At 68.9% G+C, this 54,286-nt stretch carries 58 protein-coding genes (1 of these 58 cut by a window edge); 27 read left to right on the forward strand and 31 right to left on the reverse strand.

Annotated elements, in window-relative coordinates; genetic code table 11:
- The 4 genes from DER72_RS05430 to DER72_RS05445 all read right to left on the reverse strand — a co-directional run.
- On the reverse strand, positions 1-872 hold an 872-nt coding region (locus DER72_RS05430), incomplete at its 3' end, for a transposase (protein WP_146209036.1).
- A gap of 45 nt (positions 873-917) precedes the next feature.
- Positions 918-1,271, reverse strand: coding sequence for an IS66 family insertion sequence element accessory protein TnpB (gene tnpB, locus DER72_RS05435; protein ID WP_110069146.1), 354 nt, complete (start codon positions 1,269-1,271; stop codon positions 918-920).
- Entirely contained in the window at positions 1,271-1,579 is a 309-nt protein-coding gene (locus DER72_RS05440) for a hypothetical protein (RefSeq protein WP_110068988.1), read from the reverse strand. The genes tnpB and DER72_RS05440 overlap by 1 nt, the downstream gene beginning before the upstream one ends.
- A 364-nt stretch (positions 1,580-1,943) precedes the next feature.
- Positions 1,944-4,367, reverse strand: coding sequence for a class I SAM-dependent DNA methyltransferase (locus tag DER72_RS05445; protein ID WP_110068989.1), 2,424 nt, complete (start codon positions 4,365-4,367; stop codon positions 1,944-1,946).
- A gap of 191 nt (positions 4,368-4,558) precedes the next feature.
- Here DER72_RS05445 and DER72_RS05450 point away from each other — a divergent pair, with 191 nt between their 5' ends.
- The 3 genes from DER72_RS05450 to nspC all read left to right on the forward strand — a co-directional run bounded on the left by DER72_RS05450 (position 4,559) and on the right by nspC (position 7,749).
- Positions 4,559-4,909: a hypothetical protein gene (locus DER72_RS05450; protein ID WP_219983231.1), complete on the forward strand. Its 351-nt coding sequence runs from the start codon at positions 4,559-4,561 to the stop codon at positions 4,907-4,909.
- A gap of 458 nt (positions 4,910-5,367) precedes the next feature.
- On the forward strand, positions 5,368-6,567 hold the full coding sequence (locus DER72_RS05455) for a saccharopine dehydrogenase family protein (protein WP_110068990.1): 1,200 nt from the start codon (positions 5,368-5,370) through the stop codon (positions 6,565-6,567).
- Between the two features lie 3 nt (positions 6,568-6,570).
- Positions 6,571-7,749: a carboxynorspermidine decarboxylase gene (gene nspC, locus DER72_RS05460; RefSeq protein WP_110068991.1), complete on the forward strand. Its 1,179-nt coding sequence runs from the start codon at positions 6,571-6,573 to the stop codon at positions 7,747-7,749.
- Between the two features lie 61 nt (positions 7,750-7,810).
- Here the strand turns inward: nspC and DER72_RS05465 are convergent, their stop codons facing one another.
- The 14 genes from DER72_RS05465 to phnF all read right to left on the reverse strand — a co-directional run bounded on the left by DER72_RS05465 (position 7,811) and on the right by phnF (position 19,478).
- On the reverse strand, positions 7,811-8,659 hold the full coding sequence (locus DER72_RS05465) for an EamA family transporter (protein WP_110068992.1): 849 nt from the start codon (positions 8,657-8,659) through the stop codon (positions 7,811-7,813).
- Entirely contained in the window at positions 8,656-9,423 is a 768-nt protein-coding gene (phnP, locus tag DER72_RS05470) for a phosphonate metabolism protein PhnP (RefSeq protein ID WP_110068993.1), read from the reverse strand. Before phnP ends, DER72_RS05465 begins: the two co-directional genes overlap by 4 nt.
- Positions 9,414-10,001 carry a phosphonate metabolism protein/1,5-bisphosphokinase (PRPP-forming) PhnN gene (gene phnN / locus DER72_RS05475; protein ID WP_110068994.1) on the reverse strand — a complete coding sequence of 196 codons (588 nt, stop codon included), beginning with the start codon at positions 9,999-10,001 and terminating at the stop codon, positions 9,414-9,416. Before phnN ends, phnP begins: the two co-directional genes overlap by 10 nt.
- Positions 10,002-10,012: 11 nt before the next feature.
- Positions 10,013-11,167 carry an alpha-D-ribose 1-methylphosphonate 5-triphosphate diphosphatase gene (locus DER72_RS05480; protein WP_110068995.1) on the reverse strand — a complete coding sequence of 385 codons (1,155 nt, stop codon included), beginning with the start codon at positions 11,165-11,167 and terminating at the stop codon, positions 10,013-10,015.
- Positions 11,164-11,889, reverse strand: coding sequence for a phosphonate C-P lyase system protein PhnL (gene phnL, locus DER72_RS05485; RefSeq protein ID WP_110068996.1), 726 nt, complete (start codon positions 11,887-11,889; stop codon positions 11,164-11,166). Before phnL ends, DER72_RS05480 begins: the two co-directional genes overlap by 4 nt.
- A gap of 10 nt (positions 11,890-11,899) precedes the next feature.
- Complete coding sequence (locus DER72_RS05490) at positions 11,900-12,730, reverse strand: ATP-binding cassette domain-containing protein (protein WP_110068997.1); 831 nt, start codon at positions 12,728-12,730, stop codon at positions 11,900-11,902.
- Positions 12,727-13,632 carry an alpha-D-ribose 1-methylphosphonate 5-phosphate C-P-lyase PhnJ gene (locus tag DER72_RS05495; protein WP_110068998.1) on the reverse strand — a complete coding sequence of 302 codons (906 nt, stop codon included), beginning with the start codon at positions 13,630-13,632 and terminating at the stop codon, positions 12,727-12,729. Before DER72_RS05495 ends, DER72_RS05490 begins: the two co-directional genes overlap by 4 nt.
- On the reverse strand, positions 13,629-14,750 hold the full coding sequence (locus DER72_RS05500; RefSeq protein ID WP_110068999.1) for a carbon-phosphorus lyase complex subunit PhnI: 1,122 nt from the start codon (positions 14,748-14,750) through the stop codon (positions 13,629-13,631). The genes DER72_RS05495 and DER72_RS05500 overlap by 4 nt, the downstream gene beginning before the upstream one ends.
- Positions 14,750-15,334: a phosphonate C-P lyase system protein PhnH gene (gene phnH, locus DER72_RS05505; protein ID WP_181395609.1), complete on the reverse strand. Its 585-nt coding sequence runs from the start codon at positions 15,332-15,334 to the stop codon at positions 14,750-14,752. The genes DER72_RS05500 and phnH overlap by 1 nt, the downstream gene beginning before the upstream one ends.
- Complete coding sequence (locus tag DER72_RS05510) at positions 15,327-15,803, reverse strand: phosphonate C-P lyase system protein PhnG (protein WP_110069001.1); 477 nt, start codon at positions 15,801-15,803, stop codon at positions 15,327-15,329. The genes phnH and DER72_RS05510 overlap by 8 nt, the downstream gene beginning before the upstream one ends.
- A gap of 27 nt (positions 15,804-15,830) precedes the next feature.
- Positions 15,831-16,856, reverse strand: a complete 1,026-nt coding sequence (gene phnE / locus DER72_RS05515) for a phosphonate ABC transporter, permease protein PhnE (RefSeq protein WP_110069002.1) — start codon at positions 16,854-16,856, stop codon at positions 15,831-15,833.
- A gap of 10 nt (positions 16,857-16,866) precedes the next feature.
- A complete protein-coding gene (gene phnC / locus DER72_RS05520; RefSeq protein WP_110069003.1) occupies positions 16,867-17,673 on the reverse strand; it encodes a phosphonate ABC transporter ATP-binding protein in 807 nt (268 codons plus the stop codon).
- 84 nt (positions 17,674-17,757) lie between these two features.
- Positions 17,758-18,699, reverse strand: coding sequence for a phosphate/phosphite/phosphonate ABC transporter substrate-binding protein (locus DER72_RS05525; RefSeq protein WP_110069004.1), 942 nt, complete (start codon positions 18,697-18,699; stop codon positions 17,758-17,760).
- A 50-nt stretch (positions 18,700-18,749) separates the two neighbouring features.
- Positions 18,750-19,478: a phosphonate metabolism transcriptional regulator PhnF gene (gene phnF, locus DER72_RS05530; RefSeq protein WP_110069005.1), complete on the reverse strand. Its 729-nt coding sequence runs from the start codon at positions 19,476-19,478 to the stop codon at positions 18,750-18,752.
- Between the two features lie 156 nt (positions 19,479-19,634).
- Here phnF and DER72_RS05535 point away from each other — a divergent pair, with 156 nt between their 5' ends.
- The gene (locus DER72_RS05535; protein WP_110069006.1) at positions 19,635-20,927 is read left to right on the forward strand and encodes an aspartate kinase; all 1,293 of its coding nucleotides are present in this window, start codon (positions 19,635-19,637) and stop codon (positions 20,925-20,927) included.
- A 4-nt stretch (positions 20,928-20,931) separates the two neighbouring features.
- Here DER72_RS05535 and DER72_RS05540 read toward each other — a convergent pair whose 3' ends face one another.
- The gene (locus tag DER72_RS05540; RefSeq protein ID WP_110069007.1) at positions 20,932-21,327 is read right to left on the reverse strand and encodes a CrcB family protein; all 396 of its coding nucleotides are present in this window, start codon (positions 21,325-21,327) and stop codon (positions 20,932-20,934) included.
- Positions 21,324-21,707 (reverse strand): fluoride efflux transporter CrcB, encoded by a 384-nt coding sequence (gene crcB / locus DER72_RS05545; protein ID WP_309064158.1) that lies wholly within the window; start codon positions 21,705-21,707, stop codon positions 21,324-21,326. Before crcB ends, DER72_RS05540 begins: the two co-directional genes overlap by 4 nt.
- A 220-nt stretch (positions 21,708-21,927) precedes the next feature.
- Here crcB and ybiO point away from each other — a divergent pair, with 220 nt between their 5' ends.
- Positions 21,928-24,243, forward strand: coding sequence for a mechanosensitive channel protein (gene ybiO, locus DER72_RS05550; RefSeq protein ID WP_110069009.1), 2,316 nt, complete (start codon positions 21,928-21,930; stop codon positions 24,241-24,243).
- A 239-nt stretch (positions 24,244-24,482) separates the two neighbouring features.
- On the opposite strand, the gene DER72_RS05555 is transcribed toward ybiO, so the two are convergent.
- The 4 genes from DER72_RS05555 to hemC are packed head-to-tail and all read right to left on the reverse strand — an operon-like array spanning position 24,483 to position 28,870.
- Positions 24,483-25,805 carry a heme biosynthesis HemY N-terminal domain-containing protein gene (locus tag DER72_RS05555; protein WP_110069010.1) on the reverse strand — a complete coding sequence of 441 codons (1,323 nt, stop codon included), beginning with the start codon at positions 25,803-25,805 and terminating at the stop codon, positions 24,483-24,485.
- On the reverse strand, positions 25,802-27,127 hold the full coding sequence (locus tag DER72_RS05560) for a uroporphyrinogen-III C-methyltransferase (RefSeq protein ID WP_110069011.1): 1,326 nt from the start codon (positions 27,125-27,127) through the stop codon (positions 25,802-25,804). Before DER72_RS05560 ends, DER72_RS05555 begins: the two co-directional genes overlap by 4 nt.
- 7 nt (positions 27,128-27,134) lie before the next feature.
- A complete protein-coding gene (locus DER72_RS05565) occupies positions 27,135-27,929 on the reverse strand; it encodes a uroporphyrinogen-III synthase (RefSeq protein ID WP_110069012.1) in 795 nt (264 codons plus the stop codon).
- Positions 27,929-28,870 carry a hydroxymethylbilane synthase gene (gene hemC / locus DER72_RS05570; protein WP_110069013.1) on the reverse strand — a complete coding sequence of 314 codons (942 nt, stop codon included), beginning with the start codon at positions 28,868-28,870 and terminating at the stop codon, positions 27,929-27,931. The genes DER72_RS05565 and hemC overlap by 1 nt, the downstream gene beginning before the upstream one ends.
- Positions 28,871-29,125: 255 nt before the next feature.
- Here hemC and argH point away from each other — a divergent pair, with 255 nt between their 5' ends.
- From argH to DER72_RS05605, 7 genes are read left to right on the forward strand one after another with little or no spacing between them, the layout of a single operon-like run.
- Positions 29,126-30,556: an argininosuccinate lyase gene (gene argH, locus DER72_RS05575; RefSeq protein WP_110069014.1), complete on the forward strand. Its 1,431-nt coding sequence runs from the start codon at positions 29,126-29,128 to the stop codon at positions 30,554-30,556.
- Positions 30,556-30,720, forward strand: a complete 165-nt coding sequence (locus DER72_RS05580) for a lipoprotein (RefSeq protein ID WP_110069015.1) — start codon at positions 30,556-30,558, stop codon at positions 30,718-30,720. Before argH ends, DER72_RS05580 begins: the two co-directional genes overlap by 1 nt.
- Before the next feature lie 2 nt (positions 30,721-30,722).
- Entirely contained in the window at positions 30,723-32,000 is a 1,278-nt protein-coding gene (gene lysA / locus DER72_RS05585; RefSeq protein ID WP_110069016.1) for a diaminopimelate decarboxylase, read from the forward strand.
- Positions 32,000-32,833 carry a diaminopimelate epimerase gene (gene dapF / locus DER72_RS05590; RefSeq protein WP_110069017.1) on the forward strand — a complete coding sequence of 278 codons (834 nt, stop codon included), beginning with the start codon at positions 32,000-32,002 and terminating at the stop codon, positions 32,831-32,833. The genes lysA and dapF overlap by 1 nt, the downstream gene beginning before the upstream one ends.
- 30 nt (positions 32,834-32,863) lie before the next feature.
- A complete protein-coding gene (locus DER72_RS05595) occupies positions 32,864-33,580 on the forward strand; it encodes a DUF484 family protein (protein WP_110069018.1) in 717 nt (238 codons plus the stop codon).
- Positions 33,573-34,508 carry a tyrosine recombinase XerC gene (locus tag DER72_RS05600; protein ID WP_110069019.1) on the forward strand — a complete coding sequence of 312 codons (936 nt, stop codon included), beginning with the start codon at positions 33,573-33,575 and terminating at the stop codon, positions 34,506-34,508. The genes DER72_RS05595 and DER72_RS05600 overlap by 8 nt, the downstream gene beginning before the upstream one ends.
- On the forward strand, positions 34,505-35,290 hold the full coding sequence (locus DER72_RS05605) for an HAD family hydrolase (RefSeq protein ID WP_309064159.1): 786 nt from the start codon (positions 34,505-34,507) through the stop codon (positions 35,288-35,290). Before DER72_RS05600 ends, DER72_RS05605 begins: the two co-directional genes overlap by 4 nt.
- On the opposite strand, the gene yihA is transcribed toward DER72_RS05605, so the two are convergent.
- Complete coding sequence (gene yihA, locus DER72_RS05610) at positions 35,287-35,904, reverse strand: ribosome biogenesis GTP-binding protein YihA/YsxC (RefSeq protein WP_110069021.1); 618 nt, start codon at positions 35,902-35,904, stop codon at positions 35,287-35,289. The genes DER72_RS05605 and yihA overlap by 4 nt on opposite strands.
- A 238-nt stretch (positions 35,905-36,142) precedes the next feature.
- On the opposite strand from yihA, the gene DER72_RS05615 reads away from it, so the two are divergent.
- From DER72_RS05615 to DER72_RS05635, 5 genes are all read left to right on the forward strand, one after another.
- Positions 36,143-36,766, forward strand: a complete 624-nt coding sequence (locus tag DER72_RS05615; RefSeq protein ID WP_110069022.1) for a c-type cytochrome — start codon at positions 36,143-36,145, stop codon at positions 36,764-36,766.
- Between the two features lie 172 nt (positions 36,767-36,938).
- Positions 36,939-37,574 carry a thiol:disulfide interchange protein DsbA/DsbL gene (locus DER72_RS05620; RefSeq protein ID WP_110069023.1) on the forward strand — a complete coding sequence of 212 codons (636 nt, stop codon included), beginning with the start codon at positions 36,939-36,941 and terminating at the stop codon, positions 37,572-37,574.
- 1 nt (position 37,575) lies between these two features.
- Positions 37,576-38,400 (forward strand): endonuclease/exonuclease/phosphatase family protein, encoded by an 825-nt coding sequence (locus tag DER72_RS05625; protein ID WP_110069024.1) that lies wholly within the window; start codon positions 37,576-37,578, stop codon positions 38,398-38,400.
- Positions 38,401-38,544: 144 nt separating this feature from the next.
- On the forward strand, positions 38,545-39,093 hold the full coding sequence (locus DER72_RS05630; RefSeq protein ID WP_110069025.1) for a TRAP transporter small permease subunit: 549 nt from the start codon (positions 38,545-38,547) through the stop codon (positions 39,091-39,093).
- Entirely contained in the window at positions 39,093-40,508 is a 1,416-nt protein-coding gene (locus DER72_RS05635) for a TRAP transporter large permease subunit (RefSeq protein ID WP_110069026.1), read from the forward strand. Before DER72_RS05630 ends, DER72_RS05635 begins: the two co-directional genes overlap by 1 nt.
- A 25-nt stretch (positions 40,509-40,533) precedes the next feature.
- Here the strand turns inward: DER72_RS05635 and DER72_RS05640 are convergent, their stop codons facing one another.
- Positions 40,534-40,965: a YqaA family protein gene (locus DER72_RS05640; RefSeq protein ID WP_110069027.1), complete on the reverse strand. Its 432-nt coding sequence runs from the start codon at positions 40,963-40,965 to the stop codon at positions 40,534-40,536.
- Between the two features lie 24 nt (positions 40,966-40,989).
- Between DER72_RS05640 and thiD the strand changes: the two genes are divergently transcribed.
- Together thiD and dtd are read left to right on the forward strand one after the other, a co-directional pair.
- Complete coding sequence (gene thiD / locus DER72_RS05645) at positions 40,990-41,817, forward strand: bifunctional hydroxymethylpyrimidine kinase/phosphomethylpyrimidine kinase (RefSeq protein WP_110069028.1); 828 nt, start codon at positions 40,990-40,992, stop codon at positions 41,815-41,817.
- 140 nt (positions 41,818-41,957) lie between these two features.
- Entirely contained in the window at positions 41,958-42,395 is a 438-nt protein-coding gene (dtd, locus tag DER72_RS05650; RefSeq protein WP_110069029.1) for a D-aminoacyl-tRNA deacylase, read from the forward strand.
- Here the strand turns inward: dtd and DER72_RS05655 are convergent.
- A complete protein-coding gene (locus DER72_RS05655; protein ID WP_110069030.1) occupies positions 42,392-44,320 on the reverse strand; it encodes an ABC-F family ATP-binding cassette domain-containing protein in 1,929 nt (642 codons plus the stop codon). The two genes, dtd and DER72_RS05655, sit on opposite strands and share 4 nt — an antisense overlap.
- 77 nt (positions 44,321-44,397) lie before the next feature.
- On the opposite strand from DER72_RS05655, the gene DER72_RS05660 reads away from it, so the two are divergent.
- The 7 genes from DER72_RS05660 (at position 44,398) to DER72_RS05690 (ending at position 50,517) form a co-directional block, all read left to right on the forward strand.
- Positions 44,398-44,913 carry a TIGR02444 family protein gene (locus DER72_RS05660; RefSeq protein WP_110069031.1) on the forward strand — a complete coding sequence of 172 codons (516 nt, stop codon included), beginning with the start codon at positions 44,398-44,400 and terminating at the stop codon, positions 44,911-44,913.
- 91 nt (positions 44,914-45,004) lie between these two features.
- A complete protein-coding gene (gene dctP, locus DER72_RS05665; protein WP_110069032.1) occupies positions 45,005-46,021 on the forward strand; it encodes a TRAP transporter substrate-binding protein DctP in 1,017 nt (338 codons plus the stop codon).
- A gap of 202 nt (positions 46,022-46,223) precedes the next feature.
- Positions 46,224-46,802, forward strand: a complete 579-nt coding sequence (locus tag DER72_RS05670) for a TRAP transporter small permease (protein ID WP_110069033.1) — start codon at positions 46,224-46,226, stop codon at positions 46,800-46,802.
- Between the two features lie 30 nt (positions 46,803-46,832).
- Positions 46,833-48,116: a TRAP transporter large permease gene (locus tag DER72_RS05675; RefSeq protein WP_110069034.1), complete on the forward strand. Its 1,284-nt coding sequence runs from the start codon at positions 46,833-46,835 to the stop codon at positions 48,114-48,116.
- A gap of 41 nt (positions 48,117-48,157) precedes the next feature.
- A complete protein-coding gene (locus DER72_RS05680; RefSeq protein WP_110069035.1) occupies positions 48,158-48,601 on the forward strand; it encodes a universal stress protein in 444 nt (147 codons plus the stop codon).
- A gap of 128 nt (positions 48,602-48,729) precedes the next feature.
- On the forward strand, positions 48,730-49,416 hold the full coding sequence (locus tag DER72_RS05685) for an FKBP-type peptidyl-prolyl cis-trans isomerase (RefSeq protein ID WP_110069036.1): 687 nt from the start codon (positions 48,730-48,732) through the stop codon (positions 49,414-49,416).
- An 18-nt stretch (positions 49,417-49,434) separates the two neighbouring features.
- Positions 49,435-50,517 carry a prolyl oligopeptidase family serine peptidase gene (locus DER72_RS05690; protein WP_110069037.1) on the forward strand — a complete coding sequence of 361 codons (1,083 nt, stop codon included), beginning with the start codon at positions 49,435-49,437 and terminating at the stop codon, positions 50,515-50,517.
- Positions 50,518-50,674: 157 nt separating this feature from the next.
- Here DER72_RS05690 and DER72_RS05695 read toward each other — a convergent pair whose 3' ends face one another.
- Positions 50,675-51,268 (reverse strand): SCO family protein, encoded by a 594-nt coding sequence (locus DER72_RS05695; protein ID WP_110069038.1) that lies wholly within the window; start codon positions 51,266-51,268, stop codon positions 50,675-50,677.
- Positions 51,265-51,777: a hypothetical protein gene (locus DER72_RS16135; RefSeq protein ID WP_181395610.1), complete on the reverse strand. Its 513-nt coding sequence runs from the start codon at positions 51,775-51,777 to the stop codon at positions 51,265-51,267. Before DER72_RS16135 ends, DER72_RS05695 begins: the two co-directional genes overlap by 4 nt.
- Positions 51,778-51,888: 111 nt before the next feature.
- Here DER72_RS16135 and DER72_RS05705 point away from each other — a divergent pair, with 111 nt between their 5' ends.
- The gene (locus DER72_RS05705) at positions 51,889-52,803 is read left to right on the forward strand and encodes an AEC family transporter (RefSeq protein ID WP_110069148.1); all 915 of its coding nucleotides are present in this window, start codon (positions 51,889-51,891) and stop codon (positions 52,801-52,803) included.
- Positions 52,804-53,194: 391 nt separating this feature from the next.
- Here DER72_RS05705 and trmB read toward each other — a convergent pair whose 3' ends face one another.
- Together trmB and DER72_RS05715 are read right to left on the reverse strand one after the other, a co-directional pair.
- Positions 53,195-53,938 carry a tRNA (guanosine(46)-N7)-methyltransferase TrmB gene (trmB, locus tag DER72_RS05710; protein ID WP_110069039.1) on the reverse strand — a complete coding sequence of 248 codons (744 nt, stop codon included), beginning with the start codon at positions 53,936-53,938 and terminating at the stop codon, positions 53,195-53,197.
- Between the two features lie 67 nt (positions 53,939-54,005).
- On the reverse strand, positions 54,006-54,286 hold the end of the coding sequence (locus DER72_RS05715; protein WP_110069040.1) for a thiazole synthase. The gene runs 517 nt beyond the window's last position; only the last 281 of its 798 coding nucleotides appear in the window; its start codon lies beyond the right edge, outside the window; the stop codon is at positions 54,006-54,008.

A 54,286-nucleotide genomic window follows, 5' to 3' on the forward strand; every position in this document is an offset into this window, starting at 1 on the left:
TGGTCACCCAGCACCGTGTCGATGTGGGCCTTGGCGCGTGACGGGGAAAAGGTGAAGCTGATCTCGTCGTGGTCACCGTACAGCGGCCAGAACCATGCCTCCTGCATCTTGCCCTTGATCTTGCGGCCCGCCTTGATCGGCGTCTCGTCCATGGCCAGCACCTGGCTTTGCAGCACGTGCTCCAGCTGGGCCAGGTGGATCGGCGACAGCAACGCCGCAGCTCGCGCCACCTGCTGAGTCAGTGTGGTGCGACTGAGCTGGATGCCGGCCTGCTGCAGGCGCTGATGCTGGCGATAGAGCGGCAGGTGGTAGCAGAACTTGTCGACCAGCAGGCCGGCGATGAAGCTGACGTCGGCCAGTGAGCCGTCGAACAGCGTGGCCGGCGCTGACGTTGCCTGGGGCGGCGCCGCCTTGCTGACCTTGAACACCGGGCAACGATACTCCAGCACCTCGAAGCTGGCCCGGCGCTGCGCCAGGCGGAAGGTGCTGCGCGTGGCGATCACCTCGACGTCGTCCAGGCTCATGCCCTCGGGCAGGTCCGGTGCCACCTCAATCACCTTGACCGGCACCGAGGCATCGAAGCGCAGCCCGGTGTCGTTGACGGCATCACGACGCGTCTTGCGTGACGGCGTCTTGGCGGGTGAGGCGTCTTCATCAGGCTCGGGCGGCGGCGGAGCCGGCAGATCCTGCATACTGCCGAGCAGGCTCTGTTGCACGGCCGGGTCGATCGCCAGCAGGCGCTCCGACTTGCGACCGAACAGCTGCCGCTTGAACCAGTCGAGCTGGCGTTGGAGCGACGCATTCTCTTCCCTGAGGACCGAGTTTTCGGCCAGAGATTGCTGGTATTTCTGCTCCAGAGACGGCGACGACACGAGGCGATATTTCCTGGTGAATCAGGCCGTTATTTTACCATGCCATCAGGCCGCTGACACCTTGGGATGCCAGCGTTTGCGGCGTTTCGTGACCACCAGATCGAGTCCCTCGATCAGGGCTTCGAGCTCGGCAGGGCTGAGCGTGATCGCCTGGCCGGCGGTGGACGACGACAGGGTGGCGAAACGTCCGCGCTCCAGGCGCTTGCTCCACACGCAGTAGCCGCCGGCCTGGAAGTACAGGCACTTGAGCTGGGTGCGCCGCCGGTTGATGAAGATGAAACCGTGCCCGCTCAGCGGATTCTGACCCAGCTGTCGGCGAACCAGGGCGGCCAGCCCATCATACGAGCAACGCATGTCGGTGGGCTGGGTGCACAGCCAGAGCGTGATCGGCGGGCGCATCATGCCCCCCGGCGAAAGCGCAGACAGACACCATCCCCCAGGTCGAGCTCGATCTCCCAGCCGCGTGGCTCGTCACTAATGGCATCTTCCTCTGGCACTGACACGGGTGCGAAGAGCGCCGGCTCGGCAGCCCTGTGATAAGGCATTGGTGCGTCGCCGGCCAGTCGCCGCTTCCAGAGCTTGAAGGAACTGACGGGAAGCCCTACCTGCCGACAGAAGGCTTGCTGGGAGAGCCCGCTTTGGGCCTGTTCGTCGACCCAGGCCTGCCATTGCGAGGCGGGGTGGCGGGAGTGGCGTCGCTTCGACATGGGGACTGATGCTCCGTCGGTGAATGACGGGATCAGCGTAGGGGGTCAGGCCATTTCAAGAAACGACGCGCCAGGATGGCCGCTTACTGTTGAACAGCCAGTATCCGGAGCAGGACCTCTTCCTGATGTTGGCCAGCAAGCTGGTGCCGGGATAGCGTCGCGGCGTGCTGTCCCCGGCACAGAAAAGACATGGGGGTGGGGGGAGGTGCGCCCTGAGCACAGGAACTTGATCAAAAAACAGCCAAACTCCACCCCAGATCCCTTTTATCCCCACCGAGCCTGGCATCTGAGGACTTCTGACTGACCCGGTGCAACATCCGGGCTAACCCCTGAGGCCAACTCTCCAAGACTGCCACGTACCCACTCAGACATACCCAAGCCCCTCCAGGTACAGCTGCAGCTCCCGGGCAGCGGCATCCCGCTCTTTCTCGATGTCGGCCAGCGTCACCCGATACTTGTCCCACCAGGTCTCGAAGGCGGCGATCACCTGCTGGCGCTGCTGGCGGATATAGCGCTCGAGGATGCCCTTGAGATCGTTATGCAGGATGTCTCCCACCAGCTTGGCGGCGTCGGGCTCGTCGAGGGCGTCCACGGCGGCGTTGAGGTGGGTCTCGAAGCTGGCGATCTTGGCCTTGTGCTGCTTCTTCACCTGGGTGCGCTGGCTCTTCCAGGCCTTGATCTGCTCCGGGGTTGGGGCGTCGTCGCCATCGCCGCTATCGGCGTCGGCTTCGTCGCCGTCATCGCCCTCGGGCTTGGCCTCGGCGGCCTTGATCTGGGCGTCCAGCTCCGCCTTGCGGGCGGCGAGTTCCTCCAGCTCGGCGACGTACTCCTCCAGCAGGAAGTGGACCAGGCGGTGATCCAGCGGGTTGGCCTTGCTCTGCTCGTCCTCCAGCAGGCTCACGATGCTGGTGCGCCAGGCATCCACCACGCCCAGGCAGCCGCGGGCCTGCAGGGTGCGGAACTCGTTCTTGTTGTCGAACCAGAAGCCCGCGATGATGCCGCGCACCGCGAAGCGATCGAGCATGGCGGTGGGCTCCAGGGCCGCTGTGAAGCTGCCCAGCAGCTCGTCGCGCAGTTGGGTGAGGCGACCGCCGTTGCCGGTCAGCCCGGTGATGCTGGCGCCGTGCTCGGCCCACCAGGCCTCGAAGGCGGCCATCACGCTGGCCTCCTTCTGTCGCAGGCCGGCGTCGGCCTCGATGGCAGGCTTGAGGTCGCGCTTCTCGCTCAGATGCTCGGCGAAATCCACATAGTCGGGGTCGTTCGCCCTGTGGATAAAGAGCGCCATGGGGTCGAGGCCCTGGGCGTCGAAGAGCGGGCGCTTGGCGTCGATCTCGGCCACCGGCACGCCGCCCTTGAGGTGGGCGTGCACGTCCTGGGGCTCCGGCGGCGGGGTGTTGTCGGCGTAGCGGCGGATGTTGAGGTTGTAGTCGTTATCGCGCAGCTCGTTGATGGGCACCACCCGGGCGAAGCCGGGCACGTCCTCGAAGGCGTCGTAGGTGCTGGCGATCTTTTCGATGTGCTCGGGCAGCAGGTGGTTCTGGGCGCGGCCTTCAAAGAACTCGCGGTCGGCGTTGATGAACAGCACCTTGCCCCGGCGCTCCTCGGGCTTGGCGCCCTTGGCGCGCAGCACCAGGATGCTCGCCGGGATGCCGGTGCCGTAGAAGAGGTTGGGGGCGAGGCCGATCACCGCCTCCACCAGGTCGTCCTCCAGCATGCCGGCGCGGATGCGCTTCTCGTCGCCGCCGCGGAACAGCACGCCATGGGGCATGACGGTGGCCAGGCGGCCGTCGGACTTGAGGCAGGCGACCATGTGCTGCAGGAACATCAGGTCAGCCTTCTTGGCTCCCTCCGGCACGCTGCCGTAGTGGAAGCGCTCCGGGAAGTGCTGGCTCGGCGTGAAGCCGATGGAGAAGGGCGGGTTGGTGAGGATGCGGTCGAAGCGCGTCAGCTCGCCGCCCTCGACGTGCTGCGGGTCGGTGAGGGTGTCGTCGTTGCGCAGGTCGGCGCTATTCACCCCGTGCAGCAGCATGTTCATTTTGGCGATGGCCCACACCGAGCCGGAGGCCTCCTGGCCGAAGAGGTTGAGCCGGCGCGGGTCGCCACCCTGCTCCTCCAGGTACTCCTTGGAAAGGATCAGCATACCGCCCGAGCCCATACATGGGTCATAGACGCTGTGGCCCTCCTGGGGGTCCATCAGCTGCACCATCATGCGGACCACTGGGCGCGGGGTATAGAACTCGCCGCCCTTCTTGCCGGCGGAGTCGGCGAAGTCGCGGATCAGGTACTCGTAGGCCGCACCCAGCAGGTCGGGGAACTCGAAGTCCTCGTTGCGCAGCCGGTACTCGCTGAAGTGGACGATCAGATCCCGGAGCTTCTTGTCCGGCAGGGTGGTGGAGCCTACCTTGCGGGTGAAGTCGATGTGCTCCAACACCCCGGCGAGGCTGGGGTTGTGCTCCTCCAGGCCCGCCAGTGCCTTGTTGAGGGCGCTGCCGACGCCCTGGTGGGCCTCCTTCAGCAGGTGCGACCAGCGCGACTGCGGTGGCACGTAGAAGGTGGCGCGATACCAGTCGGGAAACTCGACCTGGTGGGCGATATCGATCTCGCCTGCGCCGGCCTGCTTGAGCTGGTCGCGGACTTCCTCCTGGCGCTGCTCGAAGACGTCCGAGCAGCGTTTCAGGAAGAGCATGCCGAAGATGTACTCCTTGAACTCCGAGGCGTCCATACGCCCGCGCAGGATATCGGCGGCCTTGAAGAGGTGCCGCTCCAGCTGGTTGAGGGTGAGGATCATGTACAGCGGTTCCCTTTGCGATGAGCCGGCCGCATCGAGCGGCCGTGGTGACAGGCACCTATCTCATCAAACTTGGGGCGGGAAGGCCACGGGCGATTGGTGGGGTAGATGAAGTGGACGGGGTGGACGAAAGCGATCGCGACGACCCCGGCGGGGCTGAACTATGATGAGGGCTCACCCAAGGAGGGACCATGAAGAAATTACTCATCATCGCCGGCATCGCACTGTTCTCTGCCACTGCCGCGGCCCAGAGCCTGCTCCACGGCCAGCCCGGGACCAACTATCAGAACATCGGCGGCAACACCTACGGCTCGGATGGCTCGACCTACCAGAACATCGGCAATACCACCTATGGGCCCGGTGGCAGCACCTCGCAAAGGATCGGCAACACCACCTACCACTCTGGTGGCCAAACCTCTCAGCAGATCGGTAACACGCTCTACAACTCGGATGGCACGACCGTGCAGAGAATCGGCAACACGACCTATGGGTCCGACGGCACCACCTGCCAGCGAATCGGCAATCAGACCTACTGCAACTGAGCCGGCTCTCCCGAGGGGGTAGAACCTTCTCGAAGGGGGCATATATGGGGGCATAAAGCCAAACTTAGAAAAATAAAAACATTTTACATCAAATGGTTGTGCGGTTTTTTGGTTGGACGCCGCCTCCACCAAACAGTCGACGAATCAAGCACCTACGGGTGCTTTTTTCGTTTCTGGCCCTGCCGGGCGGCTGCCATCGGCCCGTCATGATGCGCGCGGCAGAATGACCTGGCCTCCCCTGAGCACCCTGGCCTGCGACTTTGGTCGCAGGCTTGACTCGAAAACCACTTGATACCAGCCTCAGGGGGAGCCATTATCTGCGCCCACTCGTCATCCCCCCCTGCGGGGAGCCGGGCGAGGCCAAGACCGGGGTGGCATCGGGTCGGGGGCGCCGAGGCGCTTCACTACCGATAAGACCCTACCACTGTTGACATTTCCCGATCTGGATTCGAAACCCCATGAGCAAAGTCCTGATTATTGGCGCCGGCGGCGTCGGCGGCGTGGTGACCCACAAGTGCGCCCAGCACCCCGAGGTCTTCAGCGAGATCATGCTGGCCAGCCGCAACGAAGCGAAGTGCAAGGCGATCGCCGCCCAGCTGGATCGCCAGATCCAGACCGCCCAGGTGGACGCCGACAGCGTCGATGATCTGGTCAAGCTGATCGAGTCGTTCAAGCCCGACGTGCTGATCCACGTGGCCCTGCCCTATCAGGACCTGACCATCATGGAGGCCTGCCTGAAGACCGGCGTGCCCTACCTCGACACCGCCAACTACGAGCATCCCGACGAGGCGAAGTTCGAGTACAAGGAGCAATGGGCCTTCCAGGAGCGCTACCAGGCGGCCGGCAACATGGCCACCCTGGGCTGCGGCTTCGACCCGGGCATGACCAACATCTACTGCGCCTACGCCCAGAAGAACCTGTTCGACGAGATCCACCGCATCGACATCCTGGACGCCAACGGCGGCGACCACGGCTACCCCTTCGCCACCAACTTCAACCCGGAGATCAACATTCGCGAGATCACCGCGAAGGGTCGCTACTGGGAGAAGGGCGAGTGGAAGGAGACCGACCCGCTGGCCGTGAAGCGCAAGTTCGACTTCGACGGCATCGGCGAGAAGGACATCTACCTCCTCTACCACGAGGAGCTCGAGTCCCTGTGCCGGAACATCAAGGGGCTGGAGCGCATCCGCTTCTGGATGACCTTCTCCGAGAAGTACATCACTCACCTCAAGGTGCTCGAGAACGTCGGCATGACCAGCATCGAGCCGATCGAGGTAGGTGGCGCCAAGATCGCCCCGCTGGAGTTCCTCAAGGCGGTGCTGCCCGACCCGGCCTCGCTGGGCCCGCGCACCAAGGGCAAGACCAACATCGGCATCATCGCCGACGGCATCAAGGACGGTAAGCGTCGCAAGGTGTACATCTACAACATCTGCGACCACGAGAAGTGCTACGAGGAGGTCAAGTCCCAGGCGATCTCCTACACCACCGGCGTGCCGGCGGTGACCGGCGCCATGCTGATGCTGGAAGGGATCTGGAAGGGCGCGGGCGTGTTCAACGTCGAGCAGCTCGACCCCGACCCCTTCATGGCGCGCATCGGCGAGATGGGGCTGCCCTGGCAGGTGGTCGAGCTCGACCCCGACCACGACCCCCTGGCCTGAGCCATGGCGAACGCACGCGAGCAGAGCCCGGACTTCGATCTCAATTTCGACGTTATGGCCTGCCCCTCACCGGCCTATGTGGTGGACGACGCCCTGCTGCGCAAGAACCTGGAGCTGCTCGGGCAGGTCCAGGCGCGCAGCGGTGCGCGCATCCTGCTGGCCCTGAAGGGCTTCGCCATGTGGAACACCTTCCCGCTGGTGCGCCAGTACCTGGTGGGCACCACGGCCAGCGGGCAGGACGAGGCGCGCCTGGGGGCGGAGACCTTCGGCGGCGAGGTGCACTGCTACTCGCCGGCCTTCACCGAAGAGGAGATGTCGGTGGTGCTGCGCTACGCCGACCACCTGAGCTTCAACTCCCCGGGCCAGTGGCGGCGCTTCCGCGAGACCATCGCGGGCGCGCCGCGCCGGGTCTCCTGCGGCATGCGGGTCAACCCCGAGCACTCCACCGGTTCGGTGCCGCTCTATGACCCCTGCGCGCCGGGTTCGCGGCTCGGCACCCGGGCGGCCGACCTCACCCCGGAGGTGATGGAAGGGCTCGAGGGGCTGCACTTCCACACCCTGTGCGAGCAGAACAGCGACGACCTGGAGTCGACCCTGGCGGCCTTCGAGGAGCGCTTCGGCCACTACCTCGCCGGCCTGAAGTGGGTCAACTTCGGCGGAGGCCACCACATCACTCGCGCCGACTACGACGTCGAGCGGCTGGTGCGGGTGATACAGGGCTTCCGGGAGCGCCATCCGCACCTCACCGTCTACCTGGAGCCGGGGGAGGCGATCGCGCTGAACACCGGCTACCTGGTCTGCAGCGTGCTGGATATCGTCGAGAATGAAGGCCCCATCGCCATCCTCGACACCTCCGCTACGGCGCACATGCCCGACGTGCTGGAGATGCCCTACCGCCCGCACATCATCGGCGGCGGCGAGCCGAACGAGAAGGCCCACACCTACCGCCTGGGGGGCATGACCTGCCTCGCCGGCGACGTGATCGGCGACTACTCGTTCGATGCGCCGCTTGAGATCGGCGACCGCCTGGTGTTCACCGACATGGCCCACTACACCATGGTCAAGACCACCACCTTCAACGGCATCCGCCTGCCGTCGATCTGCCGCATCGACGAGGCGAGCCGCGAGGTGAGCACGGTCCGCACCTTCGGCTACGTGGACTACATGCAGCGGCTCAGCTGAGCCGAAGCCGGCCCTGGCACCGCCACCGTCCCGCCCCCCCCCTGGCGCCCGCCATAGCAGGTCAGCGCAGCGCCAGGATGCCCAGCCCCAAGGTAATCACCACCATGCCCAGCACGCGCCGCCGCCAGGCGGCGCGCTCCCTGAACAGGAAGATTGACAGCAGAGTGGCAAACACGATGCCGGCGTTGGTGTAGGCCACCACCTCAGCCGCCGGCAGCTCGCGCATGGCGTGGATGACAAGGGCATAGGCCAGGCCGATGCAGCTGCCACCGACCAGCCCCGCCACGGCGCCGATCCGCTGTGGCGGTCGCCAGCGCCGGGTCTGGCCATGCATACGCCAGGTCAGGCACAGCCAGGCGGCCAGGTAACCCACCGAGAGGAACCCGACCAGCGCCATGAACGTCGGCAGGTGCGGCGTGGCCGCCTTGTCGCTAAGCGAATAGAGGCTGGTCGCCAGCATGGCCAGCAGGGCCCACGGCAGCGCGCGACGGTCCGTGGCATGGCGCGCCGTCGAGGCCATGATCCAGAGGCCGAACACGCTGACGCCGATGCCCACCCAGGCCAGCAGCGGGAGCGACTGTCCCAGCAGCAGCGAACCCCATAGCGCGATGAGCAGCGGAGAGCTGCGCACCAGCGGGTAGACCAGCGCCACCGGAGCCTGCTCATAGGCACGGGCCAGGCCCAGGAAGTAGATCGCATTGGCCGTCGCCGAGACCGCCAGCAAGGCCACCAGCTCCAGCGACCACGCCGCGCGGCTTGCCAGTTCCCAGAAACCCCAGGGGGCAAACAGCAGCAGGTGCGCGAGCAGCACCCACCATAGCGGGTTGGCCTCCCGCGGCAGATGGCGCGCCATCAGGTTCCAGATCACGTGCATCGTCACGGACAGCGCCAGCGCCAGCGAGGCGCTCATCGATCATCCGCCGAGATCTCCACGATATCGCCATCGCCGGCCACCGCCACCCCTGGCGGCGTGTCGGCGCCTTCGGCGATCCGCCACGCGTCCAGCTCATGGCCGATATGGGTGAGCCAGGTACGGTGTGCTCCCGCCTCGGTGGCGAGCCGCCGGGCCAGGTGCCAGTCGTTGTGGTTGCGCGGCTCGTCCCGGGGAGGGAAGGTGCAGTCGAGCGCCATCTCGAACGCCCCCCACCCCTGCAGGAAACCCATGGTCCCGGGTGGCAGGCCGAGGGTGTCGGTGAGGTAGGCGAAGCGCCCGCCCTGGCCATCCTCGATGGCATAGCCCAGGGTGGGCTTGGAGTGGATGAGCGGCAGAGGCGTGAAGCGCAGCCCCCCAACCTCGAAGGGCGCGTACTTGCGGGCCGTCTCGAAGGCCAGCAGGCCGGGGTGCTTGAAGAGGTCGGCACACCCCTCGCTGTCCGGCGGGCCGAAGACGGGAATCGCGTCACCGCGCCCCCAGCGCAGATGCAACAGTCCCTGCACATGGTCGGCATGGTAGTGAGTGAGCACGATGGCATCCAGCCAGCCAGGCGGGAAGCGCTCGTGGAGATCCATCAGCCCGGCATCGATCAGCACCCGGGTACCGCCGCTCTCGACCAGTGCGCTGGACGGCAGACGCACATGTCGCGGGTCAACCCTCGCCCGCTCGCAGGCCGGGCAGTCACAGCCGAAGAGGGGCACGCCCCCCACGGCCCCGGTACCGAGAAAGGTCACGCGCATGGCAGCACCTCCCGGTGGCCTTCCCGGATCAGCCGCACCAGGGCCTCGCCGGCATCCTCGATCGTGCCGTCGTTGTCGATCCGGTGGCCCGCGAGACCCTCCGTGCGCAGCGCCGCGTGGCGCGCCAGACGCTGCTCGATGGCCACCGGCGTCTCACGGCCACGCGCCAGCAGGCGCTCGCGCAGGGTCTCGGTGGAGACCTCGATGGAAACCGGCACCAGCCGCGGATAGCGCGCTCGAGCCTGTTCCAGATAGCCCCGCGAGCCGTTGACCACCACGCTGATGTCGCCCGCCAGCCAGGCATCGATCTCGATGCCGATGGCGTAGCGCAGGCCGTGGCTCTCCCAGTGCATGGCGAACATCCCGCGCACCAGCCGTGCGGCGAACTCCACCTCGCTCAGCGCCACGTGGTTCTCGCCACCGGCCCCGGCCTCCCGGGTGATGTAGCGGTGGGCGAAGCACGCCGCGCCCGTATCCGCCAGTCGCTGCCTGGCGTAGCTCATCAGGGTATCCTTGCCGCTGCCCGAGGCGCCCATCACGTAGATCAGGCGTGCCTCGCTGCCGTTCTCCCTGCCCATGCCCCTGCTCCTCATCCGTGGTCGAAGTGGGCGACCAGTGCCGGCACGCCCCCCGACCAGACCCGCTCGGCCTGAGGCAGCCCGCCCAGGGTCTTCACCGCCACCAGGTCGGCGCGCTGGCCCACGGCAATCTCGCCGCGATCGGCCAGGCCCGCCGCCCGGGCCGGATTTCGCGTCACCAGCGCCACCGCCTCGGCCAGCGAGATGCCGGCCAGGTCGGGGAGGCGCATCACCGAGGGCAGCAGGGCCGCCGGCGAGTAGTCACCGCACAGGCAGTCGGCCACCTCCGCCAGCACCGCATCCAGCGCGCGCATGTTGCCGGACTGGGACTGGCCACGCAGGATGTTGGGCGCACCGAACAGGGTCGCCATGCCCTGCCTGCGGGCCGCCTGGGCGGTCTCAAGATTGACCGGGAACTCGGAGATGGCCGCTCCCAGCGTCCTGACGGTCGCCACCTTCTCGGGCGTGTCATCGTCGTGGCTTGCGATGGCCACGCGCTGCTCGCGAGCCAGCTCGGCAAGCCCTTTCATCCGCTGCATGGCCCCCTCGGCGGCGGCCGCCTTCTGGGCCAGGAGCGCATCGATCTGTGCCCCGTCGGTTCGGTAGGTGCGGGACAGGTAGGTGCGGTAGGCCTCGACATCGCGGAACTGCCCCTGGCCAGGGCTGTGGTCCATGAACGAGATCAGGTGGGCATGCCCCTCGTTCAACAGGGCCGCGATGACCGGCGGCGCCGAGTCGTCGGTGACCTCATAGCGAACGTGGACACGGTTGTCGATCAGGGCGTGGGCGCGCCAGTCGCCGATGGCCCGGGCGATCTCGGCGGCGAAGGCGTTGTTGCGCACCCCCAGCTCATGGTTGGCGAACGACAGGGCGTGGTACACGGTGGTGACGCCGGCCGTGGCGTTGCGCTTGTCGGCCTGGGCGCAGGCGAACTCCAGCGGGAAATGCACACCGGGGCGAGGCTCCACCTCCTTCTCCATGGCATCGCAGTGCAGGTCGATCATCCCGGGCATCAGCACCCGGCCGCGCAGGTCGAGCTCGATGGCCCCGGCATGGCCGGCGGGGTCCAGGGCGGCGATGCGCCCCTCCTCGATCAGCACGGCGACATCGTCACGCACTTCGTCGGGCAGCACCACGCGGGCATGGGTCAGCAGGATCGCGGTCATGGGGTCGTCTCCTCCAGCAGGGCGGAAGCAGCAACCGGCGAGGAGAGCGTCACCACACGGTCGGCCAGCCGCTCCACCAGTTGCGGCTGGTGGAAGATGGCGAGCATTCCCACCCCCTCCGCCTTGATGGCGTTGAGCAGGTCCACCACGCGGTCGGTGGTGGCAGGGTCGAGGCTCGCGGTGGGCTCGTCGAGGAGCAGCAGCCGCGGCCTGGCGATCAGGCCCCGGGCGAGGTTTACGCGCTGTTTCTCGCCCCCCGAGAAGGTCGCCGGCGGCACCCGCCACAGGCGCTCGGGCACGTTGAGCAGTTCGAGCAGCCCGCAGGCGCGTTCGACGGCGAGCTCGCGGGAGGTGCCGCGCATCACCAGGGGCTCGGCCACCACCTCCATCGCCGACTTGCGCGGCAGGCAGTGCAGGAACTGGGTCACGAAGCCCAGGTCCTGGCGACGCAGTTCCAGTATGCGGTGTTCGCTGGCCAGTGCCAGGTCGGTGATGGCGCCGTTGGCATCGCGATAGAGGATGCGGCCGCTGCTCGGCAGGTAGGTGCGGTAGATGGCCTTGAGCACCGAGGACTTGCCGGCGCCGGTGGGGCCCACCAGGGCGGTCAGCTCGCCCGCATGGACCGCCAGGTCGACCCGAGCGCAGGAGGGAATCAGCGCATTCTGGTCATGCAGCTGGAACTGCTTGGAGAGACCTTCGATCTCGAGAATAGGAGGGTGCACGTCGGGCTCCTTACAGCGCAGAGGCCACCAGACGCTGGGTATAGGCGTGCTGGGGGTCTTCGAGGATTTGGTCGGTCAGGCCGGATTCGATGATGCGGCCATACTTCATGACGATGGTGCGCCCCGCCAGGAGCCGGATAACGCCCAGGTCGTGGGTTACCACGATCATGGCGGTGCCCAGCTCCTGCTGGATCTCCAGGATCAGGTCGAGGATGCGCGCCTGCACCGAGAGGTCGAGCCCGGTGGTCACCTCGTCGAGGTAGAGCAGCGGGGGCTGGGTGGCCAGCGCCTTGGCGATCTGCACGCGCTGCTGCATGCCACCGGAAAACTGCCTGGGAGACTCGTCCATGCGCTCCGGCAGCACCTCGGTACGCGCCAGCAGCCGTCGGGCACGCTGACGAATCTCGCCGTAGTGGGTCAGGTCGCTCATCAACAGGCGCTCGGCGATGTTGCCGCCGGACGACACATTGAAGTTCAGCCCCAGGTGGGGGTTCTGGTAGACCATGCCCAGGCGGTGGTTGCGCAGCCAGCGTTGCTGGGCGGCATTCAGGCTGAACAGGTCCCACTGGCGCGCCTCATCGAAGAGCAGCGCCTCTCCCGCGGTGGGCTGGTCATCGAAGTACAGCGTCTTGACCACGGTGGACTTGCCACTGCCGGATTCGCCCATGATCCCCAGGATCTCGCCCTGGTGCAGATCGAAGTCGATCCCGTGGCAGGCCACGACCGAGTGACAGTGCGGACAGATGTTGGTGTCCATCTCCGGGCCGGTGCTGTCGGTACACTGGGCGCAGCCGTGACCGTGAATCTTGGTCAGGCCGCGCACCTCGAGAATCTTCTTCATGACATCGCCTCCCCGGGGATGGTGTCGTGTTCGGCCAGGCGCGAGTGGCAGTAGTCGGAATCGGAGCACTGCCACTGCTTGTTGCCGTCGTCGTCGATCAGCTCATCGAGGAAGCTGTCGGTGGCGCCGCAACGGGCACAGGGTCGGCGCGCCCCCTGGGCATCGCGGAACTCCTCGACGCGAAACGGCACATCATCGAAGGCCAGCGGCTCGGCCCGGGTGTAGGGCGGCACGGCGTAGATCTTCTTCTCGCGACCGGCACCAAGCAGGATCAGCGCCGGGCTGTTGTCCAGGCGCGGTACGTCATAGCGCGGGATCGGGCTGGGGTCGATCACGTAGTGGCCGTTGATGCGCGTCGGATAGCGGTGCGAGATGGTGATCTCGTCGAACTGCACGATGTCCTCGTAGAGCTTGGTGAGCAGCCGCGAGTAGTCGGCCTCGCCGTGCATCACCTTGCGCCGCGCCTCTGAGGGCTCCACCACCACCAGCGGGTCGGGATAGGGCACCTGCAGGATCATCACCTGGGACTCGCTCAGCGCCACTTCGGGGATACGGTGGCGGGACTGGATCAGGCTCGCCTCGGTAGTGCGTTCGGTGGTGTCGACGCCCGGGCAGGTCAGCTCGACGAAGTGACGAAGGTTGACCGCGTTGACCGAGTCGTCGGCACCTTGGTCGATTACCTTGAGGGTGTCGCCCTCGCCGATCAGCGACAGCGTCACCTGCAGGCCACCGGTGCCGAAGCCACGCCCCATGGGCATCTCCCGCGAGGCGTAGGGGGTCTGGTAGCCGGGAATGCAGATCGCCTTGAGGATGGTGCGGCGCACCTCGCGCTTGGCGTACTCGTCAAGGAAACCGAAGCTGTAGGCCGCATCATCCAGCGGCAGTTCATAGCTCACGTTCATGACTCGACTCCTTGCGAGGACTGAGCGGCATCGGCCTTGCCCTGGGTGGTGCGCAGGCGGTCCATGTCGGACTGGAAGGTGACGTAGTGCGGCATCTTGTAGTGACTGGCAAAGCCCATCGAATCAACACCGTCCACGTGCAGCAGCACGAACTCCGGGTCCTCCGAGGGGTTGGCGGGGCCGTCACGCATGCCCTTCTGCAGGGCCCGGTCAAGGATCGCCATGGAGATGGCCTTGACCTCGTTGTGGCCGAAGCAGGCGCCATAGCCGAGGGTGAAGGTGGGGGGGCCATCGCTGTCGGCGCCCTCGTACATCGCCACCACCTCACACTCGGTGACCAGCACCTCGCCGGCCTCGACCGGCTCCCCGGTGACCGGATGCGGCAGCACCACGGGCAGGTAGCCCACGCGAAGCTCGGCAATGGTGGGGTGCACGTCGCCGTAACCGCGCATGTTCGAGTAGGCGATGGCCAGCAGCGAGCCGGTCTCGGCGCGCGCCATGGTGGCCAGCGCCGCCGAACGTGGCACCGGGAACACCAGCGGGTCACGGGTGATATCGAAGGCAGCCTCCCGCGAGCGCGTGAGCGGCGGCAACAGCCCCTCCTCGCGCAGGGCGTCGACCACCTTGGGGTAGCTGTCGGGCAAGTCGCTGTCGGCAACCCCTTCCATGAAGCGCCGCGAGACGGAGCGGAACGCCTCGGGTGACTCGTCGGCCAGATCGAGGCGCATCAGCCGCAGCGCGTAGTCGGTGGTGGGGCCGAGCATCTGCCCACCGGGGATGTCCTTGAAGGCACTCGAGATGCGTCGGATCAGCCGCATCTGGCGTGTCTCCTGCACCGGCAGGTCGAGCAAGCGCGGCTTGGTGGAGCGGTAGGCACGCAGCGCGAAGGCCGCCTCCAGGGTATCGCCCTGCATCTGCTTGATGGCCAGCGCCGCCAGGCGCGGATGATAGAGCCCCCCCTCGGAGACTACCCGGGAGGTGAGCAGCCGCAACTGCTGCTCGATAGCAGTAAGGCTCAGCGGTGTGCCGGCCTCGCCTTCGGCGCAGCGCAGCGCCTCCATGGCGGCCTCGGCCCCGGCGATCGCCCGGCCGCCGCCCTTGATGGCAACATATCCCATCAGTGCACTCCTTCTACAGTCAGCCGAGTGGTACGCGGTAGCACCGCCACCGCCTGCTCACTCGCCAGGACCAGGTCCACGCCCAGGGGGAAGTGGACGTTCCACTCGTCGCGCAGTCGCCACCAGGCGGGATCGACGCCGGCTACCCGCAGCGTCTGCTCGGCCTGGATTCCCGGGCCGGTCAGGTGCAGTTCGATGCCCTCCTCCAGCGCCGGCACCTGGATGATCAGGGTGGCGCCCTGCTCGGGGTTCTCCAGCGAGCCTAGGCGGGGCGTCACCTCCGGCGGATGGGCGCCGGTGCAGAGCACGAAATCGGCGGATTCGACCGCGCTGCTGCGCACGCCCAGGCGCCTGACATCATCCTCCGACAGGCGCCGCTCGGGATCGGCCAGGCGGGAGGCACCATCGGTGAGGGTCGCCAGCAGCAGTAGGGTGGCCAACTCACCGTCGTCGGCCAGGCGCACGACCCGTCCCGGGTAGGAGAACGCCGTCAGCAATCCCCGGAAGGCTCGCTGCTGGCGTGGCGGCTGCCAGACGCCCATGCGGACATCGCCAGGGGCATCGAGGGTCATGGGATCATTCATCGCCATCCTCCTCGGCAGTGCCCAGCAGGGCGAAATCCACGCGGGTGGCGGCCAGCAGGGCGCGCCGCTGGTGGTCGCTTTCGGCCACCACCGTCGCCCCCTGCGCCAGCAGCTCGACGGCGCTCTCGTGGCCCGGCAGGCGGGCACTCACGGCGGCGTCGAGAATGGCCAGGTCACGCACCAGGCCCACCCGGTCGTCGACCAGGGTGGCCGCCCCCTCTACCGGGCCCTGTGCCGGACTGGCCAGTCGCACCTGCGAGCGGGCCAGGGGCACCTCGCCGATGAAGTAGGTCTCGCCCAAGGCGCTGTCGGCGAGCGGCATCAGCCCAAGGCCGGACTGCGCCAGCTCCAGGTCCTCGACCTCGTAACGCTCGGCCAGCTGTCGTGCCGTGGCCCGCACCAGCGTCGCAGGGAGCGCCGACCAGAGCCGCAGCCACTGCCCTCTGGGCCATTCATTCATTGAATTCATGGGATTGCCTTGCATGTCGGTTGGCGATCAGATCAGTCGGGCACGGATGCGCGCCTGCAGCTGATCGAGCAGGAAGACGAAGATGAAGATGGCGATCAGGATGGTCATCACATGGCCATACTGGAACATGTCGAAGCGGCCCTTGAGCTCCTGGCCGATGCCGCCTGCCCCCACCAGCCCCACCACCGTGGCCATGCGCAGGTTGCGGTCCATGATGTAGGCGGTGTAGGCGATGTACTGCGGCAGCACCTGGGGCAGCACGCCGTACCACAATGTCTTGATCTTGCCGGCACCGATGGCCTCCAGTGCCTCCTGGGGCTTCTTGTCGGCGTTCTCGATGTCCTCGGCGTAGAACTTGCCGAGGAAGCCCGCGGCATGCAGGCCCAGGGCCAGCACCCCGGCAATCGGGCCGAAGCCATAGGCCAGCACCAGAAACAGGGCCACGATCAGCTCGGGAACGGAGCGCAGCAGGCTGATGAACCCTCGGGCGGCGGTGTAGGTGAAGCGGTTGGCGCTGTAGTTGCGCGCCGCGAAGTAGGCCAGGGGAATGGAGAGCACCACCGAGAGCAGCGTTCCCCACAGGGCGATCTCCAGGGTCTCGACCATCTTGACGAAGACGGTCCAGACGTAGCCGAGCGGCTTGACCAGCACCTCGACCTGCTCGGTGGCCGCCTCCAGTTGCAGCGTCTCGAGGTTCATGCGCTGCTCGACACGCTCCTGCACCTCGATGTAGGAGAACAGGGGCAGGCGGTCGCGATCGAGGTCGCCCATGCGGTTGACCTCCTCGACCTCGCCGATCACCGGGGGCCACATCGCCGTGCCGACTCGCGAGAGGCCGCGCACCACCTGGGAGTCATCCGCCACGCCGATCAGGTTGCCCACCGCCTGGGTGGTCATCGCCACCATGCGATCCATGTCGGTACGCTGGCCGGTCACCAGCAGCAGGGCAACGATCAGCACCAGCCACAGCAGGTGCCTGGCGCTGTAGGGGGGCGACAGGTGCCACTTCACTTCCGCCCCCTTGGGGGGCACGGGAATAGGTCGCGTCGTCATGGCTCTCTCCTTACGCCAGGGAGACATTGGTCGTGCCCAGAGCCAGCGATGACCCGTCCGCTTCTTCCGATGTGGTGTCGTCCCACACCGCGCCGTGGTAGAGCGATTCCACGCACTCGTCGGTGAAGGCCTCCGGCGAGCCATCGAAGACGACCTGGCCATCGCGCATGCCGACGATGCGGTCACCGAACTCCCGCGCCAGCTCGACCTGGTGCAGGCTGCACAGCACGGTGGCATTGCGCTCCCGCGCCGCGTCGCGAATCAGGCTCAGGATGTCGCTGGAGATCTTGGGGTCGAGGCTGGCGACCGGCTCGTCGGCCAGCACCACCTCGGGGTCGAGCATGAAGGCCCGGGCGATACCGACGCGCTGCTGCTGCCCGCCGGAGAGATCCACGGCGCGGCGCTTGAGGTGTGCCGGGGAGAGCCCCACCTGGGCGAGCAGCTCGCAGGCCTTCTGGCGCTGCTCCGGCCGGAACCAGCCCGACATCGCCCGCATGGTGGATACCGTGGGCAGCAGCCCGGCAAGCACGTTGGCGGCCACGCTCATGCGGTTGGTCAGGTTGAAGTGCTGGTGGACCATGGCCACGCGACGGCGCAGCGCCGACTGGGTCCTGACACTGAGCTCGGTGCCATCGATCACCACCCGCCCCGAGGAAGGCTGCATCAGGCCGTTGACGGCCCGTAGCAGGGTGGACTTGCCCGCCCCGGAGGGGCCCAGGATCACGCAGAACTGCCCACGGGGTACCTCGAGGGAGACATCGCGAATGGCGTGGGTGCCGTCGGGCCATACCTTGTTGAGTGACTCGAAGCGAATCATGTCATTGCCTCTTGCTGACGCCCGGGCGGTGCCGGCCCGTGGTAACGGGCCGGCCTCCCGGGGCGTGAAGGGGGAACCGGCCGCTCAGCGGACGCTGCTCTTGCGGATGATGTCCTGCTTGAGGGGATCGTTGACCCGCTCGAACATCTCGCCGGCCTTGGTCATCACCTCTTCGCTGACGTCGGCGGTGTAGCCGTCCACCCGGCCGCCGCCGTAGCCGCGAATCTGCTCTGGGGTGATGCCCGGCAGCTGGTCGATGCGGTTGAAGACGTCGCGCAGGGTCGCCTTGACTCCCCCATCGACATCGGGATGGATGGCCAGCGGCGGGTAGGGAATCGGCTCGCTCTTGGCCACCACGGTGATCCGGCTCGGGTCGATCGACCCGCCGTTGACCGCGCGCTCGTAGGAATCGAAGGAGGCACCGCCGGCATCCACCAGGCCCTCGGCCAGGGCCTGGAGCACGTTGGCGTGGCTGCCGGCCATGTTGATGGCACCGAGATCGTTCACCGGGTCGATCTCCGCCTCGAGCATCATCGCCAACGGCACCGCGAAGCTGGAGGTGGAGTTGACGTCGCCCAGCGCCACCCGCTTGCCGGGGAAGTCGGCCAGTGTCTCGATGCCGCTGTCGGCATGGGCGAAGAGGCCGGAGTAGTAAACGGAGCCGCCGTCGCGCACGGCCAGCGCCAGCAGTTCGGCGCAGCCCTGATCGCGGGCCTGCAGGTAGCTCAGCGGGCCAAACCAGGCGATGTCGGCCACGCCGTTGCACATCGCCTCCACCACCGAGCCGTAGCTCTGGCCCACCTTGATGTCGAAATGCAGGCCGGTCACCTGCTCGATGGCCGAGAAGACCGGCTGGAAGTCGCGGCGTGTGCCGTCCTCGGTTCCGCCATCGGCGGGCACCAGGATCACCCGCAGGGGGCTGCCGGCGCTGCCGTCGTTCTGCGTGGCCATGGCGGCAAGCGGAAGCGCCAGCAGCAGGGTGGCAGCGGCAAGCGGTTTGATCGAGGCAAGAGGTTTCAGATACATTGCAGGAGCTCCTGTGGGGGGAATGACGTTCAGCGAGGTTTGCGAGACCTTCATGGGTTGAGGCGCAGTTGGATCCGGTCTGCGCGGAACCGGGTGATGGCGTACTCGACCGGGGTACCATCCCGGTCATTCACGTTCACGCTCTTGACCCGCAGCACCGGTCGGTTCTGCGGCATGCCCAGCATCCTGGCGTCGTCCCCTTGCGGGAGCACCGCCGTCACCAGGCTCTCGGTACGACGCAGTCGGCAGCCGTAGCCCGCCTCCAGCAACGCATGCAGCGAATCGCGCTCGAAGCGCTCCAGCAGATCGGGAAAGCGCTCGGCCGGAGCGAAGTGCGAGATCACACACAGCGGGCGCCCCTCCACCAACCGCAGCGTCTCGATCCAGTGCACCGCCTCTCCCACGCCAATATCCAGCCGCTCGGCCACTCCTGCGATGGCGCCGAGGGTCTGCTTGCGCAGGATGCGCAGGTCGGTCATCAGGCCGAGCGAGGCCAGGTTCTCGGTGAAGCGGGTCGCCTGGGTGATCCGGTAGTCCAGTTGGGTATCCAGCACGAACACGCCGAGCCCATGGCGCCGCTCCAGCAGCCCCGCCTCGACCAGCTCATCCACGGCACGGCGCAAGGTATGGCGATTGACGCCGAACTGTTCGGCGAGGGCGGTCTCGGAGGGCAGGCCGTCACCCGGGACGAAACGGTGACGCACCTCCTGTTCGAGTCGGCTGGCGATCTGGCGGTAAAGGGCCAGCCCGGACTCACGGTCAACGGCGTAGAGGCTCATGTGTAGTCGTCTAGATAAGTGGACAGGTGCCACACTAGCGACGCTTGATGACGGCAAGGTGTCGGTTACGTGATAGTTGCCTTGCGCACCGCGGCACTTTCCAGCGGCGGCCCTGGCCTCTAAGGTGGAGGAAACCCATCGTGAAGGGAGTCAGTGATGCCCCGGGTCTACAAGTTCGGCGGCGCCTCGATCCAGGATGCCGACGCCATTCGCCGCCTGGGCGCGCTGCTCGCCGAGGGGGTGGCGCGCCCCCGCGCCATGGTGGTCTCGGCCATGGGCAAGACCACCAACGCCCTGGAGGCGCTGCTCGCGGCGGCCCGCCGGGATGACCAGGCCGACTACCGCCGGTGGCTCGCGGCGATCCGCGACGACCACCTGGCCGTGGCCCGCGCGCTGTTCGGCCCGGACAGCCAGGTGGCGGCCGAGCTGTCACGGCTTGTCGATGAGCTGGACGCCGCCCATGGCGCCCACCGCGAGGCCCCCTACCCCTTTCACTACGATCAGACCGTGGGCATGGGCGAGCTGCTCTCCACCACCCTGGTGGCCGCCTGGCTCAACGAGATCGGCGTGGCGACCCGCTGGTGCGACGCCCGGGCGCTGATCGTCACCGACGACCGCCACCAGACGGCCGAGATCGACTGGGCGGCCACCCACGAGCGCATCGCCTCGCTTGCCGCCGAGAGCGACGAGGTGCTGCTGACCCAGGGCTTCATCGGTGCCACCGAGGGCGGCGCCATGACCACCCTGGGCCGCGAGGGCTCCGACTTCAGCGCGGCGATCCTCGCCGAGGCCCTGGGCGCCGACGAGCTGACCATCTGGAAGGACGTGACGGGGCTCTTCAACGCCGACCCGAGGCGCTTCACCAACGCGCGCCAGATTGCCCGCCTCAGCTATGACGAGGCCCTGGAGCAGACCTGGTACGGCGCCAAGGTGATCCACCCCCGCACCCTGGCCCCGCTGCAGCGGGCCGGCATTCCGCTGACGGTGCGCTCCTTCCTGGAGCCCGAGGCCCCGCCCAGCACCATCGGCCCCGAGCCGGGCGAGGGCGACCGCCAGCCCGCCTTCATGCTGCGCGACGACCAGGTGCTGCTCGATGTCAGCCCCCGGGACGGCGGCTTCCTGGACGAAGCGCGCATGGCGGAGATACTGGCTCGGCTCGCCGAGGCCGGCCTGCATGCCAACCTGCTCGACGTCGAGGCCCTGCGGCTGCGGCTCTGCGTCGACCCGGCGCCCGAGAAGCTCGAACCGCTGGCCGACGCCTTGGCCACCGACTACCGCGTCCGTCGCCATGAGAAGCTGACGCTGCTCACCGTGCGCCACCCCGACAAGGCACTGCTGGCCCGCCTGGACGGGCACAGGACGCGACTCGCCGAGCGCTGCAGCGCCACCACCGCCCAGCGCCTCTATCCCGCCGCCGAGTGTCCCGATACCTGGCAGATCCCGGAGTGAGCCCTCAGGCCCCGGCCAGCCGCCGCCCCACGCCGTGGCCGTGCCAGGCGGCGGCCAGCCACAGCAGCAGGCTGGCCAGGCCGTAGCCCAGCGCGGCCAGCGGCCGCGCCTGGGTCAGCAGCGCCATGACCTCCAGCCCGAACAGCGAGAAGGTGGTGAAGCCGCCACAGAAGCCGGCCACCAGGAAGGGCTGCCAGCGCGCCACCCGACCGTGCCGTCGGCCGACGGCATAGGCCGCGAAGAGGGCGATCAGCCAGGAGCCCAGCCCATTGACCGCGAGCGTCGCCCAGGGGAACCAGGGCCCCGGCACCGCCAGCAGCGCCAGGCTGAGCTGGTAGCGCAGCGAGGTGCCGAGGGCACTGCCGGCCCCCACGGCGGCATAGGCACGCCAGTCGATCATGCCAGGCCTCCCGCCAGCCAGGCGCCCAGGGCCACCGCGACAAGCCCCATCCCCAGGGTGGCCGCCACATTGGCCAGTGCCGCCGTGGCCCGCCCCTGCTGCCACAGGGTCAGGGTCTGCAGGCTGAAGGACGACACCGTGGTATAGCCGCCCAGCAGGCCAATCGCCGCCAGGGACCAGGCGCGGCTCTCCTCGCCGACCGTTGGCAGCCCCATGAGCCCCGCCAGCAGGCCGATCACCAGGGCACCGCTGAGGTTGACCGCCAGGGTGCCAAAGGGAAAGGCGCTGCCGAGCCTTCGGCTCACCGCATTGCCGACCGCCAGGCGCGCCATGCCCCCCAAGGCCCCTCCGGCCGCCACCAGCAGCAGGCTGATCGCCATCCCCATCTCCTCTTCCTTCGCCTGAAATCGCGCGCCCTGCGCGCGCCTGCCCCCCAGTATCGCATGCCATGAACGGTCTACATGACCTGTACAGCGCTGTGCCGCCGCGACAGGTCGGGTCGAGGTCTCGCCGCAAAGCCCGTATCATGCCAAACCAGCGTTACCCCTGGATTCACACGACACGACACATCGCCAACACGCAAGAGACGGAGGTCACAGCGTGAACCCCATGCGAGCCCTACCCCTGATGCTCGGCTGGCTGCTGATCGCCCTGCTGGCGCTGGCCGGCCCGGCCCAGGCCCAGCCGGCCGACGCAGCGGGCAGCCAGCCGGCGAATGCCACCCTGGCCGACCTGCTCGAGAACGAGGAGACCCGCCGGCAGCTGATCGAGCAGCTGCGCGGCATGGCCGAGGCGCCCGCCGCCGAGCCACCCGCGGAGGAGGCCGCCACGGCCTCGCTGCCCCGTCAGCTGGCCGAGCTGACCAGCCGCATCGCCAGCGACATCGGCGGCCAGTTCGGCAGTGCCGTGGAGGCGGTCGGCGACCTCTTCACCGGCGGCCTGGAAGACAGCACCTTCGACACCGCGGCCTTCACCAGCGCGACCATCAACCTGGGCCTGGTGATCCTGGCGACCCTCGTGCTGTTCATGGCCTTCCGGCGCCTGGCCAAGCCGCTGTTCACCGGGATCAGTCAGTGGTCGCTCAACGGCGAGGGGCTCACCCCGGTACTGCGTCTGGTGATCTGCGTGGCCCTGGCCGCCCTGGTGGACGTGCTGGTGGTGGCGCTGGCCTATGTGGGCGGCAACCTGGTTGCCACCTTCGCCATCGGCGAGACCGGCGAGCTCTCCACCCGCGCCTCGCTGTTCCTCAACGCCTTCCTGGTGATCGAGCTGCTCAAGGCGGCGCTGCGGGTGCTCTTCTCGTCGCGCTACGAGGGGCTGCGCCTGCTGCCGATCACCGCCGCCGAGGCCTCCTACTGGAACCGCTGGATCGCCCGGCTGATCGGCCTGGTGGGCTACGGCCTGATGGTGGTGGTCCCGCTGATCAACGTCTACATCGCCCCGGCCCTGGGCCAGGGGGTCGGCACCCTGATCATGTTCGGCGCCTTCCTCTACGCGGTGATCGTGGTGATGAAGAACCGCCTGCGCCTGCGCGACGCCATCAACGACAAGGCCAACCGCGCCACCATGGCCGCCACCCGGGTGAGCCTGCAGCTCTTCGCCCGCACCTGGCACCTGTTCGCCCTGGCCTACTTCGTGATGGTGCTGGTGGTGACCCTGACGCGCCCGGTGGATGCCCTGCCCTTCGTACTCTTCGCCACCCTCAGGACCATCGCCGCGGTGGTGGTGGGCATGCTGCTCTCCAGCTTCCTGACCCAGACCATCGGCCGACGCATCACCCTCTCCGATGACCTGCGCCGCAAGCTGCCGCTGCTGGAGCCGCGCCTCAACAGCTACGTACCCAACGCCCTGCGGGTGATCCGCACCGTGATCCTGATCCTGGTGATCATGCTGGTGCTCAGCGCCTGGGGCGCCTTCGACCTGGCGGGCTGGTACGCCTCCGAGGCGGGCCGCGGTCTGGTCGGCAAGGTAGTCAGCGTGGCGATGATCCTGGTGATCGCCATCGGCGCCTGGCTCGGCCTGGCCAGCCTGATCGAGCACAAGCTCAACCCAGAGACGGGCGCCGGCGAGCCCGACGCCCGCGCCAAGACCCTGCTGACGCTGTTCCGCAACGCCCTGGCCATCGCCCTGATCACCATGACGGCGATGATCGTGCTGGCCGAGATCGGCATCAACATCGGCCCGCTGATCGCCGGTGCCGGTGTGCTGGGTCTGGCCATCGGCTTCGGCGCCCAGAAGCTGGTCCAGGACATCATCACCGGCATCTTCATCCAGGTGGAGAACGCCATGAACACCGGGGACGTGGTGACCGTGGGCGGCATCACCGGCACCGCCGAGCGCCTGAGCATCCGCTCGGTGGGCATCCGCGACCTCAACGGCACCTACCACATCGTGCCCTTCTCCAGCGTGGATACCGTCTCCAACTACATGCGCGAGTTCGGCTACCACGTGGGCGAGTACGGCATCGCCTATCGCGAGAGCATCGATGACGCCATCGTGGCGCTGCGCGAGGCCTTCGACGAGCTGGCCGGCGACGAGGAGCACAAGATGAACATCCTCGCCCCGCTGGAGGTCGCCGGCGTCACCGCCCTGGCCGACAGCTCGGTGAACATCCGGGTGCGCATCAAGACCACCCCGGGCACCCAGTGGGCCACCGGCCGCGCCTACAACCGCCTGGTCAAGCTGCACTTCGACGGCAAGGGCATCGAGATCCCCTTCCCCCACACCACCCTCTACTTCGGGGTCGGCAAGGAGGGCGAGGCGCCCCCCGCGAACCTGCGCCTCATGCAGCAGAACTTCGATATCGACGGGCGCCCCGGTGGGCAGCCGCGCTCCGGCGAGAGCAGCCGCGCCGGCGAGGAGGACCCGCGCTCGAAGCCCAACCCCGAGTTCAAGGGGGACTTCGACGAGGACTGAGCCGCCGGCTCAGCACCCTCGCAAGGCAAGGCGGGGCTGCCATCGGCAGCCCCGCTTTTTTTCGGCTGCACGGCGTCGCCCCCTGGCCTCGCCGCGGCCGTGTCCCGCGGGCTCATGCCGGCAACAACGAAGAAGCAGGAAGCAGAAGCAAGGAAGAAACAGGAAGCTGAAAGCAGGAAGGGGGCGCCGGATGGCGCCCCCTTCTCGGGTGGTGGCAGGGCGGCCGGAGCCGCCCGGCCTCAGGCCGGCTTCTTCTCGCCGGCCTGCGCTCCTGCAGGCGTGTCGCCCTTGTCCGCGCTGCCCTCGGACTTCGCCTTCGAGGGCCGCTTCTCGGCCAGCACGTCCTTGTCCTCGCGGGGCTGGGGCAGCGAGGGCAGTGACTTGTCGAGCAGCTCCACGCTCTGGCGGTAGTAGAGCTGGCTCTTGTTGTGCTCGCCAAGGTTGGCGTAGAGCCGCGCCAGCTCGGCACAGACCACGCCGCTGGGACGCTGGCGCTGGCTCGCCTCGAAGTACTCCTGGGCCTTGCCCCAGTAGGCGTTGCGCAGCGACAGGCGGCCCAGGGTGAGCAGCAGGTCCGGGTCGTTGGGCCGCTCCTGCAGCCACTTCTCGGCGGTGACCAGCTGGCGGGCGGCATCCACGTCGAGCAGGCCGTAGCGCAGCACCAGGCGGCTGTCCCAGTGCTCCTTGAGGGAGTGACGCAGCAGGCGCTCGGCGATGGGCTCCTGGCGACCACGCACCAGCGCCTCGGCGTAGAGCACGATCAGGTCGATATTGCCGCGCAGGTGGTCAGGCATGTCGGCCCACAGGCTGCGTACCCTCTCGATATCGCTGCCCTCGCGGGCCTCGCGCACGATCAGCTCGCGGTAGGCGCGCTGCTCGAGCTGGTCGCGCTCCTCCTTCGAGATCAGCTGCTGGGCGCCGAGGCGCGGCATCAGGCGGCGCAGGCCGTCCCAGTCGCTGACGCTGAGGTAGGCCTGCTTGAGCTGCTTGAGCACCTGGGGGTGGTTGGGCAGCTGGCGATCCAGGCGGGTGAGGATGGCCAGGGCCTCCTCGTACTGCTGGCGGTCCAGCATCAGCTGGGCCTGCATCATGCCCACCGCGGTATCGGCGCCCTCGGTGCTCAGGTGCGCCCGCTTGAGCAGGGTGTCGGCCTGGTCGAAGCGGCCCTGGTAGTGGGCCGCCAGCGCCGCGGAGAGGTAGTTGACCAGCGGGGTGCTGGAGTCGTCCGCCGCCTTGACCAGCGACTTCTCGGCCTTCTTCCAACGCCCCTCGGCCAGCGCCACCAGGCCGCGCACGGTGCGCTTCATGGCGTTGCGGTTGCGGGCGCGGCTGTTCCACACCTTGAAGCGCGAGACCGGGCGGGTCAGGCGCATCAGCACGCGCAGGGCGAAGTGCAGCACCAGGAAGCCGGCCAGCAGGATCACCAGACCGAACCAGAAGGAGGTCTGCACCGAGGTGTCGCCGACGCGCACCAGCCAGTAGCCAGGCACGGACATCATCAGCTGGCCGAACAGCGCGCCGAGCGCCAGGCCCAGGACGACGATCAGGATCAGCTTTCTCATGCGTCATCTCCCCGGCGCGACTCGAAGCGGCGCTCGATGAAGGTGGCCAGGGCCTGCTGGGAGCCACTGATATCCGGAAGCTCCGGGCGAATCGCCTGGGCCTTGAGCTCGCGCAGGCGCTCGACGACCGACTGGACGCCGGAGGCGTCGGTGTCGTAGTAGCCCTCGATCAGGGTCAGCGCCTTGTCGAGGCTCGCCTCGAAGAGTTCCTGCTCCTCCTTGAGCAGCGCCAGCTGAGACTGCTCCAGCACCAGGCGCACGCTCTGGCGCAGGTAGGACTCCTGCTCCGGGGTAATCAGCGCCTCCAGGTCGGCGTCGTGGTGGCGGATGGTGACCAGCTCCTTGAGCTCCTGGCCGAAGCGTGAAAGCTGCTGCTGCCAGGTGCCGCTGGGCGCTTCCGTGATGCCGGAGCGCACGGTGACCTCCTCGATCTCCTGGGAGAGCGGCTGGCGGGCGATCTGCTGCTGCTGGGCGTTGAGGGCCAGCCACAGGCCGGTGCGGTCGACCCGCGGTACGGCATCCAGGGCGGCCAGCTCGCTGGCGATCTCGCGGCGCACCGGCACCAGGGCGGGGTTGTCCGCCTCGCGCAGGCGATCATCGGCGGTACGCAGCAGGGCCGCGGCGCCCTGGACATCGCGCTCCAGCTGCAGGCGCTGGTTGGCCAGGCGCAGCAGGTAGGCGGCCTCGGCGTGGAGCCAGTCGCGCTCGTCGGCCTCCTGCTCGCTGGAGAGCTCGTCGAGCACCCGGTCGAGGGTCTGGTTGACCTCGTCGCGATAGTCGGCGAACTCGCCCTGCAGGCTGGCGATGGCGGCGTCGCGCTCGCGCTCGCCCTCGTCCAGGCGGCTCTCCAGGCCCGCCAGGTCGGCGGCGCTGGCGAACTGACCGGAGGCGGACTCCAGCTCGGCGATGCGCGCCTGCTGGGCCTCGAGCTTCTGCCACGCCTGCCAGCCAAACAGCACCACGGCGATGGCCAGCAGGATCACCAGCACGATGGCGGCGAGGCCCGCCTTGCCGCCCTTGCCGTCACCGCCGCCAGCCGGGGGAGCCGCGGCACCCGCGCCGCTGCCGCCGGATACCGGCCGGGGCTCGGCGGGCTTAACCTTGTCGTCGGCAGCGCCAGCGGCCTTGGAGGCAGCGGTCGGCTTGGCCGGCGCGGCGACGCTGTTCGCCGCCGGCTGCGCCGAGTCCTGGGTGGTCTTGTCGTAGCGCCGCGAACGACGCCGGTTCTGGTGATTGCCCTTGCCGGCGTCGCCGCCCGAGGTCGCCGCTTGCGCGCCGTCAGACGCCTTCTGCTCATCCTGCTCGTGTGGTTGCTTGCTCATCTTGTCGCTAGCCCTTTTCGAGATCGTCTTGATCGACATCGGCTTCCTGCGGGTGGCAGGCGGCGGCCAAGGCCGTCGTCAGCGCGGTCGGCGTGGCGCCGGACGCCACGACAGGGGCACGAAACCCCAGTTTGCCGGCCAGTGTAGCCAACCGGGCGCTGGAAACGATTAGCGGTTGGTTCAAGGCGGCACCTGTGCACCATCTTGCCAGATGTTCGAGGATTTCTCCGCTGCTGACCACCAGGGCACGAAAGTCGCCCCGGGCCAGGCGGCGCTGCATGTCGGGAGAGGGGGGGAGCGGGGTGCGGCGATAGACCGCCAGGCGGGTCAGGCGGGCGCCGCGTTCGGCGAGGGTCTCGGCCAGCAGGGTGCGCCCCCCCTCGCCGGCCACCAGCAGGACCTTCTCGCCATCGAGGCGCTGCAGGGAGCCCAGCCGCAGCAGCGCCTCGCTGGTGTCCTCGCCGGCCGCGGCAGGCGGCACATGCACCCGCACGCCGAGCGCCTGGTGCAGGGCGGCGGCGGTGGCCGCCCCCACGGCGTAGTAGTCGATGCCCACAGGCAGCTGCGGCCAGTAGCGGTCCAGCGCCTCGGCCAGACACTCGGCGGCGAAGGGGCTCACCACCACTACCCGCCGGAACTGGTCGAAGTCGAGCCAGGCGGCGCGCTGCTCCGGCGTCTCGGGCAGCGCCTCGAGGCACAGCGCCTCGAGGCGGGCCACCGGCAGGCCCTGAGCCTCGATGGCCGCGGCCAGCACGCCGCCCCGCTCGCCGGGGCGTGTGATCACGACCGGCTGGGCGCCCATCAGCCGGCGCCGTAGACCTCGGCGAGGATCTCGCCGGCGCCCATCTCGAGCAGCTCCTCGGCGACGCGGATGCCCAGCGCCTCCGGCTCGTGGATGGAGCCGCGCCCCTCGGCGCGCAGCACCCGGCTGCCGTCCGGGGTGCCCACCAGGGCGCGCAGCCACAGGGTCTGGCCGTCATTCTCGAACACCGCATGGCCGCCGATGGGGACCTGGCAACCGCCCTCCAGGCGGGTGTTCATGGCGCGCTCGGCGCGCACCCGGGTGGCGGTATCGGGGTCGTCCAGGGGCGCCAGCAGGGCGATCAGCTCGGGGTCGCGGAGGCGGCACTCGATGCCCAGCGCCCCCTGGCCGCAGGCCGGCAGGCACACCTCGGGGGGCAGCTCCATGGCAATGCGCTCGTCGAGGCCCAGGCGGCGCAGCCCGGAGGTGGCCAGGATGATGGCGTCGAACTCGCCGGCGTCGAGCTTGGCCAGGCGGGTCTGGACGTTGCCGCGCAGGGAGAGGATCTCGAAGTCCGGGCGCGCCTCCTGCATCTGCAGGCCGCGGCGCAGGCTGGAGGTGCCGATGCGCGCCCCTTCGGGCAGCTCGTCGAGGCTCCGGTAGTGGTTGGAGACGAAGGCGTCGGTGGCCTCGGCGCCGGCGAAGATCACCGAGAGGCCGAGCCCCTCGGGGAAGTGCATCGGCACGTCCTTCATGGAGTGCACGGCGATGTCGGCGCGGCCGTCGAGCATCGCCTCCTCCAGCTCCTTCACGAACAGCCCCTTGCCCCCCACCTTGGCCAGCGGCGTATCGAGGATCTTGTCGCCGCGGGTGGACATGGCCACCAGCTCCACCTCAAGGCCGGGGTGGAGCTCCATGAGGCGGTCGCGGACATGTTCGGCCTGCCACAGGGCCAGTTGACTCTTGCGGGTGGCAATACGCAGCTTGGTGATAGCTTGCACGAAGTTCTCCCTGTCCCGGTCCCCTGCCGGCGTCCAGCGTCGCCGGCGCCCGATGATATTGGCATTCTCTAGAGCATATCGGCTGTCATCATAAAGCACCCGGCAGGGCAGGAGAAACCGACGCCCCGGACGCCCCCTCGCCAGGCCGACGGACTCTGGTACACTGCCCGGCATGTCCAGCCAGCGCCGCCGCGGCGGCGCCGGGGCCCTGTGGCCCCGCTTCACCGCAACCCGTTACGCAGGATGCAAAGTCCGATGAGCGCAGATTCCACCACCGCCGGCACCAACCAGTCCTGGGGCGGCCGCTTCAACGAGCCCACCGACGCCTTCGTCGCCCGCTTCACCGCCTCGGTCGGCTTCGACCAGCGGCTGGCCTTCCACGACATCCAGGGCTCCATCGCCCATGCCACCATGCTGGCCCGGGTCGGGGTGCTCAGCGAGGCCGAGCGCGACGCCATCGTCCAGGGCTTGACCGAGATCCGCGGAGAGATCGAGCGCGGCGAGTTCCAGTGGTCGGTGGCGCTGGAAGACGTGCACATGAACATCGAGGCACGCCTCACCGACAAGATCGGCATCACCGGCAAGAAGTTGCATACCGGCCGCTCCCGCAACGACCAGGTGGCCACCGACATCCGCCTCTTCCTGCGCGACGAGATCGACCGGGTGGCCGCCGAGCTCGCCCGCCTGCGCCGCGGCCTGATCGAACTGGCCGACCGCGAGGCCGACACCATCATGCCCGGCTTCACCCACCTGCAGACGGCCCAGCCGGTCACCTTCGGCCACCATCTGCTGGCCTGGCACGAGATGCTGGCCCGCGACCACGAGCGGCTGCTCGACTGCCGCCGCCGGCTCAACGTGATGCCCCTGGGCGCGGCCGCCCTGGCCGGCACCACCTACCCCATCGATCGCCACGTCACCGCCGAGCTGCTGGGCTTCGCGCGCCCCGCCGAGAACAGCCTGGACGCGGTGAGCGATCGGGACTTCGCCATCGAGTTCACCGCCTTCGCCAGCCTGCTGCTGATGCACCTGTCGCGGATGAGCGAGGAGCTGGTGCTGTGGACCAGCGCCCAGTTCGATTTCATCGACCTGCCCGACCGCTTCTGCACCGGCTCCTCGATCATGCCGCAGAAGAAGAACCCGGACGTGCCGGAGCTGGTGCGCGGCAAGACCGGCCGGGTCTACGGCCACCTGATGGGCCTGCTGACCCTGATGAAGTCCCAGCCGCTGGCCTACAACAAGGACAACCAGGAGGACAAGGAGCCGCTGTTCGATGCCGTGGACACCGTCAAGGACTGCCTCAAGGCGTTCGCCGACATGGTGCCGGCCATCGAGCCGAAGAAGGCGCAGATGGCCGAGGCGGCCCGCCGCGGCTTCTCCACCGCCACCGACCTGGCCGACTACCTGGTGCGCCGTGGCGTGGCATTCCGCGACGCCCACGAGATCGTCGGCCTCTCCGTGGCCTACGGCCTCAAGCAGCAGAAGGACCTCTCCGAGATGAGCCTCGAGGAGCTCCGGCAGTTCTCGGACGTCATCGAGGGTGACGTCTTCGCGGTGCTGACCCTGGAGGGCTCGGTGGCCGCCCGCAACCATATCGGCGGCACCGCCCCGGATCAGGTGCGCGCCGCCGCCCAGCGGGCCCGCGACGCCCTGGCCGCGATGGAGAGCGCCGCGGAGGCCGGCGCCTGATGCGCCGCCTGGCACTCGCCGTCCTGCCCCTGGCGCTGGTCATGGCGCTGGGCCTGGCCGGCTGCGGCCAGAAGGGCCCCCTCTACCTGCCCGATGACGAGCAGGCGGCCGAGCAGTACGGCCCCCGCGACGCCGACAACGCCCCCGACGACAGCGAGACCTAGGCATGGATCATTTCGAGTATCGCGACGGCGTGCTCTACGGCGAGGAGGTCCCCCTGACCCGCATCGCCGAGCAGTTCGGCACGCCCTGCTACGTCTACTCCAAGGCCACCCTGGCCCGGCACTTCCGCGCCTATACCGAGGCGCTGGGCGGCCACCCCCACCTGATCTGCTACGCGGTGAAGGCCAACTCCAACCTCGCCGTGCTGGGCCTGCTGGCCCGCCTGGGCGCCGGCTTCGACATCGTCTCCGTGGGCGAGCTGGAGCGGGTGCTGGCCGCCGGCGGCGACCCCGCCAAGGTGGTCTTCTCCGGTGTGGCCAAGCAGGAGGCCGAGATGGCCCGGGCGCTGGAGGTGGGCATCAAGTGCTTCAACGTGGAGTCGCGCCCCGAGCTCGAGCGTCTGAATGAGGTGGCAGGCCGGCTCGGCAAGGTGGCCCCGGTGTCGCTGCGGGTCAACCCGGACGTGGACGCCGGCACCCACCCCTACATCTCCACCGGGCTCAAGGACAACAAGTTCGGCATCCCGGTGGACGAGGCGCTGGCGGTCTACGAACTGGCCGCGAGCCTGCCCCATGTGAAGGTGACCGGCCTGGACTGCCATATCGGCTCCCAGCTCACCGAGCTCTCGCCCTTCCTGGACGCCCTGGACCGCCTGCTGGTGCTGCTCGAGCGCCTGCGCGAGCGGGGCATCGAGGTGGAGCACCTGGACCTCGGCGGCGGCCTCGGCGTGCCCTATCGCGACGAGCATCCGCCGGCGCCCTTCGACTACGCCTCGGCCCTGCTGGAGCGCCTCTCCCGCTGGGCCGGCAGCGAGCGGCTGACCCTGCTCTTCGAGCCGGGCCGCTCGATTGCCGCCAACGCCGGCGTGCTGCTGACCCGGGTGGAGTTCCTCAAGCCCGGCGAGACCCAGAACTTCGCCATCGTCGACGCCGGCATGAACGACCTGATCCGCCCCGCCCTCTACCAGGCGTGGCAGGCGATCCTGCCGGTGGATACCCGCCGCGCCCGGGAGAGCGCCACCTACGACGTGGTGGGCCCGGTGTGCGAGACCGGCGACTTCCTGGGCAAGGAGCGCGAGCTTGCCATCGCCCCGGGCGACCTGCTGGCGGTGCGCTCCGCCGGCGCCTACGGCTTCGTGATGGCCTCCAACTACAACAGCCGCCCGCGCCCCGCCGAGGTGATGGTGGACGGCGAGGCCAGCCACCTGGTGCGCCGCCGCGAGCGCCTCGAGGAGCTGTGGGCCGGCGAGGCGCTACTGCCCGACGAGGAGGGCGCTCGCTGATGCTGCTGCACTTCACCAAGATGCATGGGCTGGGCAACGACTTCATGGTGATCGACCTGGTCACCCAGCGGGCGCGTCTGCAGGACGACCAGATCCGCCGCCTGGCCGACCGCCGCTTCGGCGTCGGCTTCGACCAGCTGCTGATCGTCGAGCCGCCCCGGGACCCGGACATGGACTTCCGCTACCGGATCTTCAACGCCGACGGCAGCGAGGTGGAGAACTGCGGCAACGGGGCGCGCTGCTTCGCCCGCTTCGTGCGCGACCAGCGCCTGACCCACAAGCACGAGATCCACGTGGAGACCGCCGGCGGCCCGCTGGTGCTGCTGGTGGAGGACGACGGGCGAGTGCGGGTCGACATGGGTGAGCCGCGCTTCGCCCCCGAGGCACTGCCCTTCGATGCCGCCGAGGATCGCCCGCTGCACCCCCTGGTGGTCGACGGCGAGCGCATCGAGATCGGCGTCGTCTCCATGGGCAACCCCCACGCGGTGCTGCGGGTCGACGACGTCGACACTGCCCCCGTCGAGCGCCTGGGGCCCGCCATCGAGGCCCACCCACGCTTTCCGAAGCGGGTCAACGCGGGCTTCATGCAGATCGTCTCCCCCCACGAGATCCGCCTGAGGGTGTACGAACGCGGCAGCGGCGAGACCCTGGCCTGCGGCACCGGCGCCTGCGCCGCGGTGGCCTGCGGCATCCGCCAGGGGCTGCTCGAGAGCCCGGTCACCGTGCACCTGCCCGGAGGCGACCTGAGCATCGAATGGGGAGGCCCCGGCACCTCTCTGGCCATGAGCGGCCCCGCCGAACGCGTCTATGACGGCCGCATCATCCTGACCTGAGCCCACCGGGCCGACCGCCGAGGAATCCGCATGTCACGAGCCGCCCCCGAACCGCGCAAGACCCTCGACCCGGACCGGGTCGCCGAATGGCTGGCCACCCGCCCGGACTTCTTCGTCGGTCGCGAGGGCCTGCTGCAGCAGCTCAAGGTGCCGCATCCCGAGGCCCGCGGCGCCACCTCGCTGCTGGAGCGGCTGGTCCACGATCTGCGCACCCGCGCCGAGCAGGCCGAGTGGCGCCTCGAGCAGCTGCTGGAGTCGGCCCGCCACAACGAGGCCCAGTACCGCCGCACCCGGGAGCTGGTGCTGGCCCTGCTGGAGGCCGAGGATGGCGACGCCCTGGGCCAGGCCCTGGCCACCCAGTTCTGCGAGCGCTTCTCCACGCCGGCGGTGGCACTGTGGTGTCCAGCCAGCCTCACCGACGCCGAGCCCCAGCCGCCCCAGGCGCCGCGCCAGGTGCTCGACGAGCACGCCGGCTCACGCCTGGCGGCCCTGCTCGACGGCCGCACCAGCCGCTGCACCCGGCTCACCCCCACCGACTGGAAGCGGCTGCTGCCCCATACCACGGCGCCACGGCGCTCCGGCTCCTGCGCCATCACCCGACTGACCCTGGGCGAGCCGCTGGGCTACCTGGTGCTGGCCAGCCCCGACGCCGATCACTTCCGCGCCAGCATGGATACCCTGTTCACCGAATACGTGGGCGACGTGGTGGCCCGGCTGCTGGTGCGCCACGCCCGGCGCCATGACTGAGCGCCCCCCTGCCACGCCCCTGGCCCGCGAGGTCGAGGCCTTCCTGGCCGGGCTCGCCCGCACCGCGAGCCCGGCCACCCTGGACGCCTACCGCCGCGACCTCGCCGCCCTGCTGGCCTTCCTGGACGAGCGCGGCATCGAGGAGTGGTCACGGCTGAACGCCGCCCTGCTGCGCCGCTTCCTGGGCGATGAGCGCGCCCGGGGCCTGGCCCCGCGCAGCCTGGCCCGGCGGCGCTCGGCGATCTCGCGGCTGGCCGACCACCTGGTGGCCGCCGGTCGGCTGACCCACAATCCGGTGGCCCTGACCCGGGCGCCGCGCCAGCCGCGCCACCTGCCGCGGCCGGTGGACGTCGACCGCCTGAAGGGCTTCCTGGAGACCCCTCACGACGGCTCGCCGCTGGCGGTGCGCGACCAGGCGATGCTGGAGCTCTTCTACTCCAGCGGCCTGCGCCTGGCCGAGTTGGCGGGCCTCGACCTGACCGACCTGCAGCCCGAGCGGGTGCGGGTGCTGGGCAAGGGCGGCAAGCCCCGCCAGGTGCCGGTGGGCCGCCATGCGCGCCGCGCGCTGGACACCTGGCTCGCCCTGCGCGAGACCCTGGCGGCGCCCGGCGAGACGGCGCTCTTCGTGGGCCAGCGCGGCACCCGCCTCGGCCACCGCGCCATCCAGCAGCGCCTGGCGCTGATCGCTCGCCGCCGCGGCCTCGACGAGCACCTGCACCCCCACCGCCTGCGCCACTCCTTCGCCAGCCATCTGCTGGAGTCGAGCCAGGACCTGCGCGCCGTCCAGGAGCTGCTGGGCCACGCCAACCTGGCTACCACCCAGGTCTATACCCGCCTCGACTGGCAGCACCTGGCGGCCAGCTACGACGCTGCCCACCCGCGGGCGCGGCGCCGGCCCGCCGCGGCACCCGACGAGGAACCATCGTGAGACTCGAGGCGATCACCTTCGACCTGGACGACACCCTGTGGGACAACGGCGGGGTGATGCGGCGCACCGAGGAGGGCCACTACGCCTGGCTGGACGCGGCGCTGCACGCATGGCTGGAAGAGCGGAGGCAAGATCGGCTGGAAGAGCGCCTCGGCGGCCACGCCGACGGGGCAGAGCCGTCAGGCGCCCGCGGCCGCTTCGCCGAACGCTTCCCGCTGGCGGCCTTCATCGAGCGCCGCCTTCGCCTGGCCGGCGCCCACCCGCTGCGCCGCGGCGACTTCACCTGGCTGCGCCACCGTGCATTGACCGAACTGCTTAACGAGTATGGCCTGGCCGCGGAGCACGCCGACCATTGGGCCAGCCGTGCCATGGCGCGCTTCATGGTGCTGAGGCACGAGGTCACGCCCCACGCCGAAGTGGACGAGCTGCTGGACGAGCTGGGCAGGCGCTACCGGCTGGCCAGCATCACCAACGGCAACGTGGAGATCGCCCGCCTGGCGCTGGGGCGCCACTTCCCGGTGGCCATCGCCGCGGGCGAGCTGCTCGCCCCCAAGCCCGACCCACGCCCCTTCCTGGCCGCCCTGGCCCGGCTCGGCACCCCGCCATCACGGGCGCTGCACGTGGGAGACTCCTGGGCCGAGGATGCCCTGCCGGCGCGCCGCCTGGGCATGCAGGCGGCCTGGATCGGCCCGGACGACCGCGCCCTGCCCGCCGGCATCCACCGCCTGGACCACGTCCGCGAGCTGCCCGAGCTGATCGCCTGGCTGGAGAGGCGGCGCTAGCCCTCCTCGCTGCCCAGCAGCCAGGCGTCCAGGCGCGCATGCGCCTCCTCGATGCCCTGCCCCTTGAGGGACGAGAAGAGCTGGACGGTCACCAGGTCCTCCCACTCGCGCAGGCGCGAGCGAACCTGCTGCAGGGCGCTGGCCGCCGCGCCGCGCTTCAGCTTGTCGGCCTTGGTGAGCAGGATATGCACCGGCATCGACTGGTCGTCGGCCCAGCCCAGCAGGGTCTGGTCGAACTCGGAGAGCGGGTGGCGCACGTCCATCACCAGCACCAGGCCGCGCAGCGAGGCGCGCCGCTGCAGGTAGTCCGAGAGGTGGCGCTGCCACTCCAGCTTGACCTGCTCGGGCACCTTGGCGAAACCGTAGCCGGGCAGGTCCACCAGGCGCCGGTCGGCATCCTCGCCCAGGGTGAAGAAGTTGATCAGCTGGGTCCTGCCGGGGGTCTTGGAGGTGCGCGCCAGGGCCTTCTGACGGGTCAGGGTATTGATGGCGCTGGACTTGCCGGCGTTGGAGCGTCCGGCGAAGGCCACCTCGGCGCCGCTGTCGAGCGGACACTGGGCCAGGGTCGGGGCGCTGGTGAGGAAACGGGCAGTCTGATAGTTGAGTCGCGCCATGGCGGTGACATCCTGACGATGGTCGAAGGGAGACGGGGCGCGGCTTGCATTCCCGCCGCCGGGGTGATTCGGTATAATGCAGTGTCTTTTGTCTGCGACCCGGGGCACGCTAGTGTACCACCGCGCCCTCGACGTCCGCGAACCGCCGGCGCCTGCGCAAGGCCCCGAGCAGGCTCGCGATCCGGGCGGCTCCCAGGGTACGTACCGGTCAACAATGTAACGGCAAAGTGGATTAGCGATGAGAAAGTTACTGGCAAGCCTGGCATTTACCATGGGCGCCGTCGGCGCCGCCCACGCCGACCTGGAGGCCGACGCCGATGCGGCGGCAGGCCGCGAGAAAGCGCAGAGCTGCGCCGCCTGCCACGGCCCGTCCGGCATCAGCCCCTCCTCGGCCTTCCCGCATCTCGCCGGCCAGCAGATGTCCTACACCGCCAAGCAGATCATGGACATCCGCGACGGCCGCCGCCTGGTGCCCCAGATGGCCGGCCAGGTGGACGACTTCTCGGACCAGGACGCCTGGGATGTCGCCAAGTACTTCGCCGAGCAGGATGCGAACCTGGGCCAGGTCGATCCCGACAACACCGAGCAGCTGGCTCGCGGCGAGGAGCTTTACCGGGCCGGCGACCTCTCCAGGGGTATCCCGGCCTGCGCCGCCTGCCACACCCCCACCGGGGAAGGCATCGGCAGCGCCGCCTACCCGGCGCTCTCCGGGCAGTTCGTCGAGTACACCGTCGCCACCCTGCAGGCCTTCGCCTCCGGCGAGCGGGCCAACGACCCGGCCAACATCATGCGCGACATCGCCGCCAAGATGAGCGATGACGACATGGAAGCCGTGGCCAACTACATGTACGGCCTGCACTAAGCCCGGCCCGTCGCAGGCAGCGGCGCCACGCTCAGTTCTCGCCAGGGCGGCCCTCGGGCCGCCCTTGTCGTATCATCGAAGGCCCGGCCGCCACCGGGGAACCCTCGGTGGTGAACGCGCTCAAAGGCAGCGACGCCCGGCCTCGCCGGATCATCCAAGGAGAGAGTACGTGATGTTCAAGCCCCTGATGTTCGCCCTTGCCGGCCTCGGCCTGTCGAGCCTGGCCACCGCCTCCCCGCTGGTCGAGGGCCAGCACTACGAGGTGCTGCCCCAGCCCGTCGAGACCCGTGTCGCCGAGGGCCAGATCGAGGTCACCGAGGCGTTCTGGTACGGCTGCCCGCACTGCTACAACCTGCAGCAGCACGTCACCGCCTGGTACGAGACCCTCGATGAGGACGTCAGCGTGGTGCACCTGCCCGGCACCATGGGCGGCGACTGGAACAAGCACGCCGCGGCCTTCTACGCCGCCGAGGAGCTCGGCATCGTCGAGGCGGTCCACGCCGACTTCTTCGACGCCATCCACCAGCAGAACCGTCGCCTCACCGAGACCGATGACCTGGCCGACTTCTTCAGCGGCTATGGCGTCAGCGAGGAGGAGGCTCGCCAGGCACTCGGCTCCTTCGCGGTGAAGAGCAAGGTCAACCAGGCCCACTCGCGGCTGCGCGCCATGCGCCTGATGGGGGTGCCCGCCCTGGTGATCGACGGCCGCTACCTGGTCACGCCCAGCAGCGCCGGCAGCCTCTCCAACATGCCCCAGATCGCCGACGCGCTGATCGAGAAGGTCCGCGAGGAGCGTAGTGACAGCTGAGATGTCACATCTGGCCGAGGCAAGGACGCCGCCCCTCGAGGGCGGCCACCTGAAGCTGCTCACCTTCAACATGCAGGTGGGCATTCAGACCTCGGCCTATCACCACTACCTGACCCGCAGCTGGCAACACCTGCTGCCCCACCCCAAGCGCCTGCGCCGGCTGGACATGGTCAGCGAGGTGCTGGGGCGCTTCGATATCGTCGGCCTCCAGGAGGTGGACGGCGGCAGCTTTCGCTCCAGCAACGTCAACCAGGTAGAGTATCTCGCCGGCCGCGGGGGCTTCCCGCACCATTTCAAGCAGCTCAACCGCAACCTGGGCCGCATCGCGCAGCACAGCAACGGGCTGCTGTCGCGGCTAGCCCCCAGCCGGATCGAGGAGCACCGCCTGCCCGGCACCCTGCCGGGACGGGGTGCCATCCACGCCCGCTTCGGCGAGGGCCCCAACGCTCTGCACCTCTTCGTGGCCCATCTGGCGCTGGGTCATCGCACCCGAGTGCGCCAGCTCGACTATCTCTCCGAGATCATCCAGCCGCTGCGCCACGTGGTGGTGATGGGCGACCTCAACTGCACACCCGAGCAGCTCCACGGCCACCAGCGCTTCTGCGCCTCGCTGTCGCTGCATCCGGTGCGCCCGCTCCTCAGCTACCCCTCCTGGCAGCCACGCCGCGCCCTGGACCACATCTTGTTGTCGAACTCGCTGCAGGCCGACGACGTGCGGGTCCTGGACCACCTGTTCTCCGACCACCTGCCGATCGCCGTGGATGTCCGGCTGCCTGCCGCCTGCCTGCAGGCCATGACTGCCCGCCTCAAGGGCGAGCCAGGCTGAGGAGAGCCAGGCGCCGGGGGATACGCGAGAGTGACGCTCGAGGGTGACACCCAGGGTTGAGAGCCCGGATTGAGAGCCGGGGATGACGATCGTCGCCGAATCGGCGATGATGCCCGTCGTTTCCGCTTCTGCACGAGACTTCCCATGACACCCCCTGCCCGCGAACCGGCCCTGCTCCGGGGCCTGGACGCCTTTACCGACCGCATCGGCACCAGCATCGCCTGGCTGGTGCTCCTCATGATGCTGGTGCAGTTCACCATCGTGGTGATGCGCTACGTCTTCAGCATCCATAACACCGTGATGCAGGAGTCGGTGATGTACATGCACGCCGCGGTCTTCATGCTCGGCGCCGCCTGGACCCTGCGCCGCGACGGCCATGTGCGTGTGGATATCTTCTACCGCCGCCTCACTGCCCGGGGGCGCGCCTGGGTCGACCTCTGCGGCACCCTCTTCCTGCTGATCCCGGTGGTGCTCTTCATCGCCATCGGCAGCTTCGCCTATGTGCGCAGCAGCTGGGCGATCATGGAGCGCTCGCCGGACGGCGGCATTCCCGGCGTCTACCTGCTCAAGACCCTGATACTCGTGATGATGGCGCTGCTGCTGATCCAGGGCATCGCCCAGCTGATCCGCCAGGTGCTGATCATCCGCCACCGCCTGCCCAACGACACCCCGCAGCACGAGGAGCTCCTGTGATGCTGGCCACCCTCCTCGAGTTCATGCCGCTGATCATGTTCGCCGCGGTCTGCGGCGTGCTGATGCTGGGCTACCCGGTGGCGCTGTCGCTGGCCGGCACCGCCCTGATCTTCGCCGGCATCGGCTATGCGCTGATCCAGATGGGCGTGCCGGTGCCCTTCGAGACCCGCTACCTGGGCGCCATGCCCAACCGCCTCTACGGCATCATGACCAACCAGACGCTGCTGGCGGTGCCGCTCTTCGTGCTGATGGGGGTGCTGCTGGAGAAGTCGCGCATCGCCGAGACCCTGCTCGACGCCATGTCGCTAGCCTTCGGCGCCCTGCGCGGTGGGCTGGGCATCGCCGTGGTGCTGGTGGGCATGCTGCTGGCGGCCTCCACCGGCATCGTCGGCGCCACCGTGGTGACCATGGGGCTGCTCTCGCTGCCCACCATGCTCAAGCGCGGCTACTCGCCGTCGCTGGCCACCGGCAGCATCTGCGCCACCGGCACCCTGGGGCAGATCATCCCGCCCTCCATCGCCCTGGTGCTGCTGGGCGACGTGCTCAACAACGCCTACCAGCAGGCCCAGCTCTCCATGGGGGTGTGGAGCCCTCGCACCCTCTCGGTGGGCGATCTCTTCATCGGCGCCCTGGTGCCGGGCCTGCTGCTGGTGGTGGCCTATATCGTCTACCTGGTGATCACCGCCTGGGTGAAGCCCGATGCCGCCCCACCCGCCGACCGTGACTCCCTGATGAAGGAGCTGGGCCACACCGGCAGCCTCTGGCCGCTGCTGCTCAAGGGGCTGGTGCCGCCGGTGCTGCTGATCGTGGCGGTGCTGGGCTCGATCCTGGGCGGCTTCGCCACCCCCACCGAGGCCTCGGCGGTGGGTGCCTTCGGCGCCTTCCTGCTGGCGCTGGTGAACCGTCGCCTGAGCGTGCCGGTGCTGCGCGACGTGGTGCAGTCCACCGCCCAGGTCACCAGCATGGTGTTCCTGATCCTGATCGGCGCCGCGCTCTTCTCGCTGGTGTTCCGCGCCTTCGGCGGCGAGGAGCTGGTCACCGAGCTGTTCGAGGCGCTGCCCGGCGGCGTGGTGGGCGCCACCCTGGTGGTGATGCTGGTGATCTTCCTGCTGGGCTTCATCCTCGACTTCATCGAGATCACCTTCGTGGTGGTGCCCATCGTCGGGCCGGTGCTGCTGGCCATGGGGGTCGACCCGATCTGGCTCGGCATCATGATCGCGGTGAACCTGCAGACCTCCTTCCTGACGCCGCCCTTCGGCTTCGCGCTCTTCTATCTGCGCGGGGTGACGCCGGACTCCGTGCCCACCTCGGCGATCTATCGGGGGGTGACGCCCTTCATCGCCATGCAGCTGGCCATGCTGCTCGCGCTGGCGCTGATGCCGGGGCTCGCCACCTGGCTGCCCTCGGTGCTCTAGCCAAGGACTGGCGCCTCCTGCCGGCTTACTGGCAAAGCGGCGCCAGCCACTGGTGGGCGAGCAGCAGCACCACCGCGTAGCGCCCGCCCTTGGCCACGGTGATCAGCAGGATGGCCCGCCACCAGGGCAGCCGGAACACGCCGGCCAGCACGGTGAGCGGGTCGCCCACCACCGGGGCCCAGGAGAAGAGCAGGCTCCACTCGCCGAAGCGGAAGTACCAGCGCTCGGCCCGGGCCAGCCCCGCCGGCGAGGCGGGAAACCAGCGCCGGTCCTGGAAGCGGCGCGCATAGCGCCCCATCCAGACGTTGATCAGGCTGCCCAGGGTGTTGCCGGCGGTGGCCACCGCCCACAGCATCAGGGCCGGCTCGCCCAGGCACCAGAGCCGCGCCAGCCAGACCTCGGAGCCCCCCGGCAGCAGGGTGGCGCTGACCAGGGCCACCACGAACAGACTCAGCATTCTCTTCCCTTCTCAGGTGACCGCATGACCGACGCATCCGCCCCGTCCACGCGCGTGATTCCCAATGTGCTGACCATCGCCGGCTCCGACCCCAGCGGCGGCGCCGGCATCCAGGCCGATCTCAAGACCTTCTCGGCGCTGGGCGCCTATGGTACCAGCGTGATCACCGCCCTGACCGCCCAGAACACCCGCGGCGTCACCGGCGTGCACCCGGTGCCCGCCGAGTTCATCGCCGCCCAGCTCGAGACCCTGCTCGACGACGTACGCATCGACGCGGTGAAGATCGGCATGGTGGCGAGCCGCGAGGTGGCCGAGGTGATCCGCGAGGCGCTGACCCGTCGCCGCCCCCGCTGGGTGGTGCTCGACCCGGTGATGGTGGCCAAGAGCGGCGACATCCTGGTAGACGATGCCGGCATCCGCGCGGTGCGCGAGGTGCTGGTGCCGCTGGCCGACCTGGTCACCCCCAACCTGCCGGAGGCCGCGGTGCTGCTCGACGCCCCGGTGCCGGACGACCGCGACGGCATGCTGGCCCTGGCGCCGGCGCTGCGGGCGCTGGGTGCCGGTGCCACCCTGCTCAAGGGCGGCCACCTCTCCGGCGAGGAGTGCCCCGACCTCTTGATCACCGACGAGGCGACCCACTGGATCGAGGGCGCCCGGGTCGACACCGCCAACCTGCACGGCACCGGCTGCACCCCCTCCTCGGCCATCGCCGCCCGCCTGGCCCTGGGCGAGGCCCTGCCGGCCGCGGTGGCGGGCGCCAAGCAGTGGCTGGGCGCGGCCCTGGCCGCGAGCCGGCGCCTTGATGTGGGTCAAGGGCGCGGCCCGGTGCACCACTTCCACGCCTGGTGGTAGGGCGATCTCCTGGAGGTGCTGATGACCCGCCTGCGCCGCCAGCCCCCCGACCAGCTGGCCCTGGGCAGCCGCGAGCAGGAACGTGCTACGCTCTCTGCTTCCAGTCAGGCAGCAGTCGTGAATCATCGGGGAGAGCAGAGATGAAGGCACTGATCCAGCGGGTCACCCGGGCCAGCGTGGTCGTGGAGGGGCGCACGGTGGGCGCCATCGGCCACGGCCTGCTGGCCCTGGTGGGCGTGGAGAAGGGCGACGACGAGGCCGCCGCCGACCGGCTGCTGCACAAGCTGCTGCACTACCGGGTGTTCGGCGACGCCGATGACAAGATGAACCTCAACCTGCAGCAGGTCGACGGCGGGCTGCTGCTGGTCTCCCAGTTCACCCTGGCGGCCGACACCCGCAAGGGGCTCAGGCCCAGCTTCTCCAGTGCCGCCCCGCCCGACGAGGGCCACCGGCTGTTCCACTACCTGCTGGCGCGGGCCGAGACGGCCTGGCCCCGGGTGGAGAGCGGCGAGTTCGCCGCCAACATGGAGGTCTCGCTGGTCAACGACGGGCCGGTAACCTTCCTGCTGGAGAGCTAGCCGCCAAGCTCCGCCTCCATGGCCTCCAGCGCCTCCTCGGCGGCGAGCCACTCGGCCTCCAGGTCATCCAGGCGCGACTTGAGCTCGCCCTGGCGCGCCAGGGTGGCGGTAAGCTCCGCCTTGCGGGCAGCGTCGGTGTAGAGCGCGGCGTCGCTCAGCACCCCTTCCACCTCGGCCAGCTCCGCCTGGACCTTCTCCATGGCCTGCTCGGCGCGGTCGCGCTGCTTCTTGAGCGGACGCAGCTTCTCACGCAGCTCGGCGGCGGCGCGTCGTGCCGCGCGGCGATCCTCCCTGGGCGCCTCCTCGCCCCTGTCGGCACGCGCCTCGCGGCGCTCGCCCTCGAGGCGCGCCTTGAGCCAGGCCCGATAGTCCTCCAGGTCGCCGTCGAAGGGCTCGACCCGGTGGTCGGCCACCCGCCAGAACTCGTCCACGGTGGCACGCAGCAGGTGGCGATCGTGGGAGACGATGATCACCGTGCCCTCGAAGGCCGCCAGCGCCTCGGTGAGCGCCTCGCGCATCTCCAGGTCCAGGTGGTTGGTGGGCTCGTCCAGCAGCAGCAGGTTGGGCTTCTGCCAGGCCACCAGCGAGAGCGCCAGGCGCGCCTTCTCGCCGCCGGAGAAGCGCCCCACCTCGCCGAAGGCGTCGTCGCCCTGGAAACCGAAGCCGCCCAGGAAGTTGCGGATCTCCTGCTCGCTGGCCTTCGGTGAGAGCCGCTGCACGTGCATGAAGGGGGTCGAGGCGAGGTCCAGACCCTCGAGCTGGTGCTGGGCGAAGTAGCCGATGGCCAGGTGCTCGCCGGGTATGCGCTTGCCGGCCAGCAGCGCCAGCTCGCCGGTCAGCGACTTGATCAGGGTCGACTTGCCGGCCCCGTTGGGTCCCAGCAGGCCGATGCGTTGGCCGGGCAGCAGGGTCAGCCTAACCTGGTCGAGCTGGACCTTCGCCTCCCCCGCCTCGTCGCGATAGCCGAGCCGCGCCTCGTCCAGCACCAGCAGCGGGTGGGAGTTCCTGTCGGAGGCGGGAATGGTGAAGTGGAAGGGGGAGTCGGCGTGGGCCATGGCGATATCGCCCATGCGCTCCAACATCTTGAGGCGGCTCTGGGCCTGGCGCGCCTTGGTGGCCTTGGCCCGGAAGCGCGCCACGAAACGCTCGATCTCCTCGCGTCGCGCCTGCTGCTTGGCCGCCTCGGCCTGCTGCAGCGCCAGCTTCTCGGCCCGGGTACGCTCGAAGGTGGAGTAGTTGCCGCGGTAGAGCACCAGACTCTGGCGGTCGAAGTGCACGATGTGATCGCACACCGCATCCAGGAAGTCGCGGTCGTGAGAGATCAGCAGCAGGGTGCCGGGGTAGCGGGCAAGCCACTGCTCCAGCCACAGCAGGGCGTCCAGATCCAGGTGGTTGGTGGGTTCGTCCAGCAGCAGCAGATCGGAGGGCATGAAGAGGGTGCGGGCCAGGTTGACCCGCATCCGCCAGCCGCCGGAGAAGTCCGACAGCGGGCGCGCCAGGTCCGCCTGGGCAAATCCAAGCCCCACCAGCAGCTGGGCCGCGCGGGCCGGCGCGCTGTAGCCGTCCAGGGCCTCGATGGCGCCGTGCAGCTCCGCCTCGCGGTGGGCGTCGTGGGCCTCCCGGGCCGCCTCGAGCGCCGCCTGGGTGGCGCGCAGCTCGCGATCACCGTCCAGCACGTACTCGACGATGGGGCGATCGAGGGCCTCCACCTCCTGGGCCATGTGGGCGATGCGCTGGCCGCCGCTCATCTCGACCTCGCCGCGGTCCGGGGCCAGCTCGCCGAGCAGCAGCTTGAAGAGGCTCGACTTGCCGGCGCCGTTGGGGCCGACGATCCCCGCCTTGTGACCGGCGTGCAGGGTCAGGTCGGCCCCCTCCAGCAGGGCCTGGGTGCCGCGTTGCAGGGAAACTTGGCGCAGTGCGATCATGCGGGCTCCACGGGCTGTGCATGGGGGTCGCCGCCCTGTCGGCGACGACCGATGAAATGAACGATGATTCTACCGAAATGACGGCCGTCCTGCGGCGCCGTCTGAGCGAACACTCCCTGTGGGCGTTCGCCCTGGCCCTCTACGCCCGCCCCGGGGTCGAGGCGGCCTGCCTGGCGCTGCAGGACGAGGCCGGCGTCGACGTCTGCGAGCTGCTGTGGCGCTGCTGGCTGCTGCAACATGGTGCCCGGCCCGGCCCGGCAGCCGAGGCGGGAGTGGCCGAGGTGCGCCGCTGGCAGGCCGAGGTCACCGCCCCGCTGCGCACCCTGCGCCGCCGGCTCAAGCCCGAAGCGGCCAGCGATGCCGGGGTCGCCGCGCTGCGCGAGACCCTCAAGCGCGCCGAGCTCGAGGCCGAACGCGAGACCCTGACGCGACTCGAGCGACTGGTCCTCACGGGTGAAAATCGGCTGTCTCCGGCCACCGGCATAAGTACCGAAAAAGTCCTGGAAAGTGCCCTTCTCCTGCAGAAAAAAATCCATCTTTCAACGCTTCAGACGCTGATTGCCTCGCTTGACCCTCCCCCGACCCCACGCTAGCCTGAAAACCACATGTGCGAGCGAAAGGCCCGTGTCGTGCCTGTCATTTTCGCAAGAACGTAACCATCCAAACCGTAAGGGGACTACAAGAATGAAGGCAACCAAGCTGTTGACCACGGCCACCGTCGGCGCCCTGCTTTTCGGCATGTCCGCGGCGGCCCATTCCGCCAACTGGCGCTATGCCCATGAAGAGTTCGAGGGCGATGTCCAGGACGTCTTTGCGATGGCGTTCAAGGAGTATATCGAGGAGAACTCCGACAATACCGTCCAGGTCTATCGCTTCGGCGAGCTGGGCGAATCCGACGACATCATGGAGCAGACCCAGGCGGGCATCCTGCAGTTCGTCAACCAGTCACCCGGCTTTACCGGCGCGCTGATCCCCGAGGCGCAGATCTTCTTCGTGCCCTACCTGCTGCCCACCGATGAAGCGCAGGTCATCGAGTTCTTCAACACCAGCGTGGCCATCAACGAGATGTTCCCGGAGCTCTACGCCGAACAGGGCCTGGAGCTGCTCAAGATGTACCCGGAAGGCGAGATGGTCGTCACCCTCGACGAGCCCTTCACCACCCCGGAAGAGCTGCGCGGCAAGAACATCCGCACCATGACCAATCCGCTGCTCTCCGAGACCTACCGCGCCTTCGGCGCCAGCCCGACGCCGCTGCCCTGGGGCGAGGTCTACGGCGGCCTGCAGACCGGCATCCTGCAGGGTCAGGAGAACCCGATCTTCTGGATCGAGTCCGGCGGCCTCTACGAGGTCTCTCCGAACTTGGTCTACACCGGCCACGGCTGGTTCACCACCGCCATGATGGCCAACCAGGACTTCTTCAACAGCCTCTCCGAGGAGGAGCAGCAGCTGGTGCGTGACGCCAGCGAGCATGCCTACGCGATCATCATCGAGCATATCTCGGGCCTGGCCGACGAGTCCCTGGCCAAGATCCAGGAGGCCTCCGACGAGGTCACCGTCACCCGCCTGACCGAGGAGCAGATCCAGGCCTTCCGCGACCGCGCCCCGCAGGTCGAGGAGCGCTTCATCGAGATGACCGGTGAGCGCGGTGCGGCCCTGCTGGAGCAGTTCAAGGCCGATCTGGAAGCCGTGAGCGGCGACTAGCGCCTCCGGCGCCTGATCGTCACACGAGGAGTCCGGGGCAGCCACTTGGCTGCCCCGCTTGTTTCCTCCCCATCCGCTTCTCCGTTTCGGCTCGCCGGCCAATCAGCGTTGGCGGACCGCATGGTCGTCGCCACGGCCCTTGCCATACCCTGAGGGGCAGGCGGCGAGCAACGCCCAGGGAAGACCACAGGAGCATGGGCACATGACCGAAGAAGAATCCGAAAAGAACTATCGCTCGACCCTGCCCGGGCCGCTGGGGCCCATCGACACCTGGATCAGCCGGATCGAGGCGGTGATCCTGGCCATGGGGGTGATCCTCATGGCCATCAACACCATCGCCAACGTGCTGAGCCGCTTCCTCCTCGGCGAGAGCCTGCACTTCTCCGAGGAGATCAACCGCATCCTGATCGTGATGATCACCTTCGCCGGCATCGGCTATGCGGCCCGCCACGGGCGCCATATCCGCATGTCGGCCATCTATGACGCCGTGCCCACCGGCGGGCGACGCTGGATGATGATCGTCATCAGCCTGTTCACCGCCCTGGTGATGTTCGTGCTCTGCTACTACTCGATCGGCTACATCTCCACCCTCTACGGCCGCGGTCGCGTGCTCCCCTCGCTGAGCATCCCGGTGTGGATGATGTACGTCTGGGTGCCGATCGGCTTCGCCATCACCGGCATCCAGTACCTGCTCACCGCCATCAAGAACCTGACCTCCCGCGACGTCTACCTCTCGACCCATGTGGTGGACGGCTACAAGGACACGGAAACGGAAGTCTGATCTCGATCGGGCTAGCGAGGACACCTCACCATGACAGCCACCATCCTCTCCATCATGATCGTGCTGCTGCTGCTCGGCTTCCCGATGATGATCCCCCTGGCGACGGCGGCGTTCGTCGGGTTCTACATGACCTTCGGCGGCCTCGGTCAGATGGAAACCCTGATCCAGCAGATGATGGGCGGCATCCGCCCCACCGCGCTGATCGCCGTGCCGATGTTCATCCTGGCCGCCGACATCATGACCCGCGGCCAGTCCGCCAACCGCCTGATCAACATGGTCATGGCCTTCGTGGGGCACATCAAGGGGGGCCTGGCGGTCTCCACCGCCGCCTCCTGCACGCTGTTCGGCGCCGTCTCCGGCTCCACCCAGGCCACCGTGGTAGCGGTGGGGTCGCCGCTGCGCCCGCGCATGCTCAAGGCGGGCTACAAGGACCCCTTCACCCTGGCGCTGATCATCAACTCCAGCGACATCGCCTTCCTGATCCCGCCGAGCATCGGCATGATCATCTACGGGGTCATCTCCGGCACCTCCATCGGCGAGCTGTTCATCGCCGGCATCGGCCCGGGCCTGCTGATCCTGGCCATGTTCTCGGCCTACTGCGTCGCCTACGCCACCATCCACAAGGTGCCGACCGAGCCCAAGGCGACCTGGAAGCAGCGCGCCGTCTCGGTGAAGGACGCCCTCTGGCCGTTGGGCTTCCCGGTGCTGATCGTCGGCGGCATCTATGGCGGCATCTTCAGCCCCACCGAGGCCGCGGCCGCCTGCGTGCTCTATGCGGTGATCCTCGAGTTCGCGGTGTTCCGTTCGCTGAAGCTGCACCACATCTACGCCATCGCCAAGTCCACCGGCCTGATCACCTCGGTGGTCTTCATCCTGGTGGCTGTGGGCAACGGCTTCTCCTGGATCATCTCCTTCGCCCAGATTCCCCAGACGGTCCTCGCCGCCGTGGGCATCAACGAGGCCGGCCCGGTGGGGGTGCTGATCGCCATCTCCATCGCCTTCTTCGTGGCCTGCATGTTCGTGGACCCCATCGTGGTGATCCTGGTGCTGACGCCGATCTTCGCCCCGGCCATCGCCGCCTCGGGCCTCGACCCGGTGCTGGTGGGCGTGCTGATCACTCTGCAGGTGGCGATAGGCTCGGCGACGCCACCCTTCGGCTGCGACATCTTCACCGCCATCGCCATCTTCAAGCGGCCCTACTGGGAGGTGATCCGCGGCACGCCGCCCTTCATCTTCATGCTGGTGCTGGCCGCCGCGCTGATCATCATGTTCCCGCAGATCGCCCTGTTCCTCCGGGATCTGGCGTTCCGCTGATCCACTGAGCACCGCCCCAACAACCCCCAGGGAGACACGCCATGTTCAATCGGATACTGGTCCCGGTGGATGGCTCCAAGGGAGCGCTGAAGGCCCTGGAGAAGGGCGTCGGCCTGCAGATGCTGACCGGCGCCGAGCTCTATATCCTGTGCGTCTTCAAGCACCACAGCCTGCTCGAGGCCTCGCTCTCCATGGTGCGCCCGGACAGGCTCGAGATCCCCGACGACGCCCTCAAGGAGTACGCCACCGAGATCGCCGTGCAGGCCAAGGCCCAGGCCCTGGAGCTGGGCGTGCCGGCAGACAAGCTGCGTGCCTTCGTCAAGGGTGGGCGCCCCTCGCGCATCATCGTGCGCTTCGCCCGCAAGCGGGAGTGCGACCTGATCGTGATCGGCTCCCAGGGCACCAACGGCGACAAGAGCCTGCTGCTCGGCAGCGTGGCCCAGCGCGTGGCCGGCTCCGCCCACTGTCCCACCCTGGTCGTCTGAGCCAGGTGGTATCATGGCCGCGGCCGGGGCGGTCTTGCACCCTCATCGTGCGGAACCGGCCCGCCCCCGTGGAGTCCCATGGTCTCCAACCACCGATGGCGCTTCGCGCCTAACCACAAGGCCCGTTCATGAAGAGACTGCTGACCACCGCTTCCCTGACCGCCCTGCTGGGCGCCGCCCCCCTGGCGCTGGCTGCGCCGGAGACCGACGAGGGGCGTCTCGGCTACAGCCTGGGCGTGACCCTTGGCCAGAGCATCCAGCAGGACGTCAGAGACCTGGACGTGGACGCCTTCACCCAGGCGATCCAGGACGTCTTCGCCGGTGGCGAACTGGCGATGAGCGACGAGGAGATGGCCGAGACCCTGATGCAGTTCCAGCAGCAGGCGATGGCCTCTCGCCAGGCCGAGGCCGAGCAGCGGGCCGAGAACAACCGCGCCGAAGGCGAGGCCTTCCTGGCCGCCAACGCCGAGGCGGAGGGCGTCGAGGTCACCGCCTCCGGCCTGCAGTACCGGGTGCTGGAGTCCGGCGACGGCGCCACCCCGGGCCCCGAGGACAGCGTCGAGGTGCACTACGAAGGCACCCTGATCGACGGCACCGTCTTCGACAGCTCCCTGGAGCGCGGCGAGCCGGTCAGCTTCCGCGTCGATCAGGTCATCGACGGCTGGCAGGAGGCCCTGCAGCTGATGAGCGTCGGCGATAGCTGGGAGATCGTGATCCCCGCCGAGCTGGCCTACGGCGTCCAGGGCCAGGGGCCCATCGGTCCCAACGAGACCCTGATCTTCCGCGTCGACCTGCTCGACGTCATTGATGACTGAGCCCGACGCCGGAGCCCCATGATCCCTTCCTCCCTTCCCGCCGCCGGCCTTGTGCTGGCGGCGTTCGTCGCTGCCCCGGCGGCCGCCGACGCCCTCCCCGAGCTGCCCCGGCTGGGGCTTTCCGGGAGCGACACCAGCGTGATCGGCGTCTCTTCCGGCGGCTACATGGCCACCCAGCTCGCCGTGGCCTGGCCCGAGCGTTTCCAGGGGCTTGCCGTGCTCGGCACTGGCCCCTGGTCCTGCGCCCAGGGCACCCTGCGCCGCGCCCTGGGGCAGTGCATGACCACCCGGCTCGGCCCGCCGCCCCTCGATGAGCTGGAGCAGCGCCTCGCCGGTTACCGCGAGCATGACCGCGTGGGCAGCGCCGAGGCCCTGGCCGAACTGCGCGCCTTCGTCTGGCATGGCAACGCGGACGAGACCGTCGCCCCGGCTCTGGGCGCGGCCCTGGCCGAGCAGCTCGCCGGCTGGCTGGCGGACCCCGAGGCGCAGCTGCGCTTCGTGACCAGTGACAACGTCGGCCACGGCTGGCCCATCGGCCAGCAGGCGACCCCGCCCCCGGCCACCGAGCTGGGCGACTGCCGCCAGGGCGGCGGCACCCACCTGCTGGGCTGCGACCAGGACCTCGCCGGTGAGGCGATGGCCTGGCTCCACAATGCGCCGTCAGAGACAAACGAGGCAGCGGAACCGGGGGCCAACGAGGCGCCGGAGGCGCCCGCCGGCGACCTGCTGCACTTCGATCAGGGCGATTTCGCCGTCAAGGGGCTCGATGACTCGGGCTACCTGTTCGTGCCGGAGGCGTGCAACGAGGGGGGCTGTGCACTGACGGTCGCGCTGCACGGCTGCGGCATGGGCGCGGAGCAGATCGGCGAGACCTTCGTGCGCCACAGCGGCCTCAACGAGTGGGCCGCCGCCCACGATCGGGTGGTGCTCTATCCCCAGGCCGAGACCAGCCTGGCCAACCCCCAGGGGTGCTGGGACTGGTGGGGCTTCGCCGAGAGCACCTGGCAGCTCCATCCGCTGCACGATACCCGGGAGGGCACCCAGGTTCGCGCCCTCATGGCGATGATCGAGCGACTGCAGGAAGCCGCGAGCCCGCATTAAGCTGGCTAAGGCGCGATAGCGAGAGGCGCCGGGGACAGGCCGGAGAGGGGGTCCGAGGACCAGGGATGGCCGAGGTAGCCTACAAGGAAGTATTCATAGCGCCCCCTCGCAGGCCTGTCGACGGAACAGCCTCGAGCGAGGCCTCCATTCTGAGCTTTCAGAGCGCCTCGTCGAGGGCCGAGAGCAGGGCATGGGGCGCCGGCGAGTAGAGCACTCGCCGCAGGATGGTCCCCTCGCGATCCACCAGGTAGAGCGACGAGCTGTGGTCGACGGTATAGGCCATGGCCGACTCCGGGGTTTCGACCCGCCGCCAGATCACGCCGTAGCGCTCGGCGAGCGCCTCGAGCTCGGCCTCGCTGCCGGTGGCGCCGATGAAGGCATCGCCGAAGAAGCCAGTGTACTCCGCCAGCCGCTCGATGGTGTCACGCTCGGGGTCCACCGAGATCATCAGCGGTACCACCCGCGCGCGCTCCGCCTCGTCCAGCTCGGCCAGCGCCTGGCGTACCACGGCGAGGCTCATGGGGCAGACGTCGGGGCAGTAGGTATAGCCGAAGAAGACCACCGCCAGCTGGTCCTCCTCGAGCTGGGCAAGGGAGAACTCCCCGCGGGTCGAGGAGAGCTCGATGGGGCCGCCGGTCGGGCCATTGCCCGCAACGCTCGTCGCGAACTGCTGCTGGAACCAGCCGTAGCCGCCCACCCCCAGCACCAGCACGATCAGCGCGATCCCCGCCCAGAGTCCCTGTCGTTTCATAGTCGGCTTCTCTCCGCCTCGAAGTTGAATCCGCTGCCCAGGCGGTGGTCGCCGCGGGTGACGATCACCCTGGCCCGCCAGGGCATCACCGCCTCGGTGCAGATCGGGATTTGCCCCTCACCGCGGAAGGCGCCATCGGCCTGTCGGACCAGCGGATAACGATGCAGCCCCATGTCCATGTCGCGGCCGATGAAGTCCACCATCACTGACTCCGCCTCGACGCCCTCCAGGGCCACCGTCATCGCCAGGACCTCCAGGGCGCGGATCTCGCCCTCGGCCCCCAGGTCCAGCGTCAGTCTCCCCCCCTCACCCAGGGGCGCCCGGCAGGGGCCCTGGCTCAGCTCGCAGCCGGCCTCCTCTGGGTACCAGCGCACATCGCCGTCACCGCGAAGACTGTAGCTGGTCAGGTACCAGAGTGCCACGGCCACGGTGCCCAGGGTAAGGAGGACCAGCAGCCGCAGCAGCGGAGGGCGCGAGATGGCCGGGCCGGAGGAGACAGAAGTCGGCATGGTGACGAGGGAGGGTGCTCACGAGAGGACATGTCGCGGTAAGCTTATCAGCATTCGCCTGTGGCAGAGTGCGCAAGGATGTCGCAGGGCAACCCGACCAAGGAGATGACCATGACAGGCGTGGCAAACGCGCTGGGGCCGCTGTTCCTGCTGATTCTACTGGGCGCCGCCCTGGGCCGGCTGCGCCAGCCGGGCGGCGACTTCTGGCCCCAGCTGGAGCGGCTGATCTACTTCCTACTGTTCCCCGCCATGCTGGTATCGACCCTGGCCACCGCCGACGTCAGCCAGGTGCCGGTGGCGCGCGTGGCCCTGACCCTGCTGGGCGCCATGGGTCTCTTCGGCGCCCTGTTGTGGAGGCTGCGCGGCTGGCTGGGCCTCGACCCGCCGGCCTTCACCTCAGCCTTCCAGGGGGCGCTGCGCTTCAACACCTACGTGGGGGTGGCGGGGGCCGCCGCCCTGCACGGCACGCCGGGCGCCACCGTGGCCGCCGTGGCCGTGGCGCTGATGGTGCCGGTGGTCAACGTGATGTGCGTGGCGAGCTTCATTGCTGCCGGGACCCTCGGCGCCGGTAGCCTCGCCAGGAGCCTGGCGGCACTGGCCCGCAACCCGCTGATCCTCGGCTGTCTGATCGGCATCGGCCTGAACGTGAGCGGCATCGGGCTGCCGGGGTGGAGCGCAGACACGGTGGAGCTGCTCGGCCGCGCCGCCCTGCCGCTGGGCCTGGTGGCGGTAGGGGTGGCGCTGCGCCCCGAGGCGCTGCTACGCCTCGATCGCGGCGTCTGGGTCACCAACGCCATCAAGCTGGGGCTGATGCCCGCCCTGGTGCTGCTGCTGGCCCTGGCGCTGGGGCTCGACCCAGTGAGCCGAGACGTGGCGCTGCTGTTCGCCGCCCTGCCCACCGCTACCTCCGCCTATATCTTGGCGCGCCAGCTGGGCGGCGACGCCGAGATGATGGCGGCGCTGATCACCGCCCAGACCCTGCTGGCCATGGCCACCCTGCCCCTCTGGCTGCGCCTGGCGGGGTGAGGCCGAACCGGCAATAAATAAAAACCGTTCGCATTACTATTGACGCCGCAAATGAGAATGATTACGATATCTCCAGTGGCGTTGATGAGCCGCCACTGCCAGGGCAGGCCCCGCCAGTCGCCTGCCGTGGTTTCTCCCTCCTCATTGCTAGTCACGGTCTTGCCGCCGCCCCATCGAGGGCGGCTTTTTTTGGCCTGGCGAGTCCCTCCTCATTGCTGCTCCTTACCACCCCAGGGTCTTGCCGCCGCCCCATCGAGGGCGGCTTTTTTTGGTCTGAAGGGTCCCTCCTCATTGCTGCTCCTTACCGCCCCAAGGTCTTGCCGCCGCCCTCAACCTCAAAAAAGAAGCCCCCGCAGGCGCGGGGGCTTCGAGGAGCGAGGGAGTCGCGTGATCAGTCGACGCGGCGGTAGATCAGGTCCCAGACGCCGTGACCGAGGCGCTCGCCGCGGGCCTCGAACTTGGTGAGCGGGCGGAACTCCGGCCGCGGCACGTAGGGGGCGGTCTGGGGCTCGGCGGTGTTGGCATAGCCCGGGGCGGCGTCCATCACCTCGGCCATCCACTCGGCGTAGGCCTCCCAGTCGGTGGCCATATGGAAGGTGCCACCGACCTTGAGGCGGCTGCGTACCAGCTCGACGAAGGCGGGCTGCACGATGCGCCGCTTGTGGTGCTTCTTCTTCGGCCAGGGATCGGGGAAGAAGAGCTGCAGGGTGTCGAGGCTAGCCTCGGGCAGGCACTCCTCGAGCACCCGCAGGGCGTCCTCCTGGTAGACCCGCAGGTTGGTCAGGCCGCGCTTGTCGGCCTCGTCGAGCAGCTTGCCCACACCCGGGGCATGCACCTCGATGCCGATGAAGTCGGTGTCGGGGTGGGTCTCGGCCTGCTCGATCAGCGAGGCCCCCATGCCGAAGCCGATCTCCACCACCCGGGGGGCGCAGCGGCCGAACAGGGCATCCAGGTCCTGGCGGCCATCGGCCAGGGCCAGGCCCAGCCGCGGCCAGACCTCCTCGAGGCCGCGGGTCTGGGCCTGGGTCATGCGCCCGGCACGCAGCACATAGCTCTTGATGCCGCGGCGGTGCAGCGGGGCGTCCGGGCCTTCCGGTCCGGTGGTGGCGGTATCGTCGCGGGACTGGTCACTCATGGGGCGGTCGGGGCTCTCGTTCTGGGCGCGGGTGTCAGGCGTTCGGTGCGGGCGATCGCTGGAGGCGTCAGCCGTTGATGCGGCCGGCGAAGGGCGAGGAGGGGTCAGCGCTCTGGCGACGCGGCATGCGCCCGGCCAGGAAGGCCTCGCGGCCCGCCTCCACCGCCTTCTTCATGGCGCTGGCCATCAGCACCGGCTGGCGGGCGTGGGCGATGGCGGTGTTCATCAGCACACCGTCGCAGCCCAGCTCCATGGCCATGGCGGCATCGGAGGCGGTGCCGATGCCGGCATCCACCAGCACCGGCACGCTGGCCTGCTCGATGATCAGGCGGATGTTGTGGGGGTTCT

It is taken from the genome of Halomonas sp. A11-A, assembly GCF_003182195.1.
Lineage (GTDB): Bacteria > Pseudomonadota > Gammaproteobacteria > Pseudomonadales > Halomonadaceae > Halomonas > Halomonas alkalicola.

Excerpts from the sequence above, each read along its gene's own strand:
- dapF (WP_110069017.1), top strand. The coding sequence starts at position 32,000 with ATGCTGCTGCACTTCACCAAGATGCATGGGCTGGGCAACGACTTCATG.
- DER72_RS05500 (WP_110068999.1), bottom strand. The coding sequence starts at position 14,750 with ATGGGATATGTTGCCATCAAGGGCGGCGGCCGGGCGATCGCCGGGGCC.
- DER72_RS05685 (WP_110069036.1), top strand. The coding sequence starts at position 48,730 with ATGAAGAGACTGCTGACCACCGCTTCCCTGACCGCCCTGCTGGGCGCC.
- dctP (WP_110069032.1), top strand. The coding sequence starts at position 45,005 with ATGAAGGCAACCAAGCTGTTGACCACGGCCACCGTCGGCGCCCTGCTT.
- DER72_RS05445 (WP_110068989.1), bottom strand. The coding sequence starts at position 4,367 with ATGATCCTCACCCTCAACCAGCTGGAGCGGCACCTCTTCAAGGCCGCC.
- phnP (WP_110068993.1), bottom strand. The coding sequence starts at position 9,423 with ATGCGCGTGACCTTTCTCGGTACCGGGGCCGTGGGGGGCGTGCCCCTC.
- DER72_RS05655 (WP_110069030.1), bottom strand. The coding sequence starts at position 44,320 with ATGATCGCACTGCGCCAAGTTTCCCTGCAACGCGGCACCCAGGCCCTG.
- DER72_RS05560 (WP_110069011.1), bottom strand. The coding sequence starts at position 27,127 with ATGAGCAAGCAACCACACGAGCAGGATGAGCAGAAGGCGTCTGACGGC.
- DER72_RS05525 (WP_110069004.1), bottom strand. The coding sequence starts at position 18,699 with ATGTATCTGAAACCTCTTGCCTCGATCAAACCGCTTGCCGCTGCCACC.
- DER72_RS05440 (WP_110068988.1), bottom strand. The coding sequence starts at position 1,579 with ATGTCGAAGCGACGCCACTCCCGCCACCCCGCCTCGCAATGGCAGGCC.
- phnF (WP_110069005.1), bottom strand. The coding sequence starts at position 19,478 with ATGAGCCTCTACGCCGTTGACCGTGAGTCCGGGCTGGCCCTTTACCGC.
- dtd (WP_110069029.1), top strand. The coding sequence starts at position 41,958 with ATGAAGGCACTGATCCAGCGGGTCACCCGGGCCAGCGTGGTCGTGGAG.
- DER72_RS05670 (WP_110069033.1), top strand. The coding sequence starts at position 46,224 with ATGACCGAAGAAGAATCCGAAAAGAACTATCGCTCGACCCTGCCCGGG.
- phnN (WP_110068994.1), bottom strand. The coding sequence starts at position 10,001 with ATGGGCAGGGAGAACGGCAGCGAGGCACGCCTGATCTACGTGATGGGC.
- DER72_RS05480 (WP_110068995.1), bottom strand. The coding sequence starts at position 11,167 with ATGACCGCGATCCTGCTGACCCATGCCCGCGTGGTGCTGCCCGACGAA.
- DER72_RS05640 (WP_110069027.1), bottom strand. The coding sequence starts at position 40,965 with ATGCTGAGTCTGTTCGTGGTGGCCCTGGTCAGCGCCACCCTGCTGCCG.
- DER72_RS05495 (WP_110068998.1), bottom strand. The coding sequence starts at position 13,632 with ATGAACGTGAGCTATGAACTGCCGCTGGATGATGCGGCCTACAGCTTC.
- DER72_RS05490 (WP_110068997.1), bottom strand. The coding sequence starts at position 12,730 with ATGAAGAAGATTCTCGAGGTGCGCGGCCTGACCAAGATTCACGGTCAC.
- DER72_RS05675 (WP_110069034.1), top strand. The coding sequence starts at position 46,833 with ATGACAGCCACCATCCTCTCCATCATGATCGTGCTGCTGCTGCTCGGC.
- DER72_RS05600 (WP_110069019.1), top strand. The coding sequence starts at position 33,573 with ATGACTGAGCGCCCCCCTGCCACGCCCCTGGCCCGCGAGGTCGAGGCC.
- phnH (WP_181395609.1), bottom strand. The coding sequence starts at position 15,334 with ATGAATGATCCCATGACCCTCGATGCCCCTGGCGATGTCCGCATGGGC.
- DER72_RS05595 (WP_110069018.1), top strand. The coding sequence starts at position 32,864 with ATGTCACGAGCCGCCCCCGAACCGCGCAAGACCCTCGACCCGGACCGG.
- nspC (WP_110068991.1), top strand. The coding sequence starts at position 6,571 with ATGGCGAACGCACGCGAGCAGAGCCCGGACTTCGATCTCAATTTCGAC.
- DER72_RS05450 (WP_219983231.1), top strand. The coding sequence starts at position 4,559 with ATGAAGAAATTACTCATCATCGCCGGCATCGCACTGTTCTCTGCCACT.
- DER72_RS05510 (WP_110069001.1), bottom strand. The coding sequence starts at position 15,803 with ATGAATTCAATGAATGAATGGCCCAGAGGGCAGTGGCTGCGGCTCTGG.
- phnE (WP_110069002.1), bottom strand. The coding sequence starts at position 16,856 with ATGACGACGCGACCTATTCCCGTGCCCCCCAAGGGGGCGGAAGTGAAG.
- tnpB (WP_110069146.1), bottom strand. The coding sequence starts at position 1,271 with ATGCGCCCGCCGATCACGCTCTGGCTGTGCACCCAGCCCACCGACATG.
- DER72_RS05565 (WP_110069012.1), bottom strand. The coding sequence starts at position 27,929 with ATGGGCGCCCAGCCGGTCGTGATCACACGCCCCGGCGAGCGGGGCGGC.
- DER72_RS05625 (WP_110069024.1), top strand. The coding sequence starts at position 37,576 with ATGTCACATCTGGCCGAGGCAAGGACGCCGCCCCTCGAGGGCGGCCAC.
- thiD (WP_110069028.1), top strand. The coding sequence starts at position 40,990 with ATGACCGACGCATCCGCCCCGTCCACGCGCGTGATTCCCAATGTGCTG.
- lysA (WP_110069016.1), top strand. The coding sequence starts at position 30,723 with ATGGATCATTTCGAGTATCGCGACGGCGTGCTCTACGGCGAGGAGGTC.
- DER72_RS05680 (WP_110069035.1), top strand. The coding sequence starts at position 48,158 with ATGTTCAATCGGATACTGGTCCCGGTGGATGGCTCCAAGGGAGCGCTG.
- DER72_RS05555 (WP_110069010.1), bottom strand. The coding sequence starts at position 25,805 with ATGAGAAAGCTGATCCTGATCGTCGTCCTGGGCCTGGCGCTCGGCGCG.
- DER72_RS05695 (WP_110069038.1), bottom strand. The coding sequence starts at position 51,268 with ATGAAACGACAGGGACTCTGGGCGGGGATCGCGCTGATCGTGCTGGTG.
- DER72_RS05540 (WP_110069007.1), bottom strand. The coding sequence starts at position 21,327 with ATGATCGACTGGCGTGCCTATGCCGCCGTGGGGGCCGGCAGTGCCCTC.
- DER72_RS16135 (WP_181395610.1), bottom strand. The coding sequence starts at position 51,777 with ATGCCGACTTCTGTCTCCTCCGGCCCGGCCATCTCGCGCCCTCCGCTG.
- DER72_RS05535 (WP_110069006.1), top strand. The coding sequence starts at position 19,635 with ATGCCCCGGGTCTACAAGTTCGGCGGCGCCTCGATCCAGGATGCCGAC.
- DER72_RS05455 (WP_110068990.1), top strand. The coding sequence starts at position 5,368 with ATGAGCAAAGTCCTGATTATTGGCGCCGGCGGCGTCGGCGGCGTGGTG.
- DER72_RS05580 (WP_110069015.1), top strand. The coding sequence starts at position 30,556 with ATGCGCCGCCTGGCACTCGCCGTCCTGCCCCTGGCGCTGGTCATGGCG.
- crcB (WP_309064158.1), bottom strand. The coding sequence starts at position 21,707 with ATGGCGATCAGCCTGCTGCTGGTGGCGGCCGGAGGGGCCTTGGGGGGC.
- DER72_RS05660 (WP_110069031.1), top strand. The coding sequence starts at position 44,398 with ATGACGGCCGTCCTGCGGCGCCGTCTGAGCGAACACTCCCTGTGGGCG.
- yihA (WP_110069021.1), bottom strand. The coding sequence starts at position 35,904 with ATGGCGCGACTCAACTATCAGACTGCCCGTTTCCTCACCAGCGCCCCG.
- DER72_RS05635 (WP_110069026.1), top strand. The coding sequence starts at position 39,093 with ATGCTGGCCACCCTCCTCGAGTTCATGCCGCTGATCATGTTCGCCGCG.
- DER72_RS05615 (WP_110069022.1), top strand. The coding sequence starts at position 36,143 with ATGAGAAAGTTACTGGCAAGCCTGGCATTTACCATGGGCGCCGTCGGC.
- DER72_RS05705 (WP_110069148.1), top strand. The coding sequence starts at position 51,889 with ATGACAGGCGTGGCAAACGCGCTGGGGCCGCTGTTCCTGCTGATTCTA.
- phnC (WP_110069003.1), bottom strand. The coding sequence starts at position 17,673 with ATGATTCGCTTCGAGTCACTCAACAAGGTATGGCCCGACGGCACCCAC.
- DER72_RS05690 (WP_110069037.1), top strand. The coding sequence starts at position 49,435 with ATGATCCCTTCCTCCCTTCCCGCCGCCGGCCTTGTGCTGGCGGCGTTC.
- argH (WP_110069014.1), top strand. The coding sequence starts at position 29,126 with ATGAGCGCAGATTCCACCACCGCCGGCACCAACCAGTCCTGGGGCGGC.
- trmB (WP_110069039.1), bottom strand. The coding sequence starts at position 53,938 with ATGAGTGACCAGTCCCGCGACGATACCGCCACCACCGGACCGGAAGGC.
- DER72_RS05465 (WP_110068992.1), bottom strand. The coding sequence starts at position 8,659 with ATGAGCGCCTCGCTGGCGCTGGCGCTGTCCGTGACGATGCACGTGATC.
- DER72_RS05630 (WP_110069025.1), top strand. The coding sequence starts at position 38,545 with ATGACACCCCCTGCCCGCGAACCGGCCCTGCTCCGGGGCCTGGACGCC.
- DER72_RS05620 (WP_110069023.1), top strand. The coding sequence starts at position 36,939 with ATGTTCAAGCCCCTGATGTTCGCCCTTGCCGGCCTCGGCCTGTCGAGC.